The organism is Paenibacillus sp. NPDC056579, from assembly GCF_042793215.1.
GTDB lineage: Bacteria > Bacillota > Bacilli > Paenibacillales > NBRC-103111 > Paenibacillus_S.
In genome coordinates this window covers 1-57,671 of record NZ_JBHTVD010000017.1, presented here as the reverse complement: position 1 = coordinate 57,671, position 57,671 = coordinate 1, and the positions used below count along the sequence as shown (strand labels likewise).

Here is a 57,671-nt window from a genome sequence, read left to right as displayed (position 1 = left end):
TCATTAATTATACGAATACCGTCCGCGTCGTCGAGGACGAAGTCGTCAAGGCGAACCGGACGCTGCTGCAGCAGAGCAGCCAAATATTGAACCAGCGGTTTTCCGAAATCGACATGATCGTAAGACAGCTTCAAGCCAATTCCAAGGTGATTCAGTTCCAATACGTGGAGGATCCGTTCGAGGGGGTCACTCCTTCGCGCATATTGGATACGAGGCTCGGCCTTTACGACTATTCGCTGTCCAACAACTTTTTGCTGGAATACTTTATTTTTTTCAAAAGAAGCGAACTGGCCATGCGGCCGAACATGACGTACCGGTTTTCCGAATTTTACGATCAATATCTCTCTTATGCGGGGCAGAGCTACAGCCAGTGGACCGAGCTGTTCTTCAGCCGCTACTATGACAAGCATATCCTTCCGGCGGCTGCCATCACGAAAGGCGGCAAAACGTACCGTGTCGTCACTTATATTCAGTCGCTCGGATTTCCGGACCATCATAACGGCAGCATCGTGGTCTTGATCGATAACGATAATATTCAAAAGCTGCTAAAAGGATTGAACCTCTCGGGCGGCGGCTGGGCTTATATAGCCAATGAGCACAACCAGATCATCAGCTCGGTATCCTCCGGCTCGGAACCCGTAACCCCGATCGGATTCGACGGCCGCGAGCCTAATGGAGTACTCCTCCCTGATGCGAGCAACGGGAACCGGATGATAACGTACATTACCTCGGATAACGGCTGGAAATATGTCGTTGCGCAGCCGGCCGCTATTGTGCTGGAAAAGGTGCATTATTTAAAAAGAGACATCTACGTAGTGCTGGCTCTGTCATTGCTGGCTGGAATTGTAACCGCTTACTTTATGGCGTTAAGAAACAGCAAGCCGCTGAAGCGGATTGTGAACGGCATCCGGGAACGATTCGGCGGGGACAACGAATCCGACCAGGAGCAGGAGAAGGATGCGTACAGGTATATCCAGAACAGCTTCGCGGCTTTGGCGGCGAACAACGAGAAGCTGCAGGCCGATTACAAGGAGCAGCTCCCTTTTTTGAAGGCAGCCTTATTCGAGCGAATGATGAGGGGGGAGCTGATGAACCGGCAGGCGATGGAGGCGGTCTCCCGCCATATCGGGCTGCAATGGAACGGCAGCCGATTCCGCGTCGCCATCGCCGATTTGGGAGGATACGGCGAAGAATATCATCCGGTCGTGCTAGAGAAGCTCGATATGATGCGCGTCGTCGTTAAGGAAGCTATTCAGCTGAGGCTAGGTGGAAGCGGCTACCTTCACGATATCGAGCAGGATAAAATCGTCCTGCTGTTTCACGGCCATGTTTCCGACTCTCTTCCTGCAAACACAGGACAAACCGTGAAGTTTATCGGCAGCCTGCTGCAATCCATAAGCGACGAGCTCGATCAACAGCTTCAATATAAGGTGGTATTCGGTGTCGGCAATGAATACGACGGCGTGATGAATATTGCCCGTTCCTTTGAGGAAGCCAAATTTGCGTTAACCTATAAAATGCAGCGAAGACCGGATACAATCATCCGCTACGACGAGCTGCCGGTCACGAGCAACAGCTTTTATTATCCATCCGATGTCGAGCAGCGAATCATTCATTTGGTGATGGCGGGGGAGAAGCGCGAGACGCTCCGAATGCTCGAGGAGCTGTATGCGGTGAATTTCAAGGATAGACAGCTGACCTTAACGATGCAGCAGCTGTTTGTATATGAATTGTGGGCGACAATTGCGAAGCTGCTGGACCACGTGGCGGGAGGCATTCAGGGCGCAGCGATGGAAACGTCCGTCGTATTTCGGAATCATAGCGTACAGGAGCAGTTCGACGCGCTTCTGGAAGCGTACGGCCTGGTGTGCGACGCTGTGAAGGAACGGTTGAGAAGCCAGCATACCGAATTAAGCGCAGACATGACGGCTCACATTCAGACGGCGTACATGCAGCCGGACCTGAGCCTGACCACGGTATCGTCCCGATTCGGCATGTCGGAGGTATACTTGTCGCAATTTTTCAAGGAGCATGTCGGCATCAATTTCTCCGATTATGTGGAGCAGATCCGCATGGACCACGCCAAGACGATGCTGGCGGAGACCGAGCTGCCGATTCAGCAAATTGCCGGACGTGTCGGCTACAATTCGCTCAATACATTTTGCCGGGCGTTCAAGCGATTGAACGGCGTCAGCGCGACCAGCTTTCGGCGCACAACGGCGCGGCTCAGCGGCTCCGGCACGGCCGGGATTAAGAAAAGCTAACTCGCTTAAAAAAGGAATAATCCGTTTGCCTAACCATTGCACACTCCAATAAACATTTCCAATTGTATGTTCCCGGAAATGTGGTTTGATGGTAACAAAAGGAGGTGAGTGAGTTATGCAGGCGGCTTCGTCGTCGACAGCCAGGCTTAAACGAAGCTGGCAGCTGTACGTGCTGCTGCTCGTGCCGATCCTGTACATCGTCTTGTTCAAGTATGTGCCGATGTACGGGGCGCTGATTTCTTTCCAGAATTATTCCGTAACCAAAGGGGTCTGGGGAAGCGATTGGGTAGGGCTGAAGCATTTCAGCCGGTTTTTTCACTCTTACGATTTCGCAGCCATTATGCGCAATACGATCGTGCTCAGCTTTTACAGCATGATCGCCGGATTTCCCGTTCCGATCTTACTGGCTTTATGCTTCAACTACGTGGGCAACAAAAAGTTCAAGAATACCGCGCAGATGCTGACGTATGCGCCGCATTTTTTCTCGATCGTGGTCATGGTAGGCATTATATTGCAGATCCTGTCGCCGAGTTCCGGCATCGTGAACAATGCCATTAAGCTTCTGGGCTTCGAGCCGGTCAACTTCATGGCCAATGCCGATTATTTCCCGCACATTTATGTATGGTCGGGGATATGGCAGAACGTCGGCTTCAGCTGCATTATTTATTTGGCTGCGCTGGCGGGTATCGATCCGGCTCTGCATGAGGCTGCTGTCGTGGATGGAGCGACCAAGCTGCAGAGGATGCGGCATATCGACCTGCCCGGCATTATGCCGATTGCCGTCATTTTGCTGATCCTGAATGCAGGAAATATGCTTGATACCGGGTTCGAGAAAATATTGCTGATGCAAAACCCGCTGAACCAAACGGCTTCACAAGTTATCGACACCTATGTGTACAAGATCGGTCTGGCATCCCCTGCGCTTGATTTCTCGTATTCCTCGGCGATAGGCCTGTTCAAATCGGTCATTAACCTGCTGCTGCTGCTGTTCGTCAACAGTATCGCACGGCGGGCGAAGCAGTCGAGTCTATGGTAGCTTAAGGGGGGCTTCAAGGTGAAACGAAATACGGTGCGGGATTCAAGAAGCGACCGGCTGTTTTCGATAACGAATTATACGGTGCTGACGTTGTTCCTGCTGACGATTCTATATCCTGTTCTGTTTATTGTAAGCGCTTCTTTCAGCTCGCCGCAGGCGGTCGTTTCCGGGAAGGTGTGGATTTGGCCCGTCGATTTCACGCTGTCAGGCTATGAGGCGGTGTTCAAGCACAAGCTGATTTGGTCGGGCTTCTGGAACTCCGTCTACTATACGGTGGCGGGAACCGCATTGAACGTCGTCGTGACGATCTTGGCGGCGTATCCTTTGTCCAGGTCCGATTTATTCGGCAAAAACGGCATCATGCTGCTGTTCGTCTTTACGATGCTGTTCTCCGGAGGGATGATTCCGAGCTACCTGCTGGTGAAGGAGCTGGGGCTGTTAAATTCGTCGTGGGCGATGATTTTGCCCGGTGCGCTGTCAGTATGGAATATGATTATTACCCGTACGTATTTTCAGACGACGATACCTACGGAACTGCTGGAGGCGGCGCAGCTGGACGGCTGCAACGATTTCAAGTTCGTCTGGAAGGTCGTGTTGGCGCTGTCCGGACCGATCATTGCGGTCAATGCGCTGTTTTACGCCGTCGGCCATTGGAACGCGTTCTTCAATGCTTTGATTTATTTGAAAAGCCAGAGCTTGTTTCCGCTCCAGCTGGTGCTGCGAGATGTGCTGGTCCAAAACGACATCAGCAGCGATATGATCGTAGACGTGAAGGATGCGGCGGCCAGAGAAGGACTGCGGGAGCTGCTCAAATATTCGTTGATCGTGATCGCCACGCTTCCGCTGATGATCGTGTATCCGTTTGTGCAGAAGCATTTTGTAAAAGGCGTTATGATCGGCTCATTGAAAGGGTAAGGGCAACCATTCGAGGGAGGGTTCTATTTTGCGAAATATCGTAGGCTCGCTGCTAAGTACGGTTCTGTGCGCCACGCTGCTGTTGACGGCATGTACGGCCAAGGAAGAGGCGAATCCGGGAACGGCATCCGATGACAAAACGCCTGTGGTCACCCCGGCAGGGACGTTCCCCATCGTTAAGGATAAGGTGAATGTAAAGGTGCTCGTGCGGGGCAACGGAAGCGTCGTCGACTTTACGACGAATGAATTTACCAAATGGTACGAGGATAAAACGAACGTGCATGTGGAATGGGAGGTCGCGCCGGAGAAGGGCTTTCAGGATAAGCTGAACCTGATGCTGGCGAGCGGAGACTACCCGGACGTCATCATGGATATGGCCGTTTCCCCTGCACAGCAGATGAATTACGGCAAGCAGGGCGTCTTTCTTCCGCTGAACGGATATATCGAGAAGTATGGTATCGAGACGAAGAAAATATGGGAGAAAATGCCGTTTATTAAAGAGGCGGTAACGGCACCGGACGGAAATATATACGATATGCCGCATATCAACGACTGCTTCCATTGTACGATTTCGAGAAAAATGTGGATATACAAGCCGTGGCTCGATAAGCTCGGCCTGCAGGTTCCGACAACTACGGAGGAATTTTATCAAGTGCTGAAGGCGTTCAAGGAGAAGGATCCGAACGGGAACGGCAAGCAGGACGAAATTCCGCTAGTGAGCGCTAACAACGCGAGCGGCAAAATCCAGATCGACGGCTTTCTCATGTCCGCCTTTATCGTAGACGATATGAGCGAACGGATGGTGCTGCAAAACGGCAAAATCGATGTCGTGTACAACAAGCCAGAGTGGAAGGAAGGGCTGAAATATATCCATAAGCTGTACGAGGAGAAGCTGATCGCTCCCGAGACGTTCACCCAGGACTCGAATCAGCTGAAAAAGCTCGGCACGAACCCGGACGCCGTTATTGTAGGAGCGATGCCGATGCTGTCGCCTGCAGGATTGACCTCGCTGGAGCTGGAACGGTGGAAGGATTATGTCGCCGTACCGCCGTTAAAGGGTCCGCAAGGAGTCCGTACTACTGCGCTGTTCCCGTATGGCGGGCATAAATTCGGGGAGTTCATCGTGACCAAGGCGGCCAAGTATCCGGAGGTTGCAGTACGTTGGGCGGACGCTATGTACGCCTATGATATTTCGATGCGCAGCCTGGTCGGCGTGCAGGACCGCGATTGGGAGGTCGCCAAGCCGGGATTGATAGGGATTGACGGCAATCCGGCCAAGTGGAAGCAGCTGACGCATTTGGCGTTCCCGCAAAACGTCCATTGGCAGCAGACCGGCCCGTCGTTCCGCAACAGCGAAATGCGACTCAGTCAAGCCCGCGAGGACAAAGCGCTCGATTCCGATCAGGAAGTGCTGCTGTACAAGGAAACGAAAACCAAGTACGAGCCGTACGCCCAAAAGCTGGAGAACGTCGTGCCTCCGCTCTTCTTCTCCCAGGAGCAATCGGCCGAAATCGCGGATTTGTCCAAGACGATCGGCGATTACATCAATCAGATGACGGCCCGTTTCATTATCGGAGATATGGATATCGACAAGGGCTGGGACAACTATATTAAAACGCTGGAAAATATGAATTTGAAAAAATATTTGCAAATCTATCAGGACGCTTACGATTCGAAGCATAAGAAGAAGTAACCCGAGGGATTTAACGGCGCTAATCGGCTCTGCGGCGGGGAACATCCGGCTGGAATGTGCAGGAACCGTCTAAAGACCGGACGGTTTGGAAATACTAGAGTCAATAGAGTGTAAATCTATTGAGGAGGTATTTCGCGATGCAGGTGCATTCATCTTTCTTCGATCCGCCGCAGGCCGTACTGGAGCGGGTAATCTATCAAATGGAAAAAGTCATTATCGGTAAACGGGATGTCATAGAAAAGCTGCTGATCGCCTTATTGTGCGGAGGGCATGTGCTGCTGGAGGATGTGCCCGGAGTCGGGAAGACGATGATGGTTCGAGCGCTGGCTCGCACCATCGACGGCAGCTTCAAGCGGATTCAATGCACGCCGGATTTGCTGCCGTCGGATTTGACGGGCAGCAGCATATTCAATCAGCAGACGGCGCAGTTCGAATTTCGTCCCGGGCCTTTGATGGCCAATCTGGTGCTGGCTGACGAGTTGAACCGGGCGACGCCGCGAACACAATCGGCGATGCTCGAAGCAATGGAGGAGAAACGGATTACGGTAGACGGGCAGACGTACCCGCTGCCGGAGCCGTTTTTTCTGCTGGCTACGCAAAATCCGTTCGACTTCGAAGGAACGTTCGTGCTGCCGGAGGCGCAGCTGGACCGCTTCCTGATGAAGCTGAGTCTTGGTTACCCTAATGCCATGGAGGAGCAGGAGCTGCTGAACCGGGTGGAGTCCCGGCCTCCGGTTGACCAGCTTCGTCCGCTGCTGCTGCCCGAGGAATTCGTATTGCTGCAAAAGGAAGCGTCCCGCGTCCACGTGGACGATGCCGTCAAGAGCTATATCGTGCAGCTTACGGCCGCGACCCGAAGCCATCCGGACATCGCTCTGGGAGCGAGTCCCCGCGCTACGGTTGCGCTAATGAGGGCTTCCCAAGGCAGAGCGTTTCTGTCGGGACGGGGCTATGTCATTCCCGACGATGTGAAGCAGCTGACGGTGCCGGTATTAGCCCATCGTCTCATGCTGAGCCCGGAAGCAGCTATGGCGCAAAGGCAGGCGGAAGCGGTGATGGAATCGATCGCCGCTTCCACTCCGATCCCTTCCCGTGCCTATGCCCCGGCACAGTAAGGAGGAGCTGTCATGCGCAATATAGTGACCTTGCTGTTGTTGTTTGCAGGCTGGGCAGGCTCCTGGTATTGGGCGGAAGGGTACGGAGGCCGCTCCGCATGGATTTGCTTCTACGGTCTCGGCATGCTGCTGCTTTATTTATGCGTTGGGTACGTGAGCTGGTCCCGCGCCGTGCGGATCGAACGGCCTGCACAGACGCAGCGGTTCTGGAGCGGAGAAGCAATCGGCATGAAGCTTCGAATCAAACCGGGAGGCTGGAGACTTCCTTCCGGCTGGCTGCTTGTTGAGGAGCGCTGGACCCATACCGGTACAGGGGAGTCGGTCATCGTGCGCGATACGGTGCGCTTGACGATGTCCGGCGCCGTGCAAGCGTCGCTGCACGTGCCTGGCCTGCCCCGCGGAGCTTACAGCCTGGAGCAGACCCGCATCGGCATCTCCGACGCGTTCGGGCTGCTGCGGCTCCGGCTCCGCAGCGTAAGCGCAGGGCAGCACCGGATGCTTGTGCTGCCTAAGCCGCTGCCGCTGGCGTCGGCCGCCACTGCCGCGGGAGAGGAGCTCCCGCGCCGGCCGCAGCTTCGGCTGCAGCGGCAAGCCTCGTCCCCGCTCGTGCAGGGGACGAGGCCGTATGCGCCCGGGGATCCGTTGAACCGGATCCATTGGCGCTCCACCGCGCGTACGGGCACGCTGCGCGCGAAGGAGACCGAGCAGCCCGGGTTCGACCGGCTGATCGTCTGTCTCGACGCGGCCAAGGGCGTAGCGAACGCAGCGGCGTTCGCCACGGCCGTCGAGGCCGCGGCAGGCATTGCCCAGCGCGGGCTGCAGCTGGGCCTGCGCGTGCGCCTCGCCGCGTCGGACCGACAAGGGCAAGCGGCGGAAGCGCGGGGCGGCGAGCGCTTCACGGAGCTGCTGGAGCTGCTCGCGCAGCTGCCTTGCGACGGCGACCTGCCCTTTGCGGCCAGCGTGCAGCGCGAAGCGCAGCAGGCCGGCCCCGGGGCGGGCGTAGCCGTCGTTACGGCGCAGCCGGATGAGCAGCTGCTGCGCCTGCTGTACCGGCTGAGAGGGCGCGAGGTGCACGTGGTGTATGTGCACGGCAAGGGCGCCGCAGCCGACGCGGCAGAGCAATGGCGGCAGCGGGCGGAGGCCGCAGGCTGCCGGTTTACGGCGGTCAGCGCGTCCGGACGCCGCGCCGCCGCAGGAGGTGAGGGCCATGGCGAAGAAGCCAACCGTGCCGCCGCCGGCGCATAAGCTTCCGGCGGAGCCGGAGCAGCCGTGGCCGCTGCGCATCGGCTACGCGCTGCTGCTGTTCTGGCTGATCCGCGCATGGCTCGTCCCGCTGCAGCAGCTGTCCGACGTCACGGAAGTGTACCGGATCGCCCCGTTCCTGGGGGCGTTCGCTTTCTTCCTTGCCGTCGGCATGTTCCGCATGCCAGGCTCCGCCGCCTGGCCTTTGCGGGCAGCGGCCATCCTTGCTGTGACCGCGGTGCTGCACAGCGGGAATTGGCTGCCCGAGGCCGGGTGGTGGGCTTCGTGGCTGCGCGAGCTGTCGTCGGATGCGCTTCATGCGCTATCGGGACAGTTCGGGTACATTTCGTCCGCGACAAGGACGATGCTGTTCTTGACCGGATGGTGCTTCTTCATCTGGGTGCTGCAATCGTTCGTCGCAGACCGGATGCAGCTGCTCTGGTTTGTCATTATGACGATGCTGTATCTGATTGCGCTGCAGATCGTGTTCGATACCGACATGTCTGCCAGTCTGCTGGGCGCGGTTGGCGCCGGTCTGCTCTTGCAGGGCTGGCTGCAGGCGGAACGGTGGCTCCGTTGGAAGCAGGCGGTGGCAGGTTATTCGGAGGATGTATCGGCGGGTACTAACGGGGCTGTCGCCGGTGGTGCAAGCCGGGTGACGGCTTCAGCTCATTCCGCTGGGGCGGAACAGGCCGGCCTCTGGAAACGGATCGCCTCCAGCTGCATTGTTACCGCAATGCTCGTGATATGCGCCTGGATGGGGGCTCAATTGCATCCTACGGAAGGCAAGACGGTGGAATGGTCCGGATCATTGGCGCCATGGGAACGGCTATTTGATGGAGCCGAGCATATCGGCGAAAGAGCCGCCCTTGCCTCCTTATCGGCAGGCCGAACCGGATACAGCACCGACGATTCGCACCTCGGGTCACCCTTGACCCAGGACGATGCGGTTGCATTCATCGCCAAGACGACCCGGCTCACCTATTGGAGAGGGGAGTCCAAATCGACGTATACCGGTCAAGGCTGGCAGCAGACCGTGTCTGAACCGGTGCTTGCCGTGCCGGATACGAAGCCGGATACGAAGCAGGCTGCGGAGCTTGACGGAAATAGGGCGGGCATGGATAACGAGGGCTTCGTTCCTGCTTCCGTCCCTCCGGAAGAACCGCATATCGGCATCGTGACGCAGCAGGTGTACTTGAAACAGCCGTTCCGCCAATTGTTTGTGGGAGGCTCCCTGCATGAGGTGGAGTCCCTTGTATCCGAGACGGGCAAGCTTGTATCACCCGATTGGGTGTGGAAGGATATGAAAACCGACCGGTACTTCCTGCCCGCGCTGGCCGATCCGTTAGCTTCCTATGCGGTTCAGGTAACCGTACTGGATCAGGAAGGACGGCGGTCTGCTGCGCCCGGTACTGAGACTGGTTTGCCAGGTGATGAGTATATACAGCTGCCGAACCGGCTTCCGGATAGAGTGGCCGAATTGGCCCGAACGGTAACGGCGAACGCGAGTACGGCTTACGATAAGGCGCAGGCGGTTGAAACTTATTTGAAAACGCACTATACCTACGATTTAGATCGAACGAAACCGCCTGCCGGCGGGCAGGATTTCGTAGACCAGTTTTTGTTCGAGCAGCGGATGGGCTATTGCGATCATTTCTCCACCGCGATGACGGTCATGCTGCGTACTGTGGGGGTGCATACCCGCTGGGTCAAAGGGTTCGCACCGGGACAGGTCGTTTCCGCAGAACCGGCCGAATCCGGCCGAGATACCCTATATCAGGTCGAAGTGCGCAATCAAGACGCCCATTCCTGGGTGGAGGTGTTCATCCCGTCAACAGGCTGGATCGCCTTCGACCCAACCCCTGGCTACAACGGGTCGGCCAACAAGGAAGCGGCTGCCGCCGCGTCGGCCGCGTCAGCGGAGACACCTGACGATGGATGGGACTTATCCTCCATCTACAACAGCTTGAAATCGTCCATGAACCGCTTTATCCTCATGGCGCTGCATACGGCGGCCTTCTTATCCACTCTGGCATCGGCTGGACTCGCAGTTTTGCACAAGGGCGCGTTGTGGATAGCGCCGTACCTGCCTTTATCCTTGTGGATAGCTGCGGCTGCTTTGACAGCTGCCGGCGCCTGGCTGTTGATAAAGCTCCAGCTCAAGCGTGGGGGAAGCAGAGAGAAGATTCATTTCGCTTCGGGCTCCCAGGCGCATATAAGCCGCCTGTTCGGGCTTGAGCGCATGCGCTCGCACGCCGTGCACCGGCTGGCCGAGCGTCAGTGGAGCAAGCTGCAGCGCCGCTTCGGGCGGGCTGAGCCTGCACAAACGATGCGCGAGTATTTGCTCACCCGTTCCAATGCGACGGAGGAGCAGAGACAATCGCTGCTGCGGTTTGTCCGGCTTCGTGAAGCGCTCAAATACCATGGCGGGTCCGCCGCGGTTACAAGCCGCCAGCTTTATGAAGCTTGGGCGGATATTCGAAAAAGCCTGTAATGCCGGATGGCCCCGGCTTGCGGGCTTTTTTCTTCGTCCGGGAACAGCCGGATTTCCTTCCGGCCTCGAAAAATTTCCCGCTGCTTGCGCTTCCCGGCAGGGAGGATTTTTTTGCGCAAATTTAGTGACGCTAGTGAAAAATGACAATACTAGGAACGACTCTTATTGCCTATCGTCCTTTTTCGACACAGGCATTGCCCTTTCTTTTCCGTAAGCTTATAATAATGACTATTGATTTAGAGCAGAGCGCCATACTTTTTGTCGGATCGAAAAGGCTGACGCTTGCGTGCGAACCTGGCTTTACCGCCCGCGGGAACGATAGCTCATCTGTTGTATGTTTAGTTGAACGAACTGGAACGAACTTTTAAGGAGGACAATATGGACAAGCCGAATGAAATTATTGTAGTGCTGGACTTTGGCGGACAGTACAACCAGCTGATCGCTCGCCGGATCAGGGATTTGGGTGTATACAGCGAGCTGCTGCCTTACAACACGTCTGCCGAGAAGCTGAAGCAAATTCAGCCTAAGGGGATCGTATTCTCGGGAGGACCTGCGAGCGTATACGGTGAAGATTCCCCGCTGGTAGATCCGGGCGTGTACGATTTAGGCGTGCCGATCCTGGGCATTTGCTACGGGATGCAGCTGATGGCTCATCAGCTTCAAGGAAAAGTGGAAAGAGCGTCGAAGCGCGAATACGGAAAAGCGGAGGTTGATTTCGCCGACCACTGCGGCCTCGTGCATAACCTGGACAAAAAGCAAACGGTATGGATGAGCCACAGCGACCTCGTTGTCGAGCCGCCTGCAGGCTTCGTCGTTGATGCCAGCACGGAGCATGCTCCGGTAGCGGCGATGAGCCACCCGGAGAAGCAGATGTTCGCGGTTCAGTTCCATCCGGAAGTGCGCCACTCCGTGTACGGTAACGACATGATCCACAATTTCCTGTACCACGTGTGCGGCTGTGCCGGCGACTGGAGCATGGAAAGCTTTATCGAGGATACGATTCGCGATATCCGTGCGCAGGTAGGCGACAAAAAGGTACTGTGCGCATTGAGCGGAGGCGTGGATTCCTCCGTTGTGGCGATGCTGATTCATAAGGCGATCGGAGACCAATTGACTTGTATGTTCATCGACCACGGCTTGCTGCGCAAAGGGGAAGCGGAAGGCGTTATGGAGACCTTTGTCGGCAAGTTCGATATGAAAGTGGTCAAAATCGACGCGCGCGAGCGTTTCCTGGGCAAATTGGCCGGAGTGGACGATCCGGAGCAAAAACGGAAAATTATCGGCAACGAGTTTATCCGCGTGTTCGAGGAGGAGTCGGCGCAATTCGACGATTTCGCGTTCTTGGCGCAAGGTACCTTGTACACGGATATCGTAGAAAGCGGCACGGCGACGGCTCACACGATCAAATCGCATCATAACGTGGGCGGATTGCCGGAAGATATGAAATTCGAGCTGGTTGAGCCTCTTAAAGCATTGTTCAAGGATGAAGTTCGTAAAGTAGGCGAAGAGTGCGGCCTTCCTGAAGCTATCGTATGGCGCCAGCCGTTCCCTGGACCGGGTCTTGCGATCCGCGTGCTGGGCGAAGTGACCGAAGAGAAGCTCGAGATCGTGCGCGAATCCGACGCGATCCTGCGCGACGAAATCGCCAAAGCCGGACTCGACCGCGAAATTTGGCAGTACTTCACTGCGCTGCCGAACATGAAGAGCGTTGGCGTTATGGGTGACGCGCGTACGTATTCCTACACGGTAGGCATTCGCGCAGTTACTTCCATCGACGGAATGACCGCTGACTGGGCGCGCATTCCATGGGACGTTCTGGAGAAAATTTCCGTTCGTATCGTCAACGAAGTCGACAACGTGAACCGGATTGTGTACGACGTTACGTCCAAACCGCCGGCCACGATTGAGTGGGAATAATCATTCGCTTGTGCAGAAGGACTGCCTGCTGACACGGCATAGATATAAGGGCCTTTTTCCGCCTTGGAAAAGGGCTCTTTCTGTTTGCATCAATATCGCTCGCAATTAGCAGTCTAGGGCTCCATTCCGCGACTATGCCAACATCACACTCATTAGGTAAAGAACCCAGCCGCTAACCTTCCCTTCAGTGAAAATCAATAAAACGAACATATAGCAAAATTTGTTTGCAAATGTTCGGAAAAATCGATTGACAAGTTTCGTCATGAATTTTAGAATAAATGAAGAATATGTAGGGAATAACAGTTTCGTATAATCCCGGGGATTGGCCTGGGAGTTTCTACGAGATCACCGTAAATGATCTGGCTACGAACAAACAAAGCGCTGGAATCACGGATATCTGCCGATAAGCATCACCGTACGATTCAGAGGACGCCTCTTGAGAGGAGCCCGACGAATCCCCGGTCCGTGCCTCGATTGAAGGATGCCGCAGCTCCACCGTGCTTTGCTTGTAAGTCCGGCCTTTTGATCTGTGATCAAAGCCGGATTTTTTCGTTGTTCCAAAAACCAATGGAGGGATTTGGGGAATGGATCGATTTTTTAAGCTGAAGGAAAACGGCACCAACGTGCGCACGGAAATCATGGCGGGCTTGACCACGTTTATGACGATGGCGTATATTCTTGCCGTAAATCCGAACATTCTCAGCAACTTTGGCTCTGGCGCAACAGGCATGGACTGGACGGCTGTCTTCTTGGCTACCGCCATCGCTGCCGGCGTTATGACGATTGCTATGGGCTTGTTCGTCAACTTTCCGGTTGCTCTCGCTCCGGGAATGGGCTTGAACGCTTACTTCGCAACGGTGATTTTGGCTTCTCAAGGCACGTTTACGTATCAAATGGGATTAGCGGCTGTTTTTATTTCCGGGATTATTTTCATCATCTTGACCGTAACGAAAGTGCGGCAAATGCTGCTGGTTGCGGTTCCTGACAGCTTGAAGCATGCAATTACCGTGGGGATCGGCTTGTTCATTACGATCGTCGGCTTGAAAAACAGCGGTCTGATGACTATTGCCGCCGAAACGTCCAATGACGTCAAAGCTCACCAGTATACGGATTTGCTTTCGTTCGAGACGGTCATTCATTTGGGTAGCCTGAAAGACCCGAACGTCGTGCTTTGTATTATCGGTCTTATCCTGATCTCGGTATTGATGGTACTTAAAGTACGCGGCGCGATTTTGTACGGCATTTTGCTGACGACGGTCATCGGTATGCTCATGGGACAGGTGAATTTCGCGACATTGACCGATGCGAAAACGACTTGGGTCCCTGATTTGACCAAGCTGGCTTTTGCCGAGTTTGACTTCAAGGGCTTGCTGAACACCGGTATCATTACGGTCATTTTAACGTTTACCTTCGTGGAATTGTTTGACACCTTCGGTACGCTCGTTGGTACGGCCAACCGTGCCGGGTTTATGAAAAATAAAGAAGAAGGCAACAAAAAAGTCGGTAAAGCAATGATGGTCGATGCAGTCGCGGTGAGCGGCGGCGCATTGGTTGGTACAAGCACGGTTACGGCTTACATCGAAAGTGCTGCAGGCGTGGCGCAAGGCGGCCGTACAGGCTTGACCGCAGTAACTACGGGCGTATGTTTCCTGCTTGCCCTGTTCCTGGCTCCGATTGCCGCATTGATTCCCGGCTCCGCAACCGCGGCGGCTTTGATTGTTGTCGGTGTGCTGATGATGCAGTCCGTTAAGGAAATCGACTTCCAAGACCTGGTTGTTGCGATTCCTGCATTTCTGGTTATCGTAATGATGCCGTTCACTTACAATATCGCTAACGGTATTTCTTTCGGTATCGTGACGTATGTCATTTTGGCTACGGTATCCCGTTGGGGCGGCCGCAATGACCACAAGGTGCATTGGCTGATGTGGGTGCTTGCGGTGCTAATTATATTCCGCTATACGATGCTTGGCGGAGAATAATCTTTAATGTACTAGCCTCGATGTTCCTGATCAGGGACACCGGGGCTTTTTTCATGTTTGTAAAATATTTTGAAAAATCACGCATTGACAATTGGAAAATGACATACTATAATTGCAAACAATATCAAAAACGCGAAGAACGGGAACAGTAGTCGGCCGGATCTGTACAGAGAGCTGCGGGTGGTGCAACGCAGTCGGAGAAGCCAACGAAGCTCGCCCGGGAGCGGCGGAGCCGAAACGATGTAGCGCTGCATCGGAAAGTAGGCTACGACGGATTGCCCCCGTGATCAGGCAGTGCCGGCGATTTGAACGCCCAGGCACACTAAGGCGGACTTTCGGCTGCAAGCCGGGGTCAACAAGAGTGGTACCGCGATAGACAAGGTCTGTCGTCTCTTACAAGGAGACGGCAGGCCTTTTTTGGTTATTAAGACAATCAAACATTAACGAGATGAACAATTCCATAGATCAAACGCTTGGAACGGGAACAGTAGGGTAATCCGGATGATCAGAGAGCTGCGGGTCGGTGCGACGCAGTCAACGGATGCCAGAAGCTCGCCCGGGAGCGGCAAGGCGGAACCCAGCGCAGCTGGCAAGTAAGCTTTGACGGATTAGCCCCACGTGACAGGGGGCGCAATGAACCGGGCAAGGGAGTGCAAGCTCCCTTACCGGATTGCGAGCGAGGTGGACTCCCCGAACAGAGGAGTCAACGAGAGTGGTACCGCGGCAGCCTAAGGCCTGTCGTCTCTTACAAGGAGACGGCGGGTCTTTTTGTATTTACCGCAGGGCGTAGGACAACAAGCAAACGAATAAGAGATTGATGCACGAGGCAGGCAAGCAACCATTCATTTTTGAGGAGGAATTACCCATGACAACGAACAACCAAAACCCATCCGCGAAAGAAACGAATAAAGCTGTGAGACGAATCCGTATTTTCGATACGACCTTGAGAGACGGCGAGCAAGCGCCGGGAGCTTCCTTGCACCCAGAGCAAAAAATCGTCATTGCAAAGCAATTGGCCCGTTTGGGTGTCGATGTGATCGAGCCCGGCTTCCCTATTTCGAGCCCCGGCGATTTCATGGCCGTACAGCAAATTTCCCGTGAAATCCAGGGTGTGGAAATATGCGGCTTCGGCCGAGCGGTCAAAGAGGATATCGATGCCGCGGTTCGAGCTACCGAAGCGGCGGAGCGCCGCAGATTGCACATGTTCCTTTCGTCGTCGAACATTCATTTGGACTTCCAGCTGCGCAAGTCGAGAGAGCAGGTCATTCACATTGCCCGTTCGATGGTCGCTTATGCGAAGCAGTTTGTGGACCGTGTCGAATTTTCTCCTATGGATGCGACGAGAACCGGAGATGAGTTCTTGTTTGAAATGATTGAAGCAGTCATTCAGGAAGGAGCGACAATCATCAATATTCCGGACACGGTCGGCTACGCGCTTCCGGAGGAGTACGGCGCTATGTTCACCCGCGTTATGAACAACGTTCGCGGCAGCGACAAGGTCGAGTTCAGCGCTCACTGCCATAACGATTTGGGCCTTGCCGTAGCCAACAGCTTGGCGGCGATCCGTGCAGGGGTAACGCAGGTAGAGGTGACAGTGAACGGCGTAGGCGAGAGAGCCGGCAATTGCTCGCTGGAGGAGCTGGTGATGGCGGTAGAGACGCGCAAGGAAGCGTTGGGTGCCGAGACGGGGATCCGTACGGAGCACATTTACGAGGTATCGCAAAAAGTAAGCCGCGCCATGAGCTTCCCTATCGCGTTCAACAAGCCGATCGTCGGACGCAATGCGTTCCAGCATGAGGCGGGCATTCATCAGGACGGCTTGCTGAAAAATCGCAGCACCTACGAGATCATGGATCCCGACCGGTTGGGCGTTCCGCGCAGCATGATCATTTTGGGCAAGCATTCCGGCCGCCATGCGATCAAGCACCGTGTAAGCCAGTACGGAGTCCAGCTGACCGACGAACAAATGGAGACGTTGTACATCAAATTCAAGCAATTGGCTGATGCGCAAAAGGTGGTTCAGGATCATCAGTTGATGGAGCTGGTCGGACATACGGTGAATACGGTGCTGGAGCCGTACACGCTGGTTCAAGCTCAAGTATTGACGGGAACGACCGGTCACCGGATGGCTTCCTGCACCATCAAGGACAATGTAACCGGTGAGGAAATCGTCACATCGGGAACCGGCGAAGGCCCGGTAGAGGCGCTGGTTGCAGGGATCAAGCAGATGCTGCCGATCGAAGTCGATTTTGCCGATTTGGAGCTGTACTCGTTATCTTCCGGCGAGGAAGCGAACGGGGAAGCGATCGTAACGGTAAGTGCTGCTGAGAATACGTACCGAGGCGTATCGATCCATCGCGATGTGCTGATGGCGGTCGCTCAGGCGTTCATGGCTGCGTGTAACCAGGCGGTTCGCGAGCATGTCGCAAACAGACAAGTGCAAGGAGCGGTTTCCGCAGGGTAAGGAGCAAGAAAGTAGGGCTTTCTGCGAATGTGACCGTGTGAAAATGTCCGCATCGTTGATTTGCCGGCAATAACCTATGGTATTAGGGGGAGTCGACCATGAGCGCCATCGTAAAGTATTACGAATCGTTTGACGAGTGGGGAAGGCTTGATCGGGAGCCTGTTGAAATGATGATCAACTGGCATTTCATGAAGGCTTATCTGCCTAAGCCCGAAGCGGGACCCGTCCTGGACAATGGGGCTGGACCGGGCAAATATTCGATGAAGCTGGCCGCAAGCGGCTACCGGGTTACGGTAACGGATATCACCCCCAAGCTTGTAAACATGGCACAGAGTAAAGCCAAGGAGCTGGGCCTGGAGGGACAGTTCGACGGATTCCATTCTGCCGATGCGATGGATCTGAGCTGTCTCGAGAGGGATCGGTTCGCCGCTTCCCTGATGCTCGGACCTATGTATCATCTGCAGGCTGAGGAGGATCGGGCGAAGGCGGTCAAGGAGCTCTACCGGGTGACGAAGCCGGGAGGCGTCGTATTCGTCGCTTTTATGCCGCGAACGAGGCATTTGATCTCCTCGCTGCTGCATCCTCGTCAGTGGAAGCCTAATGACAGCGCGGAGCAAATCGCGGCGTTTATGGAATCCGGCGCTTTTGACCATAGCGATGAGGGACGGTTTACCGGGGCGTATTATACGTGGGTGGAAGACATCCAGCCTTTTATGAGCAAGTATGGGTTCGCCATGGTGAAAATGATCGGCAGCTCGAACATCGCATCCCTGCTGCAGCCGGATCAATGGAGCTACTGGCGAAGCCGGGGAGAAGCGGAGATGGAGACCCTTTTCGAGCTGTTGAAGGAGACGGCGGACAATCCGTATTTGCTGGGCGTTTCGCCGCATATTTTGTACATTGGCGTGAAGGTTGTTGGAGGTAGTTAAACCTCGGATTGCGCTACTTATGTCCATACAACGAATGGCGGATAATAGGGCTTCTAAAGTGAAGAAGACAAAGGCTGTGGATATAGTTATCCACAGCCTTTGTGTATAATGTGCATAAGTTTGTAAAGAGGCTGTAAATGGGCAAAAAAACTGCCTCATTCGACAGGGGGCAGGTGGATAATCCAAATCGGTGTTTTCTGTGGATAATGTGGACAAATCTGTGGATGAGCGGCAAAACGGCGATTTTTCTAGTTATTTATCGACTTTTCTCTGTTGATAACCATGTGGATAAGCGTATGGGAACCCCGTCTATGCACAGGATGGATAAACAGGAGAATTATGGGGGAAAGTAGCTCAAAGCAGCTCGTCATAATTAATGACCTTCCTGTAACGTTCACATTATGAAATGTAAGGAGAACATCCCGTATGATTGCTCGATATCGTCGCTGCGCTGCATTAGCTCTGCTGATGGGTATGTGCATGGTTCCGTTCAGCGGTCTAGCCGCGGAGTTGCAGCAGCTTTCAGAGTCTTCCGTACCAAGCGGCAAAGCGATAGGGCCGGATCCCGCTAAATTGCTGCTTTTGTCTATACCCGGCTTTTCCTTCTTGGAGCTGGAACAGCCCGATGCGGCGGCTATGCCTGTGTTGACCGGCCTTGGCCGGCGGGGAGCTTGGGGCTCGATGAATATCCGGACGCCGGGCCGTGGACTCGAGGATGTGTATTTGTCTTTAGGCGCCGGGCATTTTGCCGAAGGGAGCCCGGGTGTGCAAGGCATGCAGCGTGAGGAGCGCGTTCAGGGAGAACCCGCGGGGCAACGATATAGGCGGTACGGCGGTCATGAAACGGACAGCGCTATCGTTGTGAAGGAAGCGGAAGCGATGCGCAGACAAAATGCATCCAACTACTATAAGGCGCAGCCGGGTCTGCTTGGAGAGAAGCTCCGGGCGGCAGGAATCAGGCTTAGCGTCTGGGGGAATGCAGATCGGGCCGGAGCGGCCAAACCGGGAACTATGCCGGAGAAAGAGGCGAGGAACATGCATCGCCGGTACGCTCCGCTCATGCTGATGGACGGATCAAGCACGGTACCATCCGGGGATGTAAGCGGTGCGGGCTTGCTCCGCGATCCTTTGGGTCCGGCAGGCTGGAGAACGAATTATCCGTGGCTGCTGAAGCGCTGGCTTGAACAGCCATCTCCATCGGTTACTTTGATGGAGCTCGGTGATTTTCAACGGCTTTACGATGAAAAATCGTACTACTCGGACGAGGCGTTTGCCATTGCCAAACGAAGCGTACTCGCTGAAATGGATCGATTCATCGGCCAAATCGTTCGTACCATGGATTCAGGCACGCCGGGAGACCACTCCGAGCTGTGGATGTTCAGTCCTCAAGTTCACGCGGATGCGGTGAAGCAAAAAGCTTATCTGGGGCCACTGCTGATCGTTCCCTCAAAAGGTACGGAGCAAAACGAGGGCCTGCTGACCTCGGCTACGACAAGACGGCAAGGAATCGTTTCGTTAGTAGATATTGCCCCTACGCTGTTGGGACGGTTCGGACTTCCTGGATCGGAGGAGATGATCGGGCTGCCGATTCAAGCAGAGCAAGAGGGTGCAGGATTGGAAACACTCCTGAGCCAGGTGCGCGAGATGCGGCAAATTTATGCTCTGCGGCCCCCTTTGCTGTACGGGCTGGCTATATATGAAGTTGCGGTTATGCTTCTTGTTCTGATCGTTGCCATGTTTGCAGGGGAGCGGATTGGGCAAAGGACAGCGGCAGTTGGTAAAGCGCTGCTATTCTCCTTGCTGCTGGCGCCAGCCGGGCTGCTGTCGATGGGGTGGCTGCCTGGAGAGCCTTCGGGCTGGACAGCGGCTGTTGCATTGGGAGCAGTGGCGGCTTTAAGCGCAGGCTGCGCCGTGTATTCGAGGAAGCCGGGCGGATTCGCAGCCTGCTTGGCTGGAAGCGGCAGCTTGGTGACGCTGCTGCTGCTCTATGACGGCATGCACGGCGCCAAAGCGATGCAGCGCTCCGTGCTGGGCTACGACCCGATGATCGGGGCCCGTTACTACGGCATGGGCAACGAATGCATGGGCGTGCTGCTCGGCGCCGCGCTGCTCGGCCTTACGGCGCTGCAGCAGGCGGTGCTGGCCGCCCGCCGCCAGAGCCGCAGCGCTGCCGCTAGCGACGGCGGGGCAGGCCTCCCGCCTGCGCAGACGGCCGAGGCGCAACAGCCGGCGGCAGCCGCCGTGCCCGGCAGCGGCAGCCATACGCCCGCGCTGCTGCACGGCGCGCCGGAGCCGCAGCCAAGCGGCCGCGCCGCCTGGCGGCTCACGGGCGCAGGCACGCTTGCGCCGTGGCTGCGTGCCCGCGGCCCGATAGCGAGCGCCGTCGCCGCGCATGCCGCAGCGCCGGGCACCCGGCGCCGGAGCCGCTTGGCGGCGCGAGCGGCGGCCGTCTGGCGCGCTTGGCCCGCCGCGGCCGTCGGCGCCGCCGTCGCGGGCTACCTCGCGGCGCCCGCGCTTGGCACCAACGCCGGCGGAGCGCTGTCCGCGGCGGTGGGCTTCGGCGCGCTTGGTGCGCGCCTGGCTAGCGGGCGCCGCTGGCTGCGCACGGCGCCCGCCCTCGCGCTGCTGCTCGGCGCCGCGCTCGTGCTCCTGTGGCTGCTGAATCCAAGCGCAGCCACAACAGGCGGCGGCCAGAGCCATATCGGCCGCGCATTCGATACGCTGCTCCAGGGTCGCCTCGACATCATCTGGGCCATCATCGTGCGCAAGCTGCAGATGAATTGGCACCTGATCGGCGTCTCGGCCTGGAGCAAGGTGCTGCTCACCAGCATGGTCGTTATGGCCGTGCTGGTGCTCCGGCCGCGCGGGCTGTTTCGCCGGTGGCAAAGGCGCTACCCGTACATTATGTACGGATGCGCAGCCAATGTGATCGGAGCAATCGCCGCGCTCCTGCTCAATGACTCGGGCATCGTCGCGGCCGGGACGATGATCATTTACAGCAGCGTGCCTCTGCTGCTGCTCAAGCTGGAGGGCGCCTGATCGTCTTTGGTCAGTCAGCCGATCAGTCGCCCAAGGCAAGTGCATGGTGATTACGACTCTGTAATCACCAGAATCCCTGGAGCGAGCTTGCTGCGGATATCACCACAAGCTCGCTCCATCTGCAAGAGCCGTGCTGCTGGGAAATCCCAATGCAGCACATACCCAATGCCGATGGGGCGTGCTGCCTTAAACGCCCCTCCAAATAAAAAAGCCGAAAAGTCCATCGGACTTCCCGGCATGTGAAAAGGCGCCCGACATCCCGTCAGGCGCCTTCCATCTTTTACTCCGCCAGCTGCTCCCACTGCTCGTAGCAGTCCGCCAGCTGGGCTTTTTTCTGTTCGATCGCTTCGTTCTTCTGCTGTACCAGCACATAGTCGTTGTACACTTCCGGCAGGGCTAGCTCCTCCTCGATGGAGGCGATCTCCTCTTCGAGCTTGGCTATCGTCTGCTCCAGCTGCTCGAGCTTGCGCTGCTTCGTCCGTTCATCGCGCTTCGCCTGCTTATTGGCCTCGTAGCCGCTCTCCGAAGCTTGCGCTGCCGCGGCTTTGCTCGCTGTCGCACCTCCGCCGCTCTTGCTTTTGGCGGCTTCCATGGCCAGCCGCTGCTGCTCCATCTCCGCGAGCTCCTGCTTCTTTTCCACATAGTCGTCATAGTTGCCCAAATAAGGAGTGACTCCATCGCCGGACAGCTCTAGCATCTGCTCGGCCATCTTGTTCAAAAAGTACCGGTCATGGGAAATAAACAGCAGCGTGCCCTCATAGTCGATCAGGGCCGACTCCAGCACTTCCTTGCTGAACAGGTCCAGATGGTTGGTAGGCTCGTCGAGAATAAGGACGTTGGCCTTCTCCAGCATCAGCTTGGCGAGAGAGACGCGGGCTTTCTCGCCGCCGCTCAAGGACGATACTTTTTTGAACACGTCCTCGCCGCTGAACAAGAAGCTCCCCAGAACGGTACGAATCCTTGCTTCCTCCAGGTTCGGGAACGCATCCCATACTTCGCCCAAGACGGTATTGTTCGGATTCAGTCCCTTTTGCTCCTGATCGTAGTAGCCGATCCGGACGTTGGCTCCCCAGCGGATGTCGCCTTTGTCCGGCTGCTGATCTCCGATCAGCGTCTTCAGCAGCGTCGATTTGCCGATCCCGTTCGGCCCGATCAGGGCGGCCGTATCTCCCCGGCGCAGCTGGAAGGACACGTCCTTCAATAGCGGCTTGCTGCTATCGTACGATACGGACACGCCGCTTACCTGCAGCACTTCCTTGCCGGACGGCTGCTCCACCTCGAACGCGAAGCTCGCCCGTTTCAATTCGCCCATCGGCTTATCCAGACGGTCCATCTTCTCCAGCGCCTTGCGGCGGCTTTGCGCCCGCTTGGTCGTGGAAGCGCGGACGATGTTGCGCTGGACGAACTCCTCCATCTTGGCGATTTCCTCCTGCTGCTTTTCGAACTGCTTCAGCTGGATTTCGTAATCGGCCTGCTTGATCTCGACATAACGGGTGTAATTGCCCGTATAGCGCTTGGATGTCGTCCGTTCGATTTCGTAAATGGCATTGACGAGCGCGTCCAAAAAATACCGGTCATGGGACACGACCAGAATAGCCCCGGAGTACGAGCGCAAATAGCCCTCGAGCCACGTAAGAGTCTGAATGTCGAGATGGTTCGTCGGCTCGTCCAGAAGCAGCAAATCGGGAGCCTGCAGCAGCATTTTGGCCAAGGCGAGACGCGTCTTTTGGCCTCCGCTCAACGTGTTGATGACGGTGTCCGGCGCGAAATCGCCGAAGCCCATCCCGTGCAATATGCCGCGGATACGGGCATCCGCCTCGTAGCCGCCCTGCTCCTTGAACCATTCGGACAGCGAGGCGTAGCGCTTCATCGTGTCCTCGGTTTGCTTTTCGTTAGCCAGTACGGCCGGATCGGACATCATGGCTTCCAGCTTGCGGAGCTCCTTCTCCGCTTCATGCAGATGATCGAAGACGCTGCGCAGTTCCTCCCAGATCGATTTGTCCGAGTTCAGGCCGCTGTTTTGTTTTAAATAGCCGACCTTCGTTTCCTTCGCTTTGAAAATATCCCCCGAATCGTAGGACATCTCCCCGGCGATAATTTGCAGCAAAGTCGATTTGCCTGCGCCGTTCACCCCGACGAGGCCGATGCGTTCCCTCGGTTCGATTTGCAGCGATATATTGGAAAGCACGGTGTTGATGCCGTAGCTTTTTGTAATTCCCGATACTTGCAGCAGCATGAATAAAAGCCTCCTAATAATTTACGCATTCATAATAGCCGACGATGATTCGTCAATATTTTCATGGTTGCCGACCCGGAGTTCGACAATCTATTTTGCTCAGCAGGTTGGTATAGCTAGTGTACCATGTTCCGGCCGACTTTTCAGCCTGAGTCATTGGTTTCCATATAAGAACCCGGCAGCAGATGAAACATCCGTGCTTTGGGACGGAGTGTATCAAACCGGTCTCTTGAACTACATTATACACAGGTTTATACACAAATTAACAGGCGAAAAATCAGGATTGTGCATAGATTTGCTTCCTCATATCAACATATCCACAGGCTGCGTTATCCACATGTTGACGGGCGGCTGCCGGTTTCTAGTGCAGAGGCGGTCGGGGTGCCGCTAGGAAAAGACAGGAATTTCAGCGAATTTTCAGGTTGAAAAACTAAACTTTTTGACTGAATTTGTCGATATAAGAAAAGTACGATTCCGTCCACCTCTAGACAAAGGCTTTCAACGGTTCTGATGCGGAGAGAAAAAAGACTAGGGAGATGAAATAATGGGTTTACGGGCATCAAAGTTGTTGGTATGGTTACTTATTTTGACGTTGGTTTCAAGCAGTTTTGGCGCTATGACTGCGATGGCGGCGGAGATTTCCAGCCTGGTCCTCAATAAAAATGAGCTTACGTTGGAAGTAGGCAGTACCGTATCGCTGACGGCGACGGCTGTTTTTGATACAGGATCGACAGAGAACGTAACGGTTAAAACCGATTGGAACTCCGGTGCGGCTGACATCGCCTCCGTATATGCGGGAGCCGTAACGGCGAAGAAGGAAGGGAAGGCTGTCATTACGGCAACCTACCTGGGGAAAACGGTCATAGTCAATGTGACGGTAACGAAGCGTGTACGGTCTTTGATCAAGGATAAGCAAACGATCGATTTGCGCAAAGGCAAGGAAGAGCAGGTTACGCTGACCGCTTATTATGACGACGGTACTTCCGAGGATGTAACGACCAAAGCGGAGTGGAACATCGACAACGGCCAGGTGGCGACGGTCGTCAACGGTAAAGTGACGGGACAAAGCTCCGGTACGGCGGTCATTACGGCCAAATATAACAACCAAACCGTATCGATTCCGGTTAGTATCGAGATCGTCAAACGCGTCGATGCGGAAAAATCGAAGCTGTCCCTGCTTATCAATCCGGAAGGAGAGCAGGTCAAGCTGTTCGCGACGTATCCAGACGGAACGAAGGAAGAGGTTTCGGCTATCGCCGATTGGGAGTCCGATAACCCGGAGGTTGCGGACGTATTGAAAGGAACGATTACCGGATACGGACCGGGTCAAGCCAACATCACGGCTACCTATGGAACGAAATCAACGACGATTAAAGTCGATGTAGATAATGCGATCAAGCTGTCGCTCGGCAAGGAAACAGTTCTATTGAAGAAGAACGAATCCGAGCAGCTGGAGCTGAAGGCGACGTATGCCGAAGGCAATACGGAAGTGATCAACGATCGGGCGGAATGGTCTTCGAGCAATGATGCCGTCGTCAGCGTAGTGAAGGGCAAGCTGTTCGCGATAGCAACGGGTGAAGCGACAATCACGGCGAAATACGGCCAGAAGTCCGTAACGGTCGTCGTTGATGTCGATGTGCCGAGAAGACTCGAACCCAATAAAGATTCCCTCGACATGAAGTCGGGCGAAGAGGAAGCTTTGGAGGTTAGAGCTACTTTTGCCGACGGAAAGAACGAGGAAGTGACAAGCCAGGCCAAGTGGTCGAGCGATAACGAAGCCGTTGCCTCGGTTGTAAGCGGCAAGGTGATCGCCCATAAAGCGGGTGAAGCAACGATCACGGCTACCTATGGCGAGAAAAGCGTCACGATCAAGGTTTCGGTGGACATTCCGATCATGATCAAGCCTAACGAGAGCAAAATAAGCTTCCAGCTTGGAAGCTATGAGAAGCTTACGTTGAACGCGATTTACAAGGATAAAACGGTAGATGTTACCGAGCTGGCGGAATGGACTTCCAGCGCTCCGGATATTGCGGGTGTAAGCAAAGGCACGATTACCGGGGTAGGTACCGGTACGGCAACCATCACGGCCAAATACGGAACGAGAACGACGACGATTCAAGTTTCGGTAGGCGTACTGAAAAGCCTGACCTCCAGCACCCAAACGAATCTTTCCTTGCAAAAAGGAGACAAAGTGACGCTGGACTTGACGGCAACATACACCGACGGTACCGAGGACAAAAATGCCGGCAAGGATGCGGAATGGACCAGCTCCAACTCGAAAGTCGCAACGGTTGATGCAGGGATAGTGACAGGCGTTACTTCCGGCGAAGCGACGATTACCGCGTCCTTCTCCAGCAAAACGATTACGTTTACCGTTCAGGTCGATATGGCGGACAAGCTGTCGGCATCTCCGACGTTCCTCAACTTCGACTTGGGCGAAACGAAGACGATTACTCTGAACGCAACGGACGCCAGCGGCACTCCAAGAGACGTAACGGGCGATGCGGAGTGGACTTCGAGCAATGCCGCTATCGCTACCGTAGATAAAGGCGTAGTGACTCCAGTCGCACGCGGCAAAGTGACGATTACAGCCAAATACGGCGGCAAATCGGTTTCGATCTCGGTCGAGATCGGAGTTGTTCAGCAATTGGATGTAGACCGGCGGTTTATTACGACGAAGTCCGGCTCTTCCGTTCAAATCGTCTTGACGGCTACTCTGTCGGACGGAAGCAAGAAGGATGTCAGCTCCAGCGCCCAATGGAAATCGAGCAATTATAAAATTGCCGACGTAGCCGAAGGATTGGTAACCGGAGTATCTGCCGGCAATGCAACGATTTCGGCTTCGTTCGGTGGCAAGAGCGTAGGCATTCCGGTAGAGATCGACAAGCTGAAATATTTGAAGACCGATGTCGTGACGCTGCAGCTGAAGCAGGGAGAAACGGCGGAGGTAAAAGCTACCGCTACATTCGATGATTTGTCGGAAGAGGATGTAACGATTCCATCGTTGTGGACATCAACCAACATCCGCGTTGTGGATGTGAAGGACGGTATCATCAAAGCAACCGGTAAAGGGAAAGCAACAGTGACCGTAACTTACGCCAAAAAGAAGACTACCGTTGTCGTTGTAGTCAGCTAATAGAAAGGAAACCTCCAAAACCGCTTGTTCAGCGGGATTGGAGGTTTTCTCATTTCAGCTTCGATTGCAGCAGCTCTACCAGCTGGTCGGACATGGCTTTCCCGCGGTCCATACCTGCGCCTGCACCTGCACCTGCGCCGGGACGATCCCCATTCTTCGGCGGATTCTCTTTATTGTTCTGACTCTGGTTTCCAGCCTGATTGGAATCGGTGGCGGCTGAATCGGACTTCTGTTGATTCCGCTTTTGTCGGGCTTCCTCCATTTTCTGCTTCTGCTCATCGGTTGGAGCCGGCATGGCCGTACCGTCGGCTTCCCCTTGCTTGCCGGGTCTTTGGGCTGCGGCCTCATCGAGAAATTTCTTCTGCTCCGCGGTCAGCTTCTCGACAAGCTTGGTCTGGTTATCCGTAGTAAGCTCACCCTTGGTTACGCTCTCCTGCACGACGGGAAGCATTTGCTGAGCTTGTTCCTTCGTGATGGCCAATCCTTCTTGTTTATCCATGCGAACGAGTGTTTGGAATGTCATCATCATTTGGCGCTGCTGCGAATTGACGGTCTGTTTCTGCTGTTTATCCTGCTTCTCTTGCTGGGACGACGATGCGCTAGCGTCCGTACTAGCGCTAGTGCTAGCCGAGCCGGAAGCTGAGGCGGCTGCCGTCGCCTGATCCTTTGCCTGTGTGCCGCAGCCGCTGGCAATCAGCGCGGTGAGGGCAAGGGTTCCCAATAGCCGATTATAGTTCATCGCGATATTCACCCTGTTCTTGTCGTTATGTATAAACGAGAGCTGCCGGAATAGGCAGCTCTCTTAGTAATGGTTGTGCTGTAATCGGCAAGCGGATTATTCAGCTGCGCTGGTGCTGGAGGAAGCTTCCTCCGCTGCGTTCGTGGAAGCGGCGGCTTTTTCTTTAAAGTGGAAGCTGCCTTTGCTTTCAACGAACTGCTTGATTGTATCGGTCATGCTGTCCTTCAGCTTGCTGATCAGCTGATCTTCGGTAATGCCGTTCGCTTGGGCAATTTCAACGAGCGATTTGCCTGCTTGCAGCTCGGTAGTCAATTGTTCTTTTGTAATTCCGATAACGGTAGCCAGCGTTTCCGGACTTGCCATGGATCCGATAGGGCGTTTGCCGAAGCCGTCAAATTGGCCGAACTTCATGCCGTTTTCCACCATTTTTTTCACACGGTCAGCAATGCCTTCTTTTTTCTTATTGGCCTCTTCTTGAGTCAGCTTGCCCGCTGTTACCGCTTCATCGATAGAAGCTGTTTCCGCAGCCGTTAATTTCGCAATCAGATCCTCTTGGCTTAAGCCTGCTTTCTCTTGAGCGATCTGAGCCAGCGTCTTGCCTTGCTTCAACTCATCGAGAATGACGCTCTGTTCCACTCCGATAACCGTCGCCGCTTCCTCGAAGATGCCGTGTCCGTTCTCCGGGCCTTTTCCGCCAGGGAAGTGTCCGCCTTTACCTCTGTCACCACCAAGATCGCCTCTGCCTTTATCGCCGCCAGAATCACCTTTGCCCGTGTTGGAGATTTCTTTTGTCAGTCGATCCGACAGGTTCGCTTTCTGCTTGTCCGCCTGCTCTTGAGTAAGCTTGCCGTCAGTGACCGCTTTATCGATCTCCGCCGTCGCTGCAGCCGTCAGTTTAGCCAGGAAGTCGGCTTCGCTTAAGCTTGCTTTTTCCTGAGCGATTTGGGCCAATGTTTTGCCTTGCTTCAGCTCATCTTTAATGACAGACTGCTCTACGCCAAGGATGGTTGCTGTTTGCTGCACCACGCTGCTTCCTTTTGCTTCACGGAATTCCATCGTTTTTTTGAAGAAATTGCCTCTATCCTGTTTGGTGCTGGTGCCTTCTGTATTTTGAGCTGCATTGGTATCAGTATCTTGGGCTTGCGCTTGAGTCAGTGCTGCGGTCAATCCGCCTCCAAGCAAAAATCCTGCAGCGATCGTACCTGTAAGTAATTTTTTTCCGATTGTTTTCATGGGCTTCTCCACCTTCGTTTATGATTTTGTTTTTCCTTACACTTTGAATTATAGGCTCGTATTATGAAAAAACCGTGAAGCGGAGCTTAATTGGAGATTAATGGCGGCTGAAAGTGTACTGAAAGAAATTTACCAATGGTTCCCTTGTATACAAAAGAAAATTGTTTATCGTATGCTCAACTTAGTCGTAGTCCATAAAGAAAAGGAAGCATAAAGAAACCGGAGAAGAGGAGACCTCGATGCAGATTCAGTTCAGACCCCGGCCATCATTATCACCTAAAAATCATGCCACAGCAGGGGCAATGGCCTTATGGGGCGCAATCGTACTTCTCTCGGTGGCTCTGTTATTGTCAGTATGGCCGGGAGCTGATGCGTCGGTACGTGTTCCTGTTTCTTCTACTATATTGCCGGCTTCAGGCAAGCTTTGCTTGATGACCTTTAATATTCGCCATGCAAAAGGATTGGACGGCCAAGTCAGGCTGTCTGCAATTCGCGATCAGATTCAGCAGGCCCAGGCCGATTTTGCAGCGCTGCAGGAGGTGGACCGGTTCCAATGGCGGAGCGGTCTCCAGGATCAGGCGAGAGTGTTGGCCAAGCAGCTCGGGATGAGCTATGCCTATGCTCCTGCTTTACGCAACGGGCTATCAGAGTATGGTATTGCATTATTAAGCCGGTACCCGTTGATTAACATTCAAATATACCCGTTGGCCGGAGTTCGCGAGCCTCGCGCCGTTCTGGCAGCTGAGGCAGTGGTGAAATTGCAGGACGGAGAGCAAAAGCGTCTCACGATAGTAACGACTCACTTGGGCGTTGCGAATGCAGACCGGGTACGACAAATGCCCGAGCTGATTCGGATCGTACAATCGCTCCCGGCTCCGGTTGTTTTGATGGGGGATCTAAATACGGCGCCCAATGATCCTTTAATGAAGGAATTGGAAACGGTGCTTCATAAAGTTTCGCTTCAAGCTCCGCTGCATTCGACTTTGATCCGCGGCGGCGAGATTGATCATATTTTCACAAGCTTGAATCCTTCTGTGACGACTGGAGCATGGACGGAGCCGACAAGGGCATCCGATCATGTCCCGGTTTTGCATGAAATCTCATTCCCATAAGCTCCGGTTCATGGGCGGCCCTCCTTCCGCATAGTATGGATATGATCGTTGGTATTCAACAAAGGAAGGAAGATCGCTCCATGCATGGATTATATATAGGAAGCAATAAAATGCTCATATCGACGTCCTGGAACGGGAGACTGCTTGTACCGGCGGATGATTTGAGTGTGATGCCGGAGCTGGTCTTCACAGGAGCGCTTGAGCTTCCTTTAACGAGCTTTATTATTAATGAAGTGAAGCATGGGCAAACCGTAGTCGATATGGGGGCGAATGTGGGCTATTTTACGGTGCTGCTGGGGCTGCTTGTCGGACCGACGGGCAAAGTCGTCGCTTATGAGGCGAATCCCGACATCGTCCCTTATTTGAACGATTCCTTGTCCATCAACTATTTGCATGATCGGACGACCGTCATTCCCAAGGCGGTTTATTCGTGCGATACGGTCGTTACTTTTTATGCCAATGCGAAATATAAAGGTAACGCTTCTATTCAAAAGCATCCCGACGTCTACTTTCAGCATTATAAAGAGGACGTGGTTCCGGTTTCCGTAGAAACGGAGGCGCTGGACCGGTATGCGGGCCTATTCCCTACGATTGATTTGCTCAAAATCGACATCGAGGGAGGCGAATACCACGCGTTCCTCGGGATGAAGTCTTTTCTCGATGGCCGGCGCATCGGAACGATTGTGTTCGAGCTTAACGGAACGGCGCTTCAGGACGACGAGGCTCCTTTTTTTGACCTGCTGCGTTCATATCGCGACAATGTGGGTTACACGTTTCATCTGATCGACAGGGAAGGAAGGCTTGTACCCGTATCTCTGGAAGAGCTTGCCGCCGCACCGGGATATCCCTATGTCGTTATGAAACCAAAGCCCTAATTTGTAACAATTATGAAAAAGAAAGCGGGACATTGCTTTCCTTGCTTTTTTTTACCTGATAATTGTTGTAAACTGAATGAAAATAATGTTTTTTCGTTGCGGAGCAATATCCTCACGTTACCGACCCCATCAAAGAGAGGCCGTTACATGAATATCAAAGAATGGAAAATTGAGCTTCGGCGGCAGGCGGAGGCCGAGCGCAACGCTCTGGAGCCTTCCGTACGCAGCGAGAAGTCTAAGCACATCAGTCATGCATTATGGGAAAGAATCAGAGAGATGATGGACTCCTGCGCCGGAGCGGGCCACCAGCCCACTTTATTTACATACGTTCCAGTCAAGTCCGAAGTTGATGTAACCCCCGTTATGGAAGCATGCTGGAAGAAAAATTACCGTGTGCTGGTACCGAAGGTGCAGCACGAGCCCAAGCAGCTGAAGCTGTTCGAAATCCAATCGTATGACGATTTGGAGAAGGGAGCATGGAACATTCCCGAGCCGAAGGACGATATTCCTCAATTTCATGATATGAAGAAGATTGACGTCATTCTGGTTCCGGGTCTCGCGTTTGACTTGCGGCTCGGAAGACTCGGCTACGGCGGAGGCTTTTACGACCGGTTCATACAGCAATATGTCCGCGCAGGGTGGACCAAGCCTTATATTATTGCGGGCGCTTATGATATGCAAATGATTAAGGAAGTGCCGATGGGCCTGTTCGATTTTCGATTGGACGAGCTTATTACGGAGAGCAGAGCTATCCGTGCCGCCAAGACAGGGGGAGCGAATCGATGACTAACGACACGCCGTTAACTCATTTTAACGAACAGGGCCGGGCCCGCATGGTCGATATTTCGGGCAAGCAGGAGACAAGCCGTACGGCTGCGGCGCGGACGACGGTTACGATGCAGCCTACTACGCTCACGTTGATCAAGGAAGGCCGCATAGGCAAGGGCGATGTGCTGGCCGTATCGCAGGTTGCTGCCATAATGGCGGCGAAAAAAACGTCGGACTGGATTCCGATGTGTCATCCGTTGTCATTAACCGGTGTAGATATCCGTTTTTCGGACAACGGGGTGGACGAACTATACATAGAAGCGACCGTCAAGACCAAAGGACAGACCGGCGTCGAGATGGAGGCTTTAACCGCAGTATCCGCTGCGGCGTTGACCGTATATGACATGTGCAAGGCGGCGGAAAAGGGCATGGTGATCGGGCCTACGCTGCTTGTCAGCAAATCCGGGGGCAAAAGCGGAGATTTTCACAGAAACGACACCGATTTGTAATTGCTTTGCTGTACAATAAGCCCAAGGAGAGGAGTAAGCTTATGCGTTGGAAAGTGGCGATTTTAACGGCAAGCGATCGAGGATCCCGGGGAGAGCGTGAGGATACGAGCGCCCAGGTTATCCGGGAGCTGATCGAAGAGGAAATTAACGGGGAAATTATCGAATACCGCGTCGTACCGGATGAGAAGGACGAGATTATGGCCGCGCTGATTGAAATGACCGACTATTTCAAAGTCGATCTTATCTTGACAACAGGCGGAACCGGACTGGCTCCCCGCGATGTGACGCCGGAAGCGACGCTAGGCGTGATCGATCGTCAGGCGCCGGGCTTTGCGGAGGCGATGCGGATGATCTCGATGCAGAAAACGCCGCGTGCGATGCTGTCCCGGGCCGTATCGGGCATCCGCGGACGGACGCTGATCATTAACCTGCCGGGCAGCCCTAAGGGCGTATCGGAAAATTTGGCTGCCATTATGGATCAGCTGCCTCATGCGCTTGGCATTTTGACCGGACGTGAAGGAGACCACGGGTATGAAGCGTGACGGAAGCTCGATGCTGCGCGAAGTGAAGGTCGAGGATGCCATCGGCATGATGCTGGCTCATGATTTGACGCAGATTCTTCCGGGTCAATTCAAGGGCCGGCTGTTCCGCAAAGGGCACGTGATTCAGGAAAGCGATATCCCTGCGCTGCTCAGCATCGGCAAGGAGCACATCTATACGATGGCGCTTGAGGAGGGCTGGCTGCATGAGGATGAGGCGGCTTTGCGCATGGCGCGCGCGGCTGCGGGCGGCCATGTCGTGCTGACGGAGCCGCATGAAGGCAAGGTGACGCTGAAGTCCGCCATCCATGGACTGGCCAAGATCAACAAGCCGCTCGTCGATGCGGTGAATGCTATAGATCAAATCGTCATGTCCACGATCAAGACGAATACGGTAGTGAAGCCGGGGCAAGCGCTCATAGGTACCAGGGTCGTTCCTTTAATCGTGGAGGAAGCCAAGATTGCTTCCGTAGAGCAACTCGCTGTCGAGCCGCTGGTCGAAGTGAAGCCGTTCCGTAAGCTTCGTGTTGGCATGATTACGACCGGCAGCGAGGTGTTCAAGGGGCGCATCCAGGACAAGTTCGGACCTGTCGTACGGGAGAAAGTTTCTGCGCTTGGCTCGGAGGTCATAGAGCAAAGGCTGACTCCGGACGAGAGCGATGCGATCGTGACGGAAATACGCTACTTTCTGGAAGAGCAGAAGGTCGATTTAATCCTCGTCACCGGCGGGATGTCCGTCGATCCGGACGACCGTACCCCGGGAGCGATCAAGCAGGCGGGAGCTCGCATTGTAAGCTACGGGACGCCGATGCTTCCCGGTTCGATGCTCTTGATCGGATATTTGGGTGAAGTGCCTGTAATGGGGCTTCCCGGCTGCGTCATGCACGATCCTTATACGTCGTTCGACGTCTTGCTGCCGCGAATCTGCGCAGGCGAGACTATTCGACGGGAAGATATTACGGAGATGGGATACGGCGGCATGCTGGGATGCTAGTTTGCTCGATTCTACCCATCTATTTATATTTGCTTAAGGTGAGAAAGTTTGTTTGAGCTTAGGGCGTTATAGTTATAAAGGAGGTCCTGAATTGAGTATTTCCCATTTGCTGCTGATCGCTATTGTCGCACTGGTCTTGTTCGGGCCGAACAAGCTGCCGGAGCTCGGACGGGCACTTGGCAAAACGATCCGCGAATTCAAAAAAACCGCCAACGACCTGATGGGCGATCTAAATGATTCCGAGCCGCAGCAGCCGCCGCGTAAGGACGTCACGCCGCCTCCGGTCACTCAGGTAAGTGAGCCCGTAGCGGCCGCACCGGCACAGCAAGACAAGCCGCCTGCAGATTCCCGCAGACTGCCTGATTAATATACGGCAACTTTTGCCGATAGATTTTTACTTCACAGCAGGTTGGTGAATGAATGCATGAATGATGAAGGAATGTCGCTGGTCGAGCACCTGGGCGAGCTTCGCAAACGGATTATTTGGGTATTGATCGTTCTGGTCATCGGGATGGTTATCGGTCTCATTGCCGCACAGCCGATCATTACGTATTTAAAAAGCGTGCCACCCGCCAAAGACATCAGCTGGAACGTGTTCTCACCGTGGGACGCCATCCGGATGTATATGAGCTTCGCTCTAATAACGGGACTGATTGTCACATTGCCTGTTGCTTTGTATCAAATCTGGGCGTTTTTAAAACCAGGCCTACGGGAAGAGGAACAAAAAGCTTCGCTGAAATTCGTGCCGTTTGCTTTTCTTCTGTTTTTGGTCGGTTTGGCTTTTGCCTATTTTGTCGTGTTTAAAATGGCGTTTCTCTTCACATCCGGCATTTCCGAGAAGCTTCAGCTTCAGGAAACGTACGGGATTGCGCAATATTTTTCCTTTATGTTCAATATTCTGATCCCCATTTCGCTATTGTTCGAGCTGCCGATTGTCATAATGTTTCTTACGCAGCTGCGCATATTGAATCCGAAAAGGCTTGCTAAGATTCGGCGATACGCCTATCTGATTCTGGTTATAGTCGCTTCCATGATTACACCGCCGGATATGCTTTCTGCGGTCATCGTATCGGTTCCTATGATTATTTTGTACGAGATCAGCGTGTTCTTGTCCGGGGTCGTGTACCGCAAACAGCTGCTTAAGGATAAAGAATGGGAGGAAGAATTCGGCGCTAAATAAAAAGTCTGCTTATACCGTTTTGTTGCGGCTTGGCGGGCTTTTTCTTTATCTTGGCTGCCGTATAAATTATTTGGGGTTGGACACAATGATGTAGGTGTGAAAAAACAGTAAAATCCGAAAAAGCACTTGCAAAATTCACACAAACTGATTATCATAATAAGTGTTGTTAGCACTTAACATCCACGAGTGCTAAAGAGAGTATACGAACAACCATAATCTAAAGGAGGCTATTTTCTCATGATCAAACCGTTGGGTGATCGCGTAGTCATTGAAGCCATTGCTAAGGAGGAAACCACAGCAAGCGGTATCGTACTGCCTGACACTGCTAAAGAAAAGCCGCAAGAAGGTAAAGTAGTAGCAGTTGGCAGCGGCGTTCTGAAAGACGGAGAGCGTATTCCGCTTGAAGTGAAAGAGGGAGACCGCATCATTTTCTCCAAATACGCTGGCACTGAAGTGAAATTTGATGGCCGCGAGCTTCTGATTATGCGTGAAAGCGACATTCTTGCCGTTCTTGCCTAATTTAGAGGGTCTTTACTTAAGTTAGCCTAATAGCTATCGCTTTATGATAAAGCGCAGCTTCTACTTATGATGCAAATAATGGAACGACCTTAAAATAAATCAAAACTATTCGGGAGGGTATCACTCATGGCAAAAGATATTAAATTCAGTGAAGACGCTCGCCGCGCAATGCTTCGTGGTGTTGACGCGCTTGCTAATGCCGTTAAAGTTACTTTGGGTCCTAAAGGCCGTAACGTCGTTTTGGAGAAAAAATTCGGCAGCCCGTTGATCACTAACGACGGTGTTACTATCGCTAAAGAAATCGAACTCGAAGACGCATTCGAGAACATGGGTGCTCAACTCGTTAAAGAAGTAGCAACCAAAACAAACGATGTTGCCGGTGACGGTACTACAACAGCTACAGTTCTTGCTCAAGCGATGATTCGCGAAGGCTTGAAAAACGTAACTGCAGGCGCTAACCCAATGGTTATCCGCAAAGGGATCGACAAAGCGGTTAAAGCGGCTGTTGAAGAGCTGAAAAACATCTCCAAGACTATCGAAGGCAAACAATCCATCGCTCAAGTAGCGGCTATCTCCGCTGCTGATGATGAAGTTGGCCAACTGATCGCTGAAGCTATGGAGAAAGTCGGCAAAGACGGCGTTATCACCGTTGAAGAGTCCAAAGGCTTCGCAACGGAGCTGGAAGTGGTTGAAGGTATGCAATTCGATCGCGGCTACATCTCCCCTTACATGATTACTGATACAGACAAAATGGAAGCTGTATTGGAAAACCCATATATCTTGATCACAGACAAAAAAATCTCCAACATCCAAGAGATCCTGCCTGTGCTTGAGAAAGTCGTACAACAAGGAAAACCGCTTGTTATTATCGCTGAGGATGTAGAAGGCGAAGCATTGGCTACTTTGGTAGTGAACAGACTTCGCGGCACATTCACTTGCGTAGCGGTTAAAGCTCCTGGCTTCGGCGACCGCCGCAAAGCTATGCTGCAAGACATCGCTGCCTTGACTGGCGGACAAGTAATCACCGAAGAGCTTGGATTGGATCTGAAATCCACTCGTCCTGATCAATTGGGTTCGGCTCGTCAAGTTCGCGTAACGAAAGAAAACACTATCGTGGTTGACGGCGCAGGCGACAAAAAAGACATCGGCGCACGTATCTCCCAAATCCGCACGCAATTGGAAGAGACTACTTCCGATTTCGATAAAGAAAAATTGCAAGAGCGTCTGGCTAAATTGGCTGGCGGCGTAGCCGTAATCAAAGTCGGCGCAGCTACTGAAACTGAGCTGAAAGAGCGCAAGCTTCGCATCGAAGACGCATTGAACGCTACTCGTGCTGCCGTTGAAGAAGGTATCGTATCTGGCGGCGGTACAGCCCTTGTTAACGTGTACGGTGCGGTCTCCGCTGTCCAAGCTAATGGCGACGAGCAAACGGGCGTAAACATCGTTCTGCGCGCTCTGGAAGAGCCTGTACGCACGATCGCAGCTAACGCTGGTCAAGAAGGCTCCGTTATCGTTGAGCGCTTGAAGAAGGAAGCTGTAGGCATCGGCTACAACGCAGCTACCGGCGAGTGGGTTAACATGTTCGAGTCCGGTATCGTGGACCCTGCTAAGGTTACTCGCTCCGCATTGCAAAACGCGGCATCCGTTGCGGCCATGTTCTTGACAACCGAAGCGGTTATCGCAGACAAACCGGAAAAAGATAAACCAGCTATGCCAGACATGGGCGGCATGGGTGGAATGGGCGGCATGATGTAATCAGGGCTACAAGCCCTTATGCATCAAAGCCTTCCGTTAGCGGAGACGTCGTTTCCATTTTTGACCACATAGGCTAACGAAGAAGCTTCTCACCAGTGTATGCTGATGAGAAGCTTCTTTTCTTTATTTCTTTACAGTTACAATCTGATCATTTTACAGACTTTTCAAGAATTACCGAAATTTTCAGATGCTTCCCTCTTCCTGGTTTTTGTGCGAAGATATACTCTTCATGTGGTTTCATCGTCCTTATGTCCCAACCGTTCCATGATCTCATGAAGCTCCAAATCAGCTTCTGCTAGCAGGGAGGTAAGGGTGTGAAGAAGGGAGTGAGGAGTAAGCGCTTATTAAGACCGGCGGTGATTTAAAAGTCTTGCCATTCGCTTTCCCACATTTTTCAGAATCTCCTGATAGCCCATGGACTTTGTCTTATGTATTCTTACAAAAACAAAGTCCTTGTTTAAACATCTCGATGAAGCATTTTGAGGTTCATTCTGCCATTTTCTATGCATTTCAAGAGTCTGTTTGATAATTGGCTCGATTCGATAATCCTTTTAGATTATTTTATTTTTGGGGGAGTGATTCGAAACACTTATGCATCGTTTGTCGGATTGCAGAGTATTTTTGTATTGCAATCGCATATTCGGTAAAAGAAACGTCTTATCAGGTCAATGCACACAACTCACCTGCGCACATGAAAGGGAAAGCGTTAGAAAAATGACCAGGAACCGTCGCTGTGCATTTTTCACCTGTACACTTAGGGAGGATAATTTCATTCACTTAACGAGAACAATCAAATATGAAAGTTCACGAAGCTCGTAAATAAGAAATTATGTGAAATTTTAGGGAATACATAAAGCAAAGACGATTACTTCCTTTTCATACTTGAGGCAATACAATTACATATCTGATTGATTATTCTTTCATGGTCTATTTTTATGTCGTGTTCCCAAACTCGTATCAGGCTCCAGTTGTTTTCAAGATAATAATTGCTTACCTCTTTGTCACGTTGGATGTTACGCTCTATTTTTTGGGACCAGTACTCAAGGTTCTTGGTAGGAGGCTTGTAGTGCTGTCTGCAACCGTGCCAAAAACATGAGTCAATGAAAATAACTACTTTATATTTTTTAATTGAGATATCTGGTTTACCATAAAGACTTCTTACATTTTTTCGAAATCTAAAGCCTTTTCTCCATATAGCTTTTGAAATTGATTGTTCTAATTTTGTGTTTTTACCTTTTATAGAGCTCATTACATGAAAGTTTTGGGTAGAAGTTCTCTTTCTGGACATATATAGCACCTCAAAACGAACGTTTGTTCCCATTATGAATGAAGTTGTGAAAAAAGGCAATCACCTTTAAGTACACTTGAGATGTCCCGAACATCAGATAACACCGTTTCACGCATCTGGCATTCGCCCTAAGTCTGTGCGCAGCTGACTAATGGAAGCCATATGAGCTGGCAACCATTCAGTGAGCTGGAGCACTTGTCCTTATTAAGGTTAGTCCTGACGGTAACATCGCCGATATACTATAAGCAGCGTATGACTGATGATATGATTTCTATATATCACCGTGGCGATATAGCGAGGGAACTCAACTTACGCTGACAGCTAATTTGTTTGGATAAGCAACAAACGACTTAGTGAGCGTAAGGGTACAAGCTGCGCCGAAGACGCAACCGTAACCGGAAACGTATATATAAACGGCTGGTCACATAAAAAAAGACCCGATACCGAAGTACCGGGTCTTACTTCATCTTATTAGTTGATGAAGTTTGCTTTGTTCAAGAAACGTTTCAGCATAGTAGCCGATTGTGCGCGAGTAGCTTGGTCTGCGGAACCGATAGTGTCATCAGTCATACCGTTGATCAAACCAGCATTGATCGCAGCAGCGATTTCTTTTTGAGCCCAAACGATTTTATTAGCATCTTTGAATTTGCTCAATACGGATTGAGGATCCGTTACGCTTGTGGAGATGTTAGCATAGTTCATTGCACGGATAACCATAGCTGCCAGTTCTTCACGAGTGATTTGAGCGTCAGGACGGAATGTGTTGTCTTCATAACCGTCGATGATACCAGCATAAGTAGCAGTTGCTACAGTGCTTGCATACCAAGCATCGGACTTAACGTCTTTGAAAGTGCTAGTAGCAGATTTCTCAGTCAGGCCAAGGGAACGAACTACCAATGCTGCAAATTCAGCACGAGTGATGTTGCGGTCCGGTTGGAATGTAGTATCTGTAGCGCCATCAACAACCAGTTTGTTAGCAAGAAGCTCTACGTCGGCTTTGGACCAGTGGGAAGCAACGTCAGTGAAGCTTTTGTTGGATTCAACCACAGTGTAGATGCTGCTGCCGTTACGTTTCAGAGTTGCAGTCGTTTTACCATCCGCAGTTGCGAAAGTGGAAGGAACGAAGCTGAACTTCTTCGTAGTTTCGTTGAACAATACTCCAGTTGCTTTGTTGGAGTCAACTTCTTTGGAAACGTTGATAGTACGGGATACATAAGTTTTACCAAAGTCTACAGCTGCAGTTTTGCTACCGTTGTCTACTGCTACTACGTTGAAGTCAACAGCGTCAGCTACTTGAGTACCACCCAAAGCTGTTGCAGCTGCTTTCACAGCATCCGCAGTTGCGCCAGTTACTTTAGCAATAGATACTTTGATCTTCATGTCCTTAACATCAACACCAAGTGCTTTTGCAAGATCGTCCAATTTCAATACGGAAAGAGGAAGAGTTAGAGTACCGTTAGCGTTTTTGATTACAAGTGTTTTGCCGGCTTTTACAGCGTCTACAAGAGCAGAAGCTGGAATAAGAGCAAGATCACCAGAAAGCTCCAATGTAACAATATCATTGTTAGCCAAGGAGTTGGTCAAAGTGTAAGCATCAACGGAACCATCGCTGGTTACGGAGATAGTGCTGCCGCCACCGTAGTAGCCGCCGCCACCGCCACCGCCGCCGCTGCTGCCACGATTAGAAGTCGTGTTTTTTACAGTAGCGTAAACAGAGTCGCCTACAGTTACTTCATTGTTTTTGTAAACAGTAGTATTTACTGTTACAGAATCATAATAACTACCAAGCTTAAGGTCATTAATTGCGTAGTGCCAGCCTTTGCTGTCATAAACATTGTTATAAACAGCAGCTTTTACAGAAGTGATAAATGCGCCGCTTGGGCTATAAACGTTAACGTAAACTGCGTCACCAGCGCTATAATCCAAATAAACATCGGAGTATACAGAACCAGTTACAGCATTGTCCTTATAAGTCAAATTAGAAAATCCAGTAGCAGCAAATGCCAGTACAGGAACCATCATTGCAATAACAAGCATTAAAGATAGCATTGCAGAAGTTTTCTTAACAAAATTGCGATTCAACACCAGGTTTCTCCTCCTATTACTTTCTCTACTTGATCCGTGTTGCATGTTAGAATTCGCCATTTTCGTCAGTCACCTCCTTTCTTGACAGAATGATATAACAAGGCATAAGCCTGTGTTAACGAATTATTAAAAAACACAAAACTCATTTTAACATCTATTATCTAGTAATGGTAGCATTTTGAAGAATTTTTTAATCCCAAATATTAGAACGTTATTTAACCGAAAAAGTTGCGTTCACAAGCCTGTTAATTTCATCCTTTTCTTTTGAATCCTTTGTGATAAGCTTGTCGTACAAGGCTTGGTCGTTTTTATTTTGTTTTTGTAGGGAGGCAATGTACCATCTGACAATATCGCGATTTTGTTGATCATCCAATTGGTCAGTAGCATACATCTGAAGGAAAGCGCTGGCCGAAGCGTACTGGCCGCGAATATATTCGATTTGCCCCAGATTGAATGCCATGGTCTTAGTTACGTTAAATGCGCGACCTTGTACTTGTCCTTTAGGCAAGCTCTCCAAATCCTTCATTTTGGCCTGTACTGCATTGTGAATGCTGAAAGCATCATCCCAGTACTGCTTCATTTGTGCTTCATTTCTTTCAACACGAGCCTTCTCTGCTAAAGCAAAGTCGAAGGATACGGTTTTTTCATATAAAGTGATATCCCAAGGAAAGTTGGAAATCTGAGCTTTAGCAAGCTTTTGAGCTTCTGCAATTGCACTTTTCTGCAGATATGCTTGAATTTCTTGGTCGACGAGGGCCCGATTATGAGGCTCATCCGTCTTTAACTGACTAATCTGGCTTTGTAAAGCGTTATAGTACGACTCATCTTTTGTTTGCTGATAGCCTTGTTGCATAATATCGATTTTGAAAAGAGAATAATCCGGATGATTCGGATGAATTTTTAGTGCCTCATCTAACGGTTGGAATACTTCCGTAATCTCTTTTCCTCCGGATGCATTTGCTAAAGCGACTTGAAAGAAGCTGTTTGCTTTTAAATTCTGGGCTGAAATAAAAAACATTACGACGGACAGCACTAAGAGTAATGCAGGCACCGTTTTGTTGATGTAAGGAATGTTCTTTTCTTTAACAAATTTAAACTGAATATTGGAATCTAAATGGGATATCATCGCTCCTAGGCTAAAGAAAACAAGTACCCCCAAAAATACATAGCTTAAATCGAAGTCGATTATACTATGGATAAGTAACGAAATTGTTACAATATAGAAAACATGTCTATCTTGACCGGATGGTTTAAAGAAGCTTCGAATGTATAAATAAAAAATATAAATCAAAAACCCAAGCAAAATAAGAATACCAACGATCCCTGTCTCCACCAAGTATTGGATGAAGAAGTTATGTGCTTGTCTACTTACATAAGGGTTGTTTTGGTATTTCTCGTATAACGCAGCCCATGCACCGCCACCGGCACCCAAAATAGGGTAATCTTTAATGAGCTTAATTGAGTCCACATAAAAGGTACCGCGTTCCAAAACGCTGTGCTGCTCAAAGTTAATATTTTCAATACGGTTTTTAATATCTTCCGGCAGCAAATTAACGGCTCCTGTGTTTCCGAAAACAAGGAGTACAGCGAGCATACCGATAATCAATGATGCAGCAGGAAGCAGAATATTTGCGAACCGGATTTTCACTTTAGCATCAAAAAAGCGTTCTAATGCTGGATAGGCAAAATGCTGTAGTAACCAGCTAATGATTGCACAGCCTGCGGAGGCACCTATCAAAATCCATAGTCCTGTGGAAGCAGAAGAAAGATCCTGATGTAAATGGAATTGCTCTCCAATTAGTGTGATCTTATTAAGAATAAGTACGGAAATGATGGAGGCGACTCCTATGTGAATGAACATTAACAATTGCTTGGTAATTTTCATAAAAGGTAATACCACTAGTAATACGATAGGTAAAATGACCAAGCCACCGCGAGACAAGGTAAGCAAGAAAGAAATAATGATCGGAACCAGCATGAAGCTATGGATAGCAATGGTAACAGGTTTGCGGCTCGATACGATTAAATATACGGCTGCAAGAAGCAGTGCGATAAGCAGTGCAGCATAAGAGTTTGCATACTGGAATGTAGATGTGAGCCTCAATTGATTGCTCGCCATCATAACAGCATCTTTGTATTCATTATTACGAATTTCTGCAAACCATTGTACCAACCCAGCTGCAAATGCTTTATATCCTAACCAGTTAATCATACCGAACCATACAACGACATAACCAGACAACATGACGCAATACGTAAGAATACGATTTCCAATGACGCTTTTGCACAAATAAAGACCTAAAATGAAAAATATGGCATAGAGCATTTGGATGTATAGCATGTTAGTTGCATAATAGCGGGATGCCTCAAAAGTCTTGGCTAATAAATAAGAAATAGGCAATAACCAGACTAAGATACTCAGAATATCCCGATGATCTTTAAATCTCCAGTTGTAAAATAAATAAAGCGAAGCAACAAATAAGATAATAAAACCCCAAACTAATGAACTATAAATCGGCCGCTCAAAGTCGAAAGTGTTTCCGTTAAAAAGCCCCTTCTGAAAAGGCGCCCAAAACATGAAAATCACAACGAATCCCGTCAGAAGCCAAAATAATAAAGACGTTTTTTCTTCATTTTTCGCAAGATTTTTCTTATACATTGGAAAGCTCCTTTTGCTTAATTGCACTTGTAATAAAGTCCATGATATTTTCCTTGAATCTGCTCTCATTGAATTGGTTGGCATGCTGTCGAATAATGTCAGAGTGAAACGTCATACTCTCAAACTGGTTAAGTGCTTGTATTAAACTTTCGGTAGTGGGTTCATTGAAAAAAATGCCTGTTTTCCCTCCGACTACAGTTTCGAGAGCACCTCCTTTGCCGAAGGCTATGACAGGTTTACCGTTGGCTTGTGCTTCTAAAGGAGTAATTCCAAAGTCCTCTTCGCCGGCAAGAATGAATGCTTTGCATTTAGCGTAGTATTGGGAGATCACCTCATCAGACTGATACCCTAATAGCTTCACAGTAGGGCCAGCTATCCTTTCAAGTCGCTTTTTGTCGTAACCATCACCTATGATAACAAGAGGCAGGTGGAGCCGATTACAAGCTTCAATGACAAGATCAATTCTTTTATAAGGGATTAGCCTAGAAACTATGAGAAAAAAATCACTACCACACTCGCTGGACTGGAAACGATCGAACGAAACGGGCGGGTGAATAACTTGACTGTCCCGATGATAATATTTTTGAATCCGATTAGATACATTCATAGAATTTGCAATATAATAATCGACTCTTTGGGAATTTACAAAATCCCAGTTGCGTATTTTATGAAGAATAAAAGGTAGTACATTTTTATAAATCGGATTGTTAATTTCAGCTAAATACTGGTGATACAAGTCCCAAACATATCTCATAGGGGTATGGCAGTAACAAATGTGGATTTGGGACGGATTCGTAATAATGCCCTTAGCGAAAGCACTTGAAGAACTTAAGATGACATCGTATTCGCGTAAATCGAAGCTTTCGACGGCATGCGGTAATAGGCTGAGCATTTTCTTATAGTGCTTTTTAGAAAACGGTACGTTTTGTACAAATGAAGTATTGATATTAGCTTTCTTGAAGCGTTCAGGCATTTTGGATAAATCAGATATTATTGTATAAACCGGAGCTTCGGGGAACAGGTCCATGAAGCATTCCAATACCCGTTCCGCGCCACCGTATTGGTTCAGATAGTCATGAACAAGAGCGATTTTCATGTGCATTACTCCTTTCCAATGTCACATGTTCATTATCTTATCATATACCATTTTTGTTTCCAAAGCTGTCTTTTGCCAATTGAAGTGAGTTGCTCTTTCCAATGATAATTCCTTGTATTTATTTAGTTTAGTTGTATCGTTGATCAGTCTATATATTTCGGTAGCCCATTGCTCGTAATTATTAGGTGGTAACAAAACTCCGTACTTATCAACGATCTCTGGAATTGCAGACACATCAGATGCAATTACTGGGACACCACAGTTCATTGCTTCCAAAATTGGAATCCCAAATCCTTCATATATAGACGGCATTACAAATAGTGTTGCACCGTTATAAAGAGCTGCAAGGTCATCATCTTCAATAAATCCAGTAAATATGACTCTGGTTTCTAGGTTGTTTTGTCGTATAAAATCAAGTATAGGGCTGAATTTCCAACCTTTAGCGCCTACTATAACAAGTTTATGATCACACTTATGATTGTTGATTAAGTAATGAAAAGCTTTAAGTAATCCAATAAGGTTTTTTCTAGGCTCAAGTGTACCGACAAATAAAATATAATCGTCCGGCAAGCTATACTTGTTCAAAATTACTTGCACTACGTTCTTGTTTAAAGGACGATAAAGATGATCTGCGGATAAATATATAACCTCAATTTTTTCTTCTGGAACGCCAAGTAATTCAATAATATCTTTTTTAGTATGTTGAGAAACCGCGATTATTTTTGAAGCATTTCTTGCGCTATAGGGAACCCATATTGAATGATGCTTATAAATTTTCTCGCTGGTAGTTTCTGGGTAAATCATATATGCCAAGTCGTGAATTGTAATAACTGTCTTTTTACTATTTATAGGAATATGAGTGAAATTTGTGCCATGAAAGATTGATGCAGATGATTTGTTAAACCAATCAAATGGATAGTTGTACAAAAAACCAGGTTGAAGCAATCTTCTTATGACTTTATATGGATAACGGGAATTTATTATTTTAGGTCTTTGATCGATCTGTAAATCGAGTTCGTTTACATGAATATTTTTTGCGATACGATTAAAAAATAATTCTATATCCAAATTTAAGGTCACTAGTTCTTTATATAAGTTACGGACGTAGTTAGATACGCCGGAGCGAGGTCCCAGCAGTGGTTGTGCATCAAGATATACAGACATGTTAATACGCTCCTTCCCCTTTTAAAACAACAGGGATGGTTTTTAGAAGGATCTTTAGATCAAGACCTAAACTCCAATTTTCTATATAATAAACATCAAGATTCATCCATTGACTAAAAGAAAGGTCGCTACGGCCACTGACCTGCCAGAGGCCTGTGATACCAGGAAGTACTTCTAGACGCCTCCATTCCCAATCTCCGTACTGTTGTACTTCTACAGGAAGTGGTGGCCTGGGGCCAACTAAGCTCATATCGCCCTTTATTACATTAATAAGCTGAGGTAGTTCGTCTATTGAGTATTTACGTATGAATCGTCCTACCCGTGTTACACGCGGGTCATGTTTCATTTTAAAAGCAATTCCATCCATTTCATTTTGTTTCTCTAGACTTTTTAATAAGGTGTCAGCGTCAGAAACCATAGATCTAAATTTCAACATGCCAAATTGCTTTCCATTTTTCCCGAGTCTTGTTTGTTTGTAAAAGATACTTCCTTTTGAGTCCAGCATAATTGCAATGGAAGTAATAAGGAATACTGGACTTATAATGAAGAGTAGGATGGAAGCAGCTACAATATCAAAAATTCTTTTTGAGAGAAGACCTAGACCCCTCATAGGGGTTTTAACTAGAGTAACAACAGGCAATGCATTGATGTTATCGATTTGAACGGTACTCATAACTAGATTAAATAAATCCGGAATGATTTTGATTTTAATATCAATTTTCCTAAGATCTGTAATGATCTTGTTTACAAGTTCCCTTTCAGAAGGAATTGTAATGATAATTTCATCAACGGTAAATTTTTGCAATAAAATATTCAATTCAGAAGTAGTTCCTAAATAAGAACTCTCCAGATAATGGTTAGATTCATAATCATCATCCACATACCCTACAACTTTAAAGCCAAGCGCTTTGTTATGGCTCAGTTCATTCATTAAAGATGTGCCTACTTTACCGGCTCCAACGATAATGACATTTTTACAGACTAGATCATGGTTAGCTAAGCGAAAATAAAGCAGCCTTTTTATAATTCTTAAAATGGCTGTCAAAATTATCGCAAAAAACCAATAAATCACGATAACTAAGCGTGAAAAATCAGTGTACTTCATTAAGAAACTAATTCCAATTGTGACAAGTACGGCAAAAGTATATGCTTTACTCATTTTGAATAACTCATCTGCTAATCCCGAACTAGAGCGAAAATGATAGATCTTGTATCTGAAAACAAAGAATAAATAGAATACCGAGGATATTGAGAAAAACATTAAATAGTTCATGAATCTTGGAAAATCCGTATTAAAAAAATCGACAGATTGTCCGAATTCTTGCGAGATACGATATTCATATAAGAAAAAATAAAGCAAGGTAAAGCATGTAATTTCCGCTATGATAAAACAAAGCGCCAGATAAAAAGCGATATTTTTTCTAGTTTCCAGTTTTTGATTTAATTCTAGGGTTGGAATCATGTTATTAGTTTTATTGGTGGTAAATGGATAATTCACCTAAACAAATCCTCCATCATATATTTACTTTAGATAATTGTATTGCGAAACTTGCTGAAAAAGCAAGAATAGATATTCCCAGCAAAAACTGTATAAGATTTAGAGACTAGTAGTAGTGTTAATTGGTGGACAAAAGTATTCGGTAATAATGTAATATAATGGCACTTTTCGTTGCTTTGTCTCAAAATTATAAGGTATAATGATTGGGATTAGCGAATGGTAGAAGATAAAACTAAATTATTGTCGATATTTGGAGGATATGAGATGGAACTTACAGCTGTGATTATGGCAGGAGGAAAAGGAGAAAGATTTTGGCCTAAAAGTCGGACAAACCTACCGAAGCAATTTTTGAATATATCAGGCAATAAATCCATGATACAGCAAACAGTAACTAGATTGGAAAAATTGATAAATATTGAACGGATTTTCGTAGTTACAAATGAATTATACGCTGAATTGATCCATGCCCAAATCCCCAACTTACCGTTAGATAACATTATTATTGAACCGGTCGGGAGAAACACAGCCCCTTGTGTTGGCGTGGCTTCTTTAATTATTGAAGAAAAGTTTCCGGAGAGTACTATGATTGTTTTGCCTTCGGATCATATTGTCGAGAATGAAGATCGGTTCATCAATATATTGAAAACCGCGGCGAATGCTTGTGAGCAAGATGAAGATTCGCTTGTTACTCTCGGAATAACACCAAATTATCCAGAAACAGGATACGGATATATTGAAAGTACTAAGAATTATCTTACCATAAATAATATAAATGTTTTCCGAGTAAGTAAATTCGTAGAGAAGCCAAACCTTGAAAAAGCAAAGGAGTATCTGGCGGCGGGTAATTTTTATTGGAACAGCGGTATTTTTATTTGGAAAGTAAGAACCATTAGAAAGTACATCGAACAATTTATGCCTGAAATGAATGATCTTTTAGAGACAATGAAGGTGGCATTCATAAATAAAGATAAGATTGAAGTAATTAAAAATGAGTTTCATAAAATGCCAGACCAGTCTATCGATTACGGCATTATGGAAAAGGTAGATAATATTTATGTGATTCCTTGCATTTTTGGGTGGGACGATGTGGGGAGTTGGACTGCATTAGAACGGATTAATGATAAAGATGAGCATGGTAATGTCATTAAAGGAAACATATTAAGCATAGATACAAAAGATTCTATTATTGAAAGTAATGGAAAACTGATAGCAACTCTTGGAATTGAAGATCTTATTATTATTGATACAGAAGATGTAACTCTTATTTGCTCCAAGGACAGAGCACAAGAGATTAAATCAATAATTAAAGAACTGCGTGAGCAAAAAATGGAGAAATATCTTTGAAAGTATTGATTTATCGTTGTGAGGAGAATAATAATGATTAGTAGAGTACTAGAGATCTATAATTACCGACAAATGCTAAAGAGCCTTGTACTGACTGATCTACGTACCAGATATAAAGGATCAGTTATGGGTTTCTTGTGGACATTCCTAAATCCACTTTTACTATTAGCAATATACTCGGTAGTATTTTCGTTTATCATGAGGCAAAATATCGAGAATTATCCTATGTTTTTATTTTGCGCAATCTTACCGTGGACTTTCTTTTCATCTTCTATTCAGAGCAGTGCCGGTATAATTATGAGAAATAGTAATTTAGTAAAAAAAATATACTTTCCAAGAGAAATTCTTCCACTATCAGTAATAATAGCAGGAGTTATAAATTATTTATTTGGTTTAGTTATATTAATTCCATCGCTTTTGTTAACTGGAGTGCAAATTAATATATCATTAATTGCTTTCCCGCTTATATTATTTATCCAAACTTTGCTTACACTAGGTATTGGGCTTATAGTAAGTGCAATGAATGTCTACTTTCGTGACCTAGAGCATATTATTGCGATTGTGTTACAAGCAGCTTTTTATATTACTCCCATTATTTTTCCTATAAGTATGGTACCTGAACAATTTCAGGCATTATTCTCTCTAAATCCAATGACAGAAATTATTCAAGCATATAGAAATATTTTTTATTACGGTACAATGCCAGACTTTATGCATTTATCTCTTTATCTCCTCTATTCTATTATAGTGCTAGTTGTTGGTTGGATAATATTTAATAAACTGCAAAAAAGTTTTGCAGAAGAAATCTAAAAGAGGTAATGAATATGGTTGTAATTGATGTTAATAATGTTTCGAAAAAGTTTATATTAAAAAAGGAAAAAAACATCACTTTGAAAGAACGCCTAATTTACCGTGGTAGGGAGAAGGCTGAAGAGTTTTGGGCACTGGATGATGTTAGCTGTAAGATAGAAAGTGGTAGAACCATTGGATTAATTGGCAGAAATGGCTCTGGAAAGAGCACCTTGCTTAAATTATTGACTAGAATCATGTATCCAACTAGCGGCACAATAAAGATTCAAGGTCGTGTATCCAGTTTACTAGAGCTAGGTGCAGGTTTTCATACTGATTTTACAGGAATTGAAAACATTTATATGAATGCTTCAATACTCGGTCTAACGCGAAAAGAAATAGATCAGAAGCTCCATTCTATTATTGAATTTTCCGAGTTGGAAGAGTTTATTAATAATCCTCTACGAAGCTATTCGTCAGGCATGTATATGAGATTGGCTTTTTCAGTCGCAATTAATGTTAACCCAGACATATTACTTATTGATGAAGTTCTTTCAGTAGGAGATACTTCATTTCAAAAAAAATGTATCAATAAGCTCAAGGAGCTTAAAAGACAAGGAAAGACCATCGTAATTGTTTCACATGATAATCATACAATGGAGATTTTATGTGACGAAGTAATATGGCTAAATAAAGGTAAGATTGTTAAGTCTGGTGACTCTAAAATAGTAATTAATGAATACCTGGATTTTATGGCAGAAGAAGACGGTATTCGTATTAATAATCAGAAACAACAAATCGATGAATCAGATGGACAAAACAAAACTCAAGATTCAGAATTAGAAGAACAGAATAGATGGGGAAATAGGAAGATTGAATTAACCAATTTAAAGATGTATAACGGGGAAGGACAAGAAAACTATTCTTTTACTTCTGGTGAAAGATTAAAACTGAAAATAGATTATGTGATGCATGAGATGAATGAGGACGTTGTATTTGGTATTGCCATTAACACGATTGATGGGATTAAATGCTATGGTACAAATACTGATATCGATAACATTAAAGTTGATAAACTATCGACTCAAGGAACTGTTTTTGTAGATATTGAAAGTATTAGTTTAATTGAGGGCTCGTATTTAGTGGACATTGCAGTTCATAAATTAGACGGGACTGCATATGATTATCAAGTTGGTAGATATGGCTTTCAAGTAAAATCAAATGTACATGATGTAGGAATTTGTAAGCTGAAACACGAATGGATAATCCAATGAAAGTAATAATGGATGCCACTCCTTTAATGTCACAAAAAACAGGTGTAGGTTACTATACTGTAAATTTAGTAAAACAGTTTTTGAAAACAAATAATAATTTTAACCTGAACTTAGCAATAAACGGGATAAAGCCATCGAAACCAATTCATACTGGTGTTGGTAGTGTTAATAAAATACTAATACCTTACGATAAATTAAGAGATTTAAATCTGAATCCTACATTATATAACGGACTCAAGTTGGAATTTATTACAGGGAATTTTGATGTGTTCCACGGGACAAATTTTCATTCTTGGCCAACTTATAATGCTAAAAAAGTAATAACTTTTCATGACCTAGCGTTTATTAAATATCCGGAATTAATGCCACAGCATATTGTTAAACACCATGCTAAATGGGCTATTCACTCACTTTATAATTCAGATATGATTATTACTGTTTCCCAGAGTGTTAGAAATGAAATAATAGATTATTTTAATTTTGATCCTGAGAAAGTAATGTGTACCCCACTCGCTGCATCTGAGCAGTTCTTCAGAAGAGACCAAAATCAACTCTTAAAAAATGTAAAAGCGAAATACGGTTTGCCTGATTCTTTTCTGCTATATGTTGGCACATTAGAGCCAAGAAAAAATATACTGAGAATGATAGAGGCGTATTATAAAGCTAAGAAAGACTCTGGATTAGAACAGAAGCTGGTTCTAGTTGGAAGTAAAGGTCTTGAGATTGATACTGTTTTTCATAAAATTAATAAACTGAATTTATCTAAAGATGTTATTATCCCAGGATATGTTGAAGAAAATGATTTACCGCTAATTTATAATGCTGCGGATGCTTTTATTTATGTGTCAATGTATGAGGGTTTTGGGCTGCCGATACTTGAGGCTATGAAATCAGGAATTCCAGTTATTACATCAAATATATCTTCTATGCCTGAAGTTGCTGGAGATGCGGCATCGTTAGTTGACCCGCTTGATACCCTTTCGATCTCAGAAGCCATAAATAAAGTTTTGTTGGATAAAGAATACAGGAATAGTTTATCATTGAAGGGATTGGGACAATCTAGGGAATTTTCGTGGGAATTAACAGCCGCAAAAACACTGGATATTTATAAGAAAGTTCTAAACTATAAATAAAACAGGAGATTTTCATGATACCTAAATTAGAAGTAAATGACGTATTGCGTGAGATAAAAAAGAGCCTAAAATATAATGAAGACACTGACATCGTTTTAGAGTCCAATTTTAATTTTCCTAAGTTTTATAGTCAAAATTTATTGCAATCTAAAAATGAGTATGATATATCTGACTTTCTTAACTATCACGATGAAGATTTTGTTAGAAATGTGTATCGCGGATTGTTAAAAAGAAATCCAGATCCCCAAGGCATGGATTACTATTTGGGGCAGTTGAGATCAGGAAGATTAAATAAAATCGAAATATTGGGTAGAGTAAGATATTCTAAAGAAGCCAAGAAAAATAAAATTAAAGTTAAAGGTCTTACATTCCCATTTATGACGAATATCTTATATCGAGCTCCAATCATAGGCTACCTATTAAAACTTATCATAAGCATTATAAAACTCCCAAGAATAATAAAAAATCTAAATCAATATGAAATGTTCGTAAATCATCGTCATACAGAACAATCGAAATCATTAAATAGTTTAGTTCATGAACTTGATCTGTTTGTACAAAATACAAATAGAACGATAATTAATAATCATGAAAAAATTAATAATATAATACTTGAGAATGTGAATAAATCTAATTTTGAACTCTTCATAAATGAATTTAATCAAATGAGTAATACAATAAAAGAATATCAGGAAAATTATATCAAGATAGAGAAGACAATAGAAACATTACAAGAAAAATTAAAAGAAAGTAGTGCAACAATAATAAATGAGATAACTTCTGTAAAAACTTCATTAGAACTAAGTAATCAATCGATAACTGAGTCTAACGATCGAACTAATGAAATTTATTCAAGTTTAGGCACAATAAATAAACAAATTAAGGACCACAAATTAAATATTATAGAAATGCAACGAAGGCTTAATTTTTTCTTGGAGGAAACAAGAAAAAGACTACCCGACCCACTGGACACAGTTCAACTAAAAGCATTGGCAGACAATGAATCACATTTTACTGATGCAATGTATGTAAGTTTTGAAGATCAGTTCCGCGGCACAAGAGAGGATATCAAGGGAAGATTAGAAGTTTACTTACCATATATAGATAAAGTCCGAGAGCGTACAGGTGATAATACAGTAATTGATCTAGGTTGTGGACGGGGTGAATGGCTAGAATTAATTGAAGCAAATGGCTTTAAGGCACTAGGTGTTGATATGAACAAGGTAATGATAGACCAATGTATTGAAATGGGATTAAGTGCCCAATTCTGTGATGCTATAGATTATTTGCGCATTCAAAAAAACAATAGTGTATCCATTGTAACAGGATTTCATATTATTGAGCATCTTCCTCTAAATAAATTACTTACTTTGTTTGATGAAACACTAAGAGTCTTAAAGCCTGGCGGAATGATTATTTTTGAAACACCAAATCCTGAAAGTATTTGGGTAGGTGCATTTACCTTTAGAGGTGATCCAACACATATTAACCCTCTTGTACCAGATACCGTTAAGTTTTTAGTTGAACAAAGAGGGTTTATTTATCCAGAAATTTTACGACTTCATAAAAGGGAAGAACCGGAGTATACTGGACAGAAATTCGTCGACGAGATTATCTATAAATTTAATATGGAGCAAGATTTTTCTATTATGGCTTATAAAGCCTAAACTTGTATGGAGTGAACATGATGAATATATTAGTGATGAATTTTTTTCCAGCCTTTCAACCTCCTACTAGTGGTGGAGAGTTGAGACTATTTAATGTTTATTACCAATTAAGTAAATATCATGATATAACGCTACTTTCACCAACATACAGTGATCATAAATTAGAGTGTGTTAAATTTAGTGATACTTTTAGAGAATATAGAATACCTAAGGAAGATGTCCATAATCGACTTCATATGGATATCGACAAAGAAGAAATTGGACCGGAAGTATCTGCTCTTGTTTGTGCTTTAAGTTCAAGAAAGCCCAATAAATATCACGAGTATTATAATAAGCTGTATCCAAATGCGGACATGGTTATCCATGATTTTCCATACATGCTGGAGTATGATTTATTTTTTGGACTAGATGATAAGCCGAGAATTTACAATAGTCATAATTATGAATCTTTACTAGTTAAACAAATATGGAAGGGTCCTAATGCCTCAAAATACTTTGAGTATATTAATGATCTAGAGCGCAGACTTGTTCTTGGCTCTCATTTTGTATTTACTACATCCGAAGAAGAGAAAAATAGTTTTATTTCCGAATTTGGAGTAGAATCCTCCAGAATTCATTTAGCTCCAAATGGTATTAATCCAGATGATTGGATTAGTGAGGGTATACCTAAACGATTTAAGCGGCAAAAGAATAAACAGATAAAAGCCTTATTTATTGGAAGTGCTCACCCGCCAAATATAGAAGCAACGGAATATATTATTAATAATGTTGCTCCTAAATGTCAAAATGTTGAGTTTGTAATTGCAGGGAATTGTTGTGATACATTTAGGGCAAGAAGCGTTGGGAGTAATGTTAAACTACTCGGCAGGATTGATGAAAAAACAAAAGAAGAGATTTTTATTAATACTGATCTAGCAATAAATCCAATGTTTTCAGGGGCTGGAACAAACCTTAAAACATTAGAATATTTATCTGCAGGGATTCCACTTATTTCAACCGATTGTGGGGTAAGAGGAATTGATATAAAGAACAGTGAACATTTCATATTGGCTAACAGGGACGATTTTGCTGAAAGAGTTATTGAGCTATTGACTGATGAAGATTTGATGATGTCCCTTTCAAAAAAGGGGATGGACTATATCAATGCAAACTTTTCGTGGCAAGGGATAGCTAATAATATTCACTCGAGAATTACTTCAATTAAACCTAATGAAGATCGCAGAAAATTAATTTATATACTTAATGACTTTGAATGCTCTTCTCCAGTTTCCGGAGGGGAAGTGAGAATTAATCAATTATATTCTAATTTATCTACTAAAAACTATAAAATACTTCTCTTATGCCTCAATGGTCATGGAGAAATTAAGAGAACCGATATTAATGATAATTTCGTTGAGGTCTCCGTGCCGAAAACAAGCAATCATCTGGAGCAAGAAGTTGCAATTAATAGGCAGCATTGGATAAGTGCCACGGATATTGTTACTTCTTATATGTGTTCTGAAAATGAGCTCCTAAAAAAAATATCAGTAATCTCCGAAGATATAGCTGATGTTATCATTTTAACTCATCCTTATATGGTAGAGCTTTTAGAAAGAATAGATAAACCTATAATCTATGAAAGCCACAATTTTGAAACTGATCTTAAGATGAAATTACTTTCCGGGCATCCGAAGTATGAATTTCTTATTGAAAAAGTTAAAGCTGCTGAAACTAAAGCTATGCAGTTAAGTAAAATTGCCATTAGCGTTTCGGATAGTGATCATAATGGATTAAATAGTTTAATTCAATCAAACAAGCGTATATTTACGATACGGAATGGTGTGAAAATCAGCGACGACTTTGAACACCTAAATGTGAAAAATGTAAAAACACTTTTTGGGACTTTTCCAACAATTATTTTTATAGGCAGTTCGCATCAACCAAATGTTGAAGCAGCGAATTTCATTGTAAACGAATTAGCAGTAGCATTGTCTGATTGTTATTTTCTAATTATTGGTTCTGTTTGTGACTCAATAACGGGTATTGTACCAGATAATGTTCTTTTATTTGGGAAATTAGATGATGCATATAAAAATGTGCTCTTAAAAATTGCTGATATTGCAGTTAATCCTATGCTGAGTGGCTCCGGATCGAATTTAAAACTTGCGGAATATTTTGCAAATAAGTTGCCTGTGGTTACAACTAGCTTTGGAGCACGAGGTTTTGCAATAGAAAACATGAATGAAGCGATAGTTTGCGATTTGAAGGATATCGAACACCAAATTAGCTTATTAATTAACGATTCAGAATTAAAAAATAGTCTTTCAGATAATGCTTTTAAATATGTATCTCAAGAATTGGACTGGAAAATACTCGCCTCAAAACTAGATGGGGTGATAAAACGAGAAATACTTAGAAGTGAGCAAAAGAAAAAAATGCTCATTGTAACATATCGTTTTACTAATCCGCCTTTAGGTGGAGCAGAGGCGTATATGCTAAACCTCATTAAAGAAATAGATTCGATTGGTGATTTTTCGATTGACATTGCTTCTGTAAATTTAAAGGACCTGTACAATAAATATCATTTTTCAATATCTGGTTCTACTGTCGGTAATGAAAAGAACATTGGACTTTTTCAAGACACGGTATTAAATTATTTTGCATTTGATGAATTATCAGAAAATAAGATGCTTGAAAGTAGCCGAGATTTATACAACACTTGGATGGAAGAATCGATAAAAACATCACTAGATCATATTGATAAATATGATCAGACCATGTTATTAGGCGGATGGTATTATCCTGAAAGGAATAGGGATAGCTATTCGGTATGGTCTTCTGGTGAGGCTCTTTTATTTATTGATAAGGCAAATAAAATAATTTTGAGAGGAATTAGCCCAAAAAGGAAAAAAGTAATATTAACTCTACAAGATAATACTCAAATCATAAGTAAAACAGTTAGCGGCAGTTTCGAATTAATAATTGAAGGCAATTTCAATAGAGCTATAGTTAGAATTTCAACGGATACGCATATCGATGGTTCTGATCCAAGAACTTTTGGACTTATTTTGGGTGAATTCAAAATTAATAATGAGCATATTAATGAAGAAATTAATCTTGTAGAAGACTATAAAGCTTTTATGAAAAACAGATATCCTGAACAATATATTCAAAGCATGATAACAATTGCAGATATGCGTGAAGAAGACATAGATTCTCTTTTTCAAAGAACTAGAGGTCCAGAGTCTGTGGAGTTAGAAACATGGCTTAATGAAAATGTACCTCAATATGATGTCATTATTGGGCATAGTATTCCTTTCTACACTTCAGTTATTGCATCCGATTTTGCAAAAAAGTTTGGAAAACCCTATGTCATTGTTCCTCATTTTCATATGGAAGATGAGTTTTATCACTGGAAATCATATTATGAGGCACTAAGACAGGCAGATAAAATTGTTGCGTTCCCAGATAAAGCAATTGATTGGTTTTATAGTAAGATAGGAGCGAATAATACTTTATCGTTACCAGGAGGAGCAGTAGATCCTAAAGAATACGTTTGCGATGACGATAAGAGTTTTTTTGCTAGATACAGTTCAGATTTACCATTTGTCTTAGTTCTAGGCAGAAAGACAGGTTCTAAGAATTATAAGTGGGTTATTGAGGCTGTTAAAAAAATGAATGAAAACGGGAAAAAATGCAATTTAGTATTGATCGGAAAGGACGAAGACTTTGAACCTATAAATCCAGATGAAGCTTTTTATTTTAATGAGTTAGAAAGACCCACTGTTATTTCGGCACTAAAACACTGTACTTGTCTTGTTACAATGAGTGAAAGCGAAAGCTTCGGCATTGTTATCCTAGAAGCTTGGATGCAAAGTAAACCGGTTATTGTTAATGAAAAATGTGCTGCTTTTGTGGAATTGGTAAGTGATAATATTAACGGTTTCATAACTTCTAAAGATGCACTTTATAGTAAAATAGAAAAAATAGTTAACGATAAAGAGCTTGCAAAAGTTTTAGGTGGTAACGGAAAAGAAATGGTGAAAAACTATACTTGGGAGTCATTGGGCGAGAGGCTAAACAAAAAACTAAGGGAAATGGTACAATGATATAATTATTAGGTTGAATGACGGGGGCATACTGAAAATAATGAAACAAATGGATCAAATAAAATTGTTTATTCGTAAATATGATTCGATGATTACATCACATGTGATATTATTGTTAATTTTATTATTTCCTCTGATTCCAGTAGGTTATACTACAAATGATGATATTAGAGCATTTATTTCAGCCTCTTCTTTATCCGAAATATTTCATAATTCATTAGATATGGCAATAAATCAGGGAAGATTTTCAATGATAGTAACAAGTGCCCTTGCCATGATACCATTTTTAATAGACAATACAATTTACTACAAAATAGTTTCATTTGGTTCAATTATAATAAATTATCTTTTATTCTCATATTCAGTGTATTATTTTTTTAAGTCTAAAAAAGTTACCTTTATTGCGTCATTGTTTTTCATTGTATTTCTCCAAAATTCATGGGAACATAATTTGGTAACATCATATCCATTTGTTTTTCACACAGGGTTGGATTTCTTATTAATTTCACTTATTTTATATAAAAAGTATCTCGTTGAAAAACAGAAGATTAGTATTACCATTAGTGTATGTTCTCTAATTATATGTACTCTATGTTATGAAATGTTCCTACCTTATTTAATATTGTTTTTTATAGTTTCATATGTTTATAGCGAAAATAGAAGTATTAAAAAGGTTATTTTTAATGTTTTCCCTGTTATTATTTACTTTATAGTTTACGTCTTACTATATCTTGGTTTTAGAATAGTTTTTCCAAGTTCATACTCTGGAGTACAGGTTGGACAATTTTCTTTATTACTGACATTAAAAGTTATTTACCAGTTTTCAATCGCATCCATTCCTGGCTATATAATTTTTGCGAATGATTATTATATGAGAGACTTTTCTCAATCATTTGCGCAATAT

39 protein-coding genes, 1 riboswitch and 2 other annotated features (1 of these 42 running past the window's edge) are annotated in these 57,671 nt (G+C 47.2%); of the genes, 30 read left to right on the top strand and 9 right to left on the bottom strand.

Going from position 1 to position 57,671, the window contains the following annotated elements; genetic code table 11:
• From ACFQ88_RS36730 to ACFQ88_RS36675, 12 genes are all read left to right on the top strand, one after another.
• Positions 1 to 2,264, top strand: partial view of a helix-turn-helix domain-containing protein gene (locus ACFQ88_RS36730; protein WP_239630075.1) — the 3' portion only. Its footprint begins 88 nt before the window's first position; the window shows 2,264 of its 2,352 coding nt (coding positions 89-2,352); its start codon lies beyond the left edge, outside the window; the stop codon is at positions 2,262 to 2,264.
• 115 nt (positions 2,265 to 2,379) lie between these two features.
• A complete protein-coding gene (locus ACFQ88_RS36725) occupies positions 2,380 to 3,300 on the top strand; it encodes an ABC transporter permease (protein ID WP_379462619.1) in 921 nt (306 codons plus the stop codon).
• Positions 3,301 to 3,318: 18 nt separating this feature from the next.
• A complete protein-coding gene (locus ACFQ88_RS36720) occupies positions 3,319 to 4,215 on the top strand; it encodes a carbohydrate ABC transporter permease (protein WP_239630073.1) in 897 nt (298 codons plus the stop codon).
• Positions 4,216 to 4,243: 28 nt separating this feature from the next.
• Positions 4,244 to 5,908: an ABC transporter substrate-binding protein gene (locus ACFQ88_RS36715; protein WP_379462616.1), complete on the top strand. Its 1,665-nt coding sequence runs from the start codon at positions 4,244 to 4,246 to the stop codon at positions 5,906 to 5,908.
• Between the two features lie 137 nt (positions 5,909 to 6,045).
• A complete protein-coding gene (locus ACFQ88_RS36710; protein ID WP_379462614.1) occupies positions 6,046 to 7,023 on the top strand; it encodes an AAA family ATPase in 978 nt (325 codons plus the stop codon).
• A gap of 12 nt (positions 7,024 to 7,035) precedes the next feature.
• A complete protein-coding gene (locus tag ACFQ88_RS36705) occupies positions 7,036 to 8,268 on the top strand; it encodes a DUF58 domain-containing protein (RefSeq protein WP_379462612.1) in 1,233 nt (410 codons plus the stop codon).
• Positions 8,231 to 10,759 carry a transglutaminase-like domain-containing protein gene (locus ACFQ88_RS36700; RefSeq protein ID WP_379462610.1) on the top strand — a complete coding sequence of 843 codons (2,529 nt, stop codon included), beginning with the start codon at positions 8,231 to 8,233 and terminating at the stop codon, positions 10,757 to 10,759. Before ACFQ88_RS36705 ends, ACFQ88_RS36700 begins: the two co-directional genes overlap by 38 nt.
• 378 nt (positions 10,760 to 11,137) lie before the next feature.
• Positions 11,138 to 12,676: a glutamine-hydrolyzing GMP synthase gene (gene guaA / locus ACFQ88_RS36695; protein ID WP_379462608.1), complete on the top strand. Its 1,539-nt coding sequence runs from the start codon at positions 11,138 to 11,140 to the stop codon at positions 12,674 to 12,676.
• Positions 12,677 to 12,961: 285 nt separating this feature from the next.
• A riboswitch (purine riboswitch) is annotated at positions 12,962 to 13,062 on the top strand.
• 198 nt (positions 13,063 to 13,260) lie between these two features.
• Positions 13,261 to 14,655, top strand: coding sequence for an NCS2 family permease (locus tag ACFQ88_RS36690; protein WP_379462606.1), 1,395 nt, complete (start codon positions 13,261 to 13,263; stop codon positions 14,653 to 14,655).
• A gap of 126 nt (positions 14,656 to 14,781) precedes the next feature.
• Positions 14,782 to 15,052: a binding site (T-box leader), on the top strand.
• A gap of 68 nt (positions 15,053 to 15,120) precedes the next feature.
• Positions 15,121 to 15,404 (top strand) — a binding site (T-box leader).
• 116 nt (positions 15,405 to 15,520) lie between these two features.
• On the top strand, positions 15,521 to 17,119 hold the full coding sequence (locus ACFQ88_RS36685; RefSeq protein ID WP_239630066.1) for a 2-isopropylmalate synthase: 1,599 nt from the start codon (positions 15,521 to 15,523) through the stop codon (positions 17,117 to 17,119).
• Between the two features lie 98 nt (positions 17,120 to 17,217).
• Positions 17,218 to 18,048: a class I SAM-dependent methyltransferase gene (locus tag ACFQ88_RS36680; RefSeq protein ID WP_379462603.1), complete on the top strand. Its 831-nt coding sequence runs from the start codon at positions 17,218 to 17,220 to the stop codon at positions 18,046 to 18,048.
• 426 nt (positions 18,049 to 18,474) lie between these two features.
• Complete coding sequence (locus tag ACFQ88_RS36675) at positions 18,475 to 21,087, top strand: alkaline phosphatase family protein (protein WP_239630064.1); 2,613 nt, start codon at positions 18,475 to 18,477, stop codon at positions 21,085 to 21,087.
• 280 nt (positions 21,088 to 21,367) lie between these two features.
• Here ACFQ88_RS36675 and ACFQ88_RS36670 read toward each other — a convergent pair whose 3' ends face one another.
• Positions 21,368 to 23,323 (bottom strand): ABC-F family ATP-binding cassette domain-containing protein, encoded by a 1,956-nt coding sequence (locus tag ACFQ88_RS36670; protein WP_379462601.1) that lies wholly within the window; start codon positions 23,321 to 23,323, stop codon positions 21,368 to 21,370.
• A 616-nt stretch (positions 23,324 to 23,939) separates the two neighbouring features.
• Here ACFQ88_RS36670 and ACFQ88_RS36665 point away from each other — a divergent pair.
• Positions 23,940 to 26,459, top strand: coding sequence for an Ig-like domain-containing protein (locus ACFQ88_RS36665; protein WP_379462599.1), 2,520 nt, complete (start codon positions 23,940 to 23,942; stop codon positions 26,457 to 26,459).
• A 49-nt stretch (positions 26,460 to 26,508) separates the two neighbouring features.
• Here ACFQ88_RS36665 and ACFQ88_RS36660 read toward each other — a convergent pair whose 3' ends face one another.
• Both ACFQ88_RS36660 and ACFQ88_RS36655 read right to left on the bottom strand, forming a co-directional pair.
• A complete protein-coding gene (locus tag ACFQ88_RS36660) occupies positions 26,509 to 27,198 on the bottom strand; it encodes a hypothetical protein (protein WP_379462597.1) in 690 nt (229 codons plus the stop codon).
• Between the two features lie 96 nt (positions 27,199 to 27,294).
• On the bottom strand, positions 27,295 to 28,431 hold the full coding sequence (locus ACFQ88_RS36655; RefSeq protein ID WP_379462595.1) for a hypothetical protein: 1,137 nt from the start codon (positions 28,429 to 28,431) through the stop codon (positions 27,295 to 27,297).
• Between the two features lie 347 nt (positions 28,432 to 28,778).
• On the opposite strand from ACFQ88_RS36655, the gene ACFQ88_RS36650 reads away from it, so the two are divergent.
• From ACFQ88_RS36650 to groL, 10 genes are all read left to right on the top strand, one after another.
• Complete coding sequence (locus ACFQ88_RS36650; RefSeq protein ID WP_239630059.1) at positions 28,779 to 29,543, top strand: endonuclease/exonuclease/phosphatase family protein; 765 nt, start codon at positions 28,779 to 28,781, stop codon at positions 29,541 to 29,543.
• Between the two features lie 110 nt (positions 29,544 to 29,653).
• A complete protein-coding gene (locus tag ACFQ88_RS36645; protein ID WP_379462592.1) occupies positions 29,654 to 30,418 on the top strand; it encodes an FkbM family methyltransferase in 765 nt (254 codons plus the stop codon).
• Between the two features lie 147 nt (positions 30,419 to 30,565).
• Positions 30,566 to 31,204 (top strand): 5-formyltetrahydrofolate cyclo-ligase, encoded by a 639-nt coding sequence (locus ACFQ88_RS36640; RefSeq protein WP_379462590.1) that lies wholly within the window; start codon positions 30,566 to 30,568, stop codon positions 31,202 to 31,204.
• Positions 31,201 to 31,695 carry a cyclic pyranopterin monophosphate synthase MoaC gene (moaC, locus tag ACFQ88_RS36635; RefSeq protein ID WP_239630056.1) on the top strand — a complete coding sequence of 165 codons (495 nt, stop codon included), beginning with the start codon at positions 31,201 to 31,203 and terminating at the stop codon, positions 31,693 to 31,695. Before ACFQ88_RS36640 ends, moaC begins: the two co-directional genes overlap by 4 nt.
• A gap of 41 nt (positions 31,696 to 31,736) precedes the next feature.
• Positions 31,737 to 32,237, top strand: a complete 501-nt coding sequence (gene mog, locus ACFQ88_RS36630; protein WP_239630055.1) for a molybdopterin adenylyltransferase — start codon at positions 31,737 to 31,739, stop codon at positions 32,235 to 32,237.
• A complete protein-coding gene (locus tag ACFQ88_RS36625) occupies positions 32,227 to 33,228 on the top strand; it encodes a molybdopterin-binding protein (RefSeq protein WP_379462587.1) in 1,002 nt (333 codons plus the stop codon). The genes mog and ACFQ88_RS36625 overlap by 11 nt, the downstream gene beginning before the upstream one ends.
• Positions 33,229 to 33,319: 91 nt before the next feature.
• The gene (locus ACFQ88_RS36620; RefSeq protein ID WP_239630053.1) at positions 33,320 to 33,595 is read left to right on the top strand and encodes a Sec-independent protein translocase subunit TatA/TatB; all 276 of its coding nucleotides are present in this window, start codon (positions 33,320 to 33,322) and stop codon (positions 33,593 to 33,595) included.
• 57 nt (positions 33,596 to 33,652) lie between these two features.
• A complete protein-coding gene (gene tatC / locus ACFQ88_RS36615; RefSeq protein ID WP_239630052.1) occupies positions 33,653 to 34,408 on the top strand; it encodes a twin-arginine translocase subunit TatC in 756 nt (251 codons plus the stop codon).
• Between the two features lie 237 nt (positions 34,409 to 34,645).
• Positions 34,646 to 34,927, top strand: coding sequence for a co-chaperone GroES (gene groES, locus ACFQ88_RS36610; RefSeq protein ID WP_239630051.1), 282 nt, complete (start codon positions 34,646 to 34,648; stop codon positions 34,925 to 34,927).
• Positions 34,928 to 35,053: 126 nt separating this feature from the next.
• A complete protein-coding gene (gene groL, locus ACFQ88_RS36605) occupies positions 35,054 to 36,682 on the top strand; it encodes a chaperonin GroEL (protein ID WP_239630050.1) in 1,629 nt (542 codons plus the stop codon).
• 865 nt (positions 36,683 to 37,547) lie between these two features.
• Here groL and ACFQ88_RS36600 read toward each other — a convergent pair.
• From ACFQ88_RS36600 to ACFQ88_RS36575, 6 genes are all read right to left on the bottom strand, one after another.
• Positions 37,548 to 37,970: a very short patch repair endonuclease gene (locus ACFQ88_RS36600; protein ID WP_379462584.1), complete on the bottom strand. Its 423-nt coding sequence runs from the start codon at positions 37,968 to 37,970 to the stop codon at positions 37,548 to 37,550.
• 471 nt (positions 37,971 to 38,441) lie between these two features.
• Positions 38,442 to 40,055: an S-layer homology domain-containing protein gene (locus tag ACFQ88_RS36595; RefSeq protein WP_379462582.1), complete on the bottom strand. Its 1,614-nt coding sequence runs from the start codon at positions 40,053 to 40,055 to the stop codon at positions 38,442 to 38,444.
• A 211-nt stretch (positions 40,056 to 40,266) separates the two neighbouring features.
• A complete protein-coding gene (locus tag ACFQ88_RS36590) occupies positions 40,267 to 42,714 on the bottom strand; it encodes an O-antigen ligase family protein (RefSeq protein ID WP_379462580.1) in 2,448 nt (815 codons plus the stop codon).
• Complete coding sequence (locus ACFQ88_RS36585; RefSeq protein ID WP_379462578.1) at positions 42,707 to 43,810, bottom strand: glycosyltransferase; 1,104 nt, start codon at positions 43,808 to 43,810, stop codon at positions 42,707 to 42,709. Before ACFQ88_RS36585 ends, ACFQ88_RS36590 begins: the two co-directional genes overlap by 8 nt.
• A 21-nt stretch (positions 43,811 to 43,831) precedes the next feature.
• The gene (locus tag ACFQ88_RS36580; protein ID WP_379462576.1) at positions 43,832 to 44,974 is read right to left on the bottom strand and encodes a glycosyltransferase family 4 protein; all 1,143 of its coding nucleotides are present in this window, start codon (positions 44,972 to 44,974) and stop codon (positions 43,832 to 43,834) included.
• A 1-nt stretch (position 44,975) separates the two neighbouring features.
• The gene (locus ACFQ88_RS36575; RefSeq protein ID WP_379462574.1) at positions 44,976 to 46,472 is read right to left on the bottom strand and encodes a sugar transferase; all 1,497 of its coding nucleotides are present in this window, start codon (positions 46,470 to 46,472) and stop codon (positions 44,976 to 44,978) included.
• Between the two features lie 216 nt (positions 46,473 to 46,688).
• Here ACFQ88_RS36575 and ACFQ88_RS36570 point away from each other — a divergent pair, with 216 nt between their 5' ends.
• From ACFQ88_RS36570 to ACFQ88_RS36540, 7 genes are all read left to right on the top strand, one after another.
• Positions 46,689 to 47,816 carry a mannose-1-phosphate guanylyltransferase gene (locus ACFQ88_RS36570; protein ID WP_379462572.1) on the top strand — a complete coding sequence of 376 codons (1,128 nt, stop codon included), beginning with the start codon at positions 46,689 to 46,691 and terminating at the stop codon, positions 47,814 to 47,816.
• 33 nt (positions 47,817 to 47,849) lie between these two features.
• On the top strand, positions 47,850 to 48,626 hold the full coding sequence (locus ACFQ88_RS36565) for an ABC transporter permease (RefSeq protein ID WP_379462570.1): 777 nt from the start codon (positions 47,850 to 47,852) through the stop codon (positions 48,624 to 48,626).
• Between the two features lie 14 nt (positions 48,627 to 48,640).
• Positions 48,641 to 49,879, top strand: a complete 1,239-nt coding sequence (locus ACFQ88_RS36560) for an ABC transporter ATP-binding protein (protein WP_379462568.1) — start codon at positions 48,641 to 48,643, stop codon at positions 49,877 to 49,879.
• Positions 49,864 to 51,012, top strand: coding sequence for a glycosyltransferase family 4 protein (locus ACFQ88_RS36555; protein ID WP_379462566.1), 1,149 nt, complete (start codon positions 49,864 to 49,866; stop codon positions 51,010 to 51,012). Before ACFQ88_RS36560 ends, ACFQ88_RS36555 begins: the two co-directional genes overlap by 16 nt.
• 14 nt (positions 51,013 to 51,026) lie before the next feature.
• The gene (locus tag ACFQ88_RS36550; RefSeq protein WP_379462564.1) at positions 51,027 to 52,679 is read left to right on the top strand and encodes a methyltransferase domain-containing protein; all 1,653 of its coding nucleotides are present in this window, start codon (positions 51,027 to 51,029) and stop codon (positions 52,677 to 52,679) included.
• Between the two features lie 20 nt (positions 52,680 to 52,699).
• Positions 52,700 to 56,767: a glycosyltransferase family 4 protein gene (locus ACFQ88_RS36545; protein ID WP_379462562.1), complete on the top strand. Its 4,068-nt coding sequence runs from the start codon at positions 52,700 to 52,702 to the stop codon at positions 56,765 to 56,767.
• 40 nt (positions 56,768 to 56,807) lie between these two features.
• Positions 56,808 to 57,671 (top strand): hypothetical protein (locus ACFQ88_RS36540; RefSeq protein WP_379462560.1); only part of this gene is annotated, 864 nt, incomplete at its 3' end.

Coding starts and splice junctions, on each gene's coding strand:
- groES (WP_239630051.1), top strand. CDS start 34,646: ATGATCAAACCGTTGGGTGATCGCGTAGTCATTGAAGCCATTGCTAAG.
- ACFQ88_RS36690 (WP_379462606.1), top strand. CDS start 13,261: ATGGATCGATTTTTTAAGCTGAAGGAAAACGGCACCAACGTGCGCACG.
- ACFQ88_RS36560 (WP_379462568.1), top strand. CDS start 48,641: ATGGTTGTAATTGATGTTAATAATGTTTCGAAAAAGTTTATATTAAAA.
- guaA (WP_379462608.1), top strand. CDS start 11,138: ATGGACAAGCCGAATGAAATTATTGTAGTGCTGGACTTTGGCGGACAG.
- ACFQ88_RS36640 (WP_379462590.1), top strand. CDS start 30,566: ATGAATATCAAAGAATGGAAAATTGAGCTTCGGCGGCAGGCGGAGGCC.
- ACFQ88_RS36580 (WP_379462576.1), bottom strand. CDS start 44,974: ATGTCTGTATATCTTGATGCACAACCACTGCTGGGACCTCGCTCCGGC.
- ACFQ88_RS36545 (WP_379462562.1), top strand. CDS start 52,700: ATGAATATATTAGTGATGAATTTTTTTCCAGCCTTTCAACCTCCTACT.
- ACFQ88_RS36710 (WP_379462614.1), top strand. CDS start 6,046: ATGCAGGTGCATTCATCTTTCTTCGATCCGCCGCAGGCCGTACTGGAG.
- ACFQ88_RS36550 (WP_379462564.1), top strand. CDS start 51,027: ATGATACCTAAATTAGAAGTAAATGACGTATTGCGTGAGATAAAAAAG.
- ACFQ88_RS36645 (WP_379462592.1), top strand. CDS start 29,654: ATGCTCATATCGACGTCCTGGAACGGGAGACTGCTTGTACCGGCGGAT.
- ACFQ88_RS36705 (WP_379462612.1), top strand. CDS start 7,036: ATGCGCAATATAGTGACCTTGCTGTTGTTGTTTGCAGGCTGGGCAGGC.
- tatC (WP_239630052.1), top strand. CDS start 33,653: ATGAATGATGAAGGAATGTCGCTGGTCGAGCACCTGGGCGAGCTTCGC.
- ACFQ88_RS36670 (WP_379462601.1), bottom strand. CDS start 23,323: ATGCTGCTGCAAGTATCGGGAATTACAAAAAGCTACGGCATCAACACC.
- ACFQ88_RS36585 (WP_379462578.1), bottom strand. CDS start 43,810: ATGAAAATCGCTCTTGTTCATGACTATCTGAACCAATACGGTGGCGCG.
- ACFQ88_RS36655 (WP_379462595.1), bottom strand. CDS start 28,431: ATGAAAACAATCGGAAAAAAATTACTTACAGGTACGATCGCTGCAGGA.
- ACFQ88_RS36675 (WP_239630064.1), top strand. CDS start 18,475: ATGATTGCTCGATATCGTCGCTGCGCTGCATTAGCTCTGCTGATGGGT.
- ACFQ88_RS36680 (WP_379462603.1), top strand. CDS start 17,218: ATGAGCGCCATCGTAAAGTATTACGAATCGTTTGACGAGTGGGGAAGG.
- groL (WP_239630050.1), top strand. CDS start 35,054: ATGGCAAAAGATATTAAATTCAGTGAAGACGCTCGCCGCGCAATGCTT.
- ACFQ88_RS36665 (WP_379462599.1), top strand. CDS start 23,940: ATGACTGCGATGGCGGCGGAGATTTCCAGCCTGGTCCTCAATAAAAAT.
- ACFQ88_RS36565 (WP_379462570.1), top strand. CDS start 47,850: ATGATTAGTAGAGTACTAGAGATCTATAATTACCGACAAATGCTAAAG.
- ACFQ88_RS36590 (WP_379462580.1), bottom strand. CDS start 42,714: ATGTATAAGAAAAATCTTGCGAAAAATGAAGAAAAAACGTCTTTATTA.
- mog (WP_239630055.1), top strand. CDS start 31,737: ATGCGTTGGAAAGTGGCGATTTTAACGGCAAGCGATCGAGGATCCCGG.
- ACFQ88_RS36555 (WP_379462566.1), top strand. CDS start 49,864: ATGGATAATCCAATGAAAGTAATAATGGATGCCACTCCTTTAATGTCA.
- moaC (WP_239630056.1), top strand. CDS start 31,201: ATGACTAACGACACGCCGTTAACTCATTTTAACGAACAGGGCCGGGCC.
- ACFQ88_RS36685 (WP_239630066.1), top strand. CDS start 15,521: ATGACAACGAACAACCAAAACCCATCCGCGAAAGAAACGAATAAAGCT.
- ACFQ88_RS36700 (WP_379462610.1), top strand. CDS start 8,231: ATGGCGAAGAAGCCAACCGTGCCGCCGCCGGCGCATAAGCTTCCGGCG.
- ACFQ88_RS36625 (WP_379462587.1), top strand. CDS start 32,227: ATGAAGCGTGACGGAAGCTCGATGCTGCGCGAAGTGAAGGTCGAGGAT.
- ACFQ88_RS36570 (WP_379462572.1), top strand. CDS start 46,689: ATGGTAGAAGATAAAACTAAATTATTGTCGATATTTGGAGGATATGAG.
- ACFQ88_RS36600 (WP_379462584.1), bottom strand. CDS start 37,970: ATGTCCAGAAAGAGAACTTCTACCCAAAACTTTCATGTAATGAGCTCT.
- ACFQ88_RS36725 (WP_379462619.1), top strand. CDS start 2,380: ATGCAGGCGGCTTCGTCGTCGACAGCCAGGCTTAAACGAAGCTGGCAG.
- ACFQ88_RS36660 (WP_379462597.1), bottom strand. CDS start 27,198: ATGAACTATAATCGGCTATTGGGAACCCTTGCCCTCACCGCGCTGATT.